Origin of the sequence: Nonomuraea sp. NPDC049152 (assembly GCF_040648355.1) — a bacterium.
Taxonomy (GTDB): Bacteria; Actinomycetota; Actinomycetes; order Streptosporangiales; family Streptosporangiaceae; genus Nonomuraea.
Genome location: NZ_JBEZDO010000027.1, coordinates 56,892 through 113,722 on the forward strand (window position 1 = coordinate 56,892; position 56,831 = coordinate 113,722).

Below are 56,831 nucleotides of genomic sequence, written 5' to 3' on the forward strand. Positions count from 1 at the left end.
CGGCGCCGTTCATGCTCACGGGCGTGCGCATCGCCGCCGGCATCGCGTTGATCCTCGCGGTCAGCTCCGAGCTCCTGGCGGGCGGCACGGGCGGGATCGGCGTGTTCGTCATCCAGGCGGGCAGCGGCAACCGTACCGACCTCATCCTGGCCGCCACGTTCTGGGCGGGGATCGTCGGCCTGGTGGCCAACCTCCTGCTGGTCGCCGCCGAGCGGCGGCTCTTCCACTGGCACCAGGCCAGAACCGGAGCGACGACGTGACCACTCTCAAGCGCGTGTGGCTGGTCCCGCTGGTCCTGGCCGTCTGGGAGCTGACCACGCGGATGCTCGGGGACATCGACTTCCCCCCGCCTTCCACCATCGTGCTGAGAATGCACGAGCTGTGGTTCTCGGGGCCCGCCACCAGGGTCTTCCTGACCGACGACGCGATCGAGAACATCCTGCCCAGCCTGGGTCGCATGTTCACCGGCTGGATCCTCGCCGCCGTGCTGGGCGTGATCGTCGGGGTGATCCTCGGCCGGTCGCGCACCGCGGCCGACTACGTCGAGCCGCTCATCCAGTTCGGCAGGGTCATCCCGCCGCCGCTGCTCCTGCCGCTGTTCCTGGTGCTCTTTCACGCGGGCCTGGCGATGCAGATCGCCGCGATCGTCTTCGGCGTCGTGTGGCCCGTGCTGCTCAACTCCATCGACGGCGCCAAGGCCGTGGACAGGACCCACATCGAGACCGCCATCGTCTTCGGCCTGACCAAGCCCCAGCAGCTGCGGAACGTCATCATTCCCGCGGCGGCTCCGAAGATCTTCGCGGGACTGCGCCTGAGCCTGTCGCTCGCCCTCATCCTGATGGTCATCTCCGAGCTGTTCGGCAGCACGGACGGCATCGGCTACCAGCTCCTGCAGGCGCAGCGCGGCTTCGACACCCCAGGAGTCTGGGGCGCCATCGCGCTTCTCGGCCTGCTCGGCTACCTGCTGAACGCGCTGTTCACCGTGGCGGAACGACGGCTACTGGTCTGGCATCACCACGCCAGGCGCACACACTAGATCACGTGTTGGAGGAATCGTGTCACACCCGGCCGGCCCTATTTGGAACTCCATTTCGGGCCTCTCCAGGTTTGCCGCCCTTGCCACGATGGCGGAGCTGGGATGCGCCGATCATCTGGCCGAAGGCCCGTTGAACGCCGAGGAGCTCGCTCTCCGGTGCGGCGCGCACGCCCCTTCCCTGCGCCGGGTTCTTCGCGAGCTGGCCGGCATGGGGATCGTGCGATCGGTCGAGCCTGACCGGTACGAGCTGACCGAGGAGGGCGCATCGCTTCGCTCCGACGCTCCCGACTCCACGTTGCCCGCCGTACGGATGATCGTCGAGGAGGGGTTCTGGTACGCCCTGGGCAACCTGCCCGCCACCGTGCGCCAGGGCCGCTCGGCGTTCGTCGAGCGGTACGGGCCGCTCTACGAGCGTCTCGGGCGGCACCCCGAGATCGGTGCGATCTTCGACGACTACATGACCTCCAGGGCCATGCCCTTCGCCCAGCAGGTGGCGGAGCGGTACGACTTCTCGCAGGTCGACACGCTCGTGGACGTGGCGGGAGGCAAGGGACACATCCTGGCGTCGGTGCTGCACGCCTATCCGGAGACCCGCGGCGTCCTGGTCGACCTGGAGCATGTCGTCCCAGGCGCGACGGAGGCGCTCACCTCCCACGGCCTGATGGATCGGTGCGAGGTGCTGGCGGGAGACTTCTTCGTGAACGTCCCCGCGGGGGCCGACGCGTACCTGCTGGCCAGCATCCTGCACAACTGGGACGACCACGACGCCGAGCGCATCCTGCGCAGGGTCAGGGAGGCGATCAGGGAGGACGGGCGAGTGCTCATCCTCGAGATGGTCCTTCCCGACGAGGACGAACCGCATGTCGGCAAGGACATGGACATGCGGATGCTCGCCCTGTTCGACGGCGGAACGGAACGGACCCGCCAGGAGTACGCCGTCCTGCTGGAGAAGACCGGGTTCAGGCTCACCGAGGTGTTCGACCTGTCCGCGGGAGCGAGCCTGGTGGAGGCCGTGCCCGTCTGACGGGAAGGCTTCATGGCGATGGCCGATGATCGCCTGCTCCGATAGAGTCCGGATCACAACTCCGACCCCCAGCGGCCCCTAGGATCCAGCGTGCTTGAGATATCGAACCTCTCCCACGTCTACGGCGGCGGCGCCGGCGCCCACCACGCCATCGAGGGGCTGAATCTGAGCGTTTCCGAGGGCGAGTTGCTGTGCGTCGTGGGACCCTCGGGCGCGGGCAAGTCCACCCTCCTGCGCTCCATCGCCGGGCTCATCCAGCCCACGGGCGGCGAGGTGCGCATCGCGGGCGAGCTGGTCAAGCAGACCCCCGACAACCTGGCCGTCGTCTTCCAGGACTACAGCCGCTCCCTGTTCCCCTGGATGTCCGTCGCCGAGAACGTGGCGCTGCCCCTGCGCCGCAAGGACATGGACAAGCAGCAGCGCAGGGCCGCCGCGCAGGAGGCGCTGGAGTCCGTCGGCCTCGAGGGCGCCGGCAAGAAGTACCCCTTCCAGCTGTCCGGCGGCATGCAGCAGCGGGTGGCGATCGCCAGGGCGCTCGCCTACCGGCCCAAGCTGATGCTGATGGACGAGCCGTTCGGCTCGGTCGACGCGCAGACCAGGGAGGACCTGGAGGACCTGGTCCTGCAGGTGCGCGGGCACCACCAGATGACCATCGTGCTCATCACCCACGACATCGACGAGAGCGTCTACGTCGGTGACAGGGTCGTGGTGCTGTCGAAGGCGCCCGCCCACATCGTGGGCGATCTGAAGGTGGAGCTCCCCTCACCGCGCGACCAGATCTCCACCCGCGAGCATCCCGACTTCGTCCACCTGCGCGCCGAGGTGGGACGCCTCGTGCGCGGCGTCGAGAGGACCCACGCGTGAAGCGAGCAGCACTGGCGATCGTCCTGGTGACGGCACTGACCGCCTGCGGTGGCGGCGGTACCGATGGCGGCGGTGGCGGCGGCGCGGCCCTGGAGAAGACGACGCTGACCGTCGGCGTGGTCCCCGTGCCCTCGTCGGCGCCGCTGTTCATCGCCGAGAAGAACGGCTTCTTCAAGGCCGAGGGGCTGACGGTCAAGACCGAGATCATCCAGGCCCCTCAGGCGGTCATGCCGAAGATCCTCAACGGCAGCATGGACGCCTTCCTGACCAGCTATGTCTCGCTGCTGGCCATCAACGACTCGGGCGCGGCCAAGCTGAAGCTGTTCCAGCACGTGCAGACGGCGGCGCCGGGCATCGCCAGCGTCGTGGTGCCCAAGGACTCCCCCGTCAAGACCGCGGCCGACCTCAAGGGCAGGACGGTCGGTGTCAACGTGCTCAAGGCGCTCGGCCAGACCGTCACCAACGCGCACCTGCAGCAGGCGGGGCTCAAGCCCGAGGACGTGAAGTTCGTCGCGGTGCCGTTCGCCGACCAGCTCACGGCGTTGTCCGCCAAGAAGATCGACGCGGCGTGGCTGGTCGAGCCGTTCCTGACCGCCGCCAAGAAGAACCTGGGTGCCGTCGAGGTCATCGACACGACCTCGGGTCCGACGGCGGGCCTGCCGCTCGACGCGTGGGGCGTGTCGGAGGACTGGCTGACCAAGAACCCGAAGACGGCCGCGGCCTTCCACCGCGCGCTGGCCAAGGCGCAGCAGATCGCCAGCACCGACCGCGATGCCATCAACGCCGTCATCCCCACCTACACGCAGATCCCCGCGGAGGCGGCGGCGGCGATGAAGCTCGGCCGGTTCTCCGCCGAGGTGGACAAGGGCGAGTTCCAGAAGCTGGCCGACCTCCTGCACGGCTACGGCTACCTGAAGACCAAGCCCGACGTCACCACGCTGATCCCCGCCAGGATCGGATGACCAAGGCGCTGGGCGTCGCGGGCGTCCTCGGCTTCCTGCTCCTGCTGGAGGCCGCAGGCCGCACGGGACTGATCGAGGTGCTTCCGCCCGTGTCCGCCGTGCTCGCGACGGCGGCCGGTCTGGCGGTCGACGGCGCGTTCCTGTCCGACGTCGGCACGACGCTCGCCGCCTGCGCGACGGGGCTGGTGATCGCGATGGTCACGGCGGTGCCCGCGGGACTGCTGCTCGGCACGGTGCCAGCGGTCGAGCGGTCGGTGCGCCCGCTGGTGGAGTTCCTGCGCCCGATCCCCTCGCTGTCGCTGATCCCGCTGGCGATGTTCGTCTGGACCGACAGCCAGGACGCCAAGACGGCGCTGGTCGTCTACACCTGCTCGTGGCCTTTGCTGATCAACACGATGTACGGCCTCGGCGACGTGGACCCCGTCGCCAAGGACACGATGCGCGGCTTCGGCTTCGGTCCCCTGGCGATTCTGTGGCGCGTCTCCCTGCCGAGCACCGCTCCCTTCATCGCGACGGGCGTGCGCATCGCGGTGTCCGTCACGCTGATCGTGGCGGTCAGCGTCGAGCTGATCGCTGGCGGCGCGGGCGGCATCGGCACCTTCCTGGTGCAGGCGAGCAGCGCCAACAGGGTCGACAGGATGCTGGCCGCCACCATCTGGGCCGGCGCGATAGGGCTGGGCGCCAACGCGCTGTTCACGGCGGCGGAGCGGCGGCTGTTCGGCTGGCACAGGGCGAGAGCGGGTGAGACGGCGTGATCAGGCGGCTGGCCTGGTACTGGCTGCTGCCCGTCGCGGCGGTCGTGTGGGAGCTGGCCACCCGCGCGATCGGCGCGGTCTACTTCCCTCCCCCTTCGACGATCCTGGCCAGGATGCGCGAGATGTGGTTCGCCGGCCCGCCGACCAGGCTGTTCCTGACCGAGGAGGCGGCGGCTGACCTGCTGCCGAGCCTGGGCAGGCTGGCCGCGGGATGGGCGGTGGCCGCCGCTGCCGGTGTCGCGCTCGGCGTCGCGCTCGGGCGCTCCAGGTGGTTGTCGGCGCTGGTGGAGCCGCTCGTCCATTTCGGCAGGTCGGTGCCGCCCGCCGCGCTGCTGCCTGTGTTCCTGGTGTTCTTCAGGGTCGGCACGCCGATCCAGCTGGCCGCGATCGTCTACGGCGTGCTGTGGCCGGTCCTCGTCAACGCCATGGACGGCGCCCGCTACGTCGACAGGCAGTACCTCGACACCGCCCAGGTCTTCCACCTGCGGCGCTGGCCGATCGTGCTGGCCGCGGCCGGACCCAAGATCTTCGCCGGCCTCCGGCTGAGCGTCGCCCTCGCGCTGATCATGATGGTGATCTCCGAGCTGTACGCGAGCAGCGAAGGCATCGGGCACCGCATGCGCGAGGCCGAGGGCAGCTTCGACATCCCCGCGATGTGGGCGGGCATCGTGCTGCTGGGCATCCTCGGCGTGCTGCTGAACGGGGTGTTCCTCGCGGTGGAGCGCCGGGCGCTCAGGTGGCGTCGGGGCCGTACAGCCTCCTGATCGCCGCCTGCTGCCGCTCGAGGAACCACTGCCTGGTCGGCGGTCCCGAGGCGAGTTCGTCGGGGCGCTCGACGTCGTGCCAGCCGTACTCCTCGGCCCAGAGCGCGGGCTTCACCCTGGCCAGCAGGTTGCCCATGCCGGGACGGCGGCGGAAGCGACGCAGCGCGACCAGGTCGAGCTCGGCCGCGGCGACCAGCGACTCGCCCTGTCCCGCCTGGACGATCGGGCGGCCCTCGAAGTCGATGAGCTCGGAACCGCCGCTGGTGGAGTCGCCGGGGATGGGCAGCCCCTCCAGCCCTCCGCTGTTGGCGCTGACCACGTAGGCGAGGTTCTCGATGGCCCTGGCCCGCCGGGCGATCGCCTTCGGGGTGAGGGCGGGCGAGGAGGCCTCGGCGGTGGGGTTGCAGAACACCTCGGCGCCGCGCAGCGCCAGCGCCCTCGCCAGCTCGGGGTAGAGGATCTCCTCCGAGGCGAGCACCGCGAGGTTGCCGATCTCGGTGCGGGCGACGGGCAGCACGGCGTCCAGGCCGTAGACGTCGAGGTAGCGTTCCCACACGTCGTAGGGGGTCGGGGAGAACATCGAGTGCAGCCGCCGGTAGCGCAGGACGCTCTCGCCCGCCGGGTCGAGGATGACCGTGGCCTGGAAGAACAGCTCGGGGAAGTGCGGGTCGCTCTCGTAGGCGTTGACGCACAGGAAGAGGCCGTTGCTCCTGGCGATCTCGCCCAGCGCCCGGTATTCGGAGCCTTCGGGGGCGAGCGCCGCCTTCGTCCGCCACTCGGCGACGCTCTCGCCGAAGGGGAAGCCGGTGAGCACGTATTCGGGCAGCACCACGAGGCGCAGGTCAGGGCCGATCCACGCCTTGGCCGCGGCGGTCTGGGCGGCGATCCTGCCGATCGCGGAGGCGATGAGCGCGCGCGGCTCGGCCGAGCCGTTCACCGCCTCGGTCCTGACCTGCAGGGCGAGCGCTCGATAGGCGGTCATCCGATGCGCTTCTCGTCGATCAGCGTGCGGCGCACGCACTCGCCTGCCTGGATCCACTGCCACACCCTGCTGCGGGTCGTGCCGTCCTCGCTCAGGACGATCAGCTCGAACAGCCTCAGGTCCTCGTCCTCGGCCTTGAAGACCCAGTTCAGGTAGATGGTGGAGGCGTCGAGCTCCCAGAACTCGCCCCTGATGCGCTCGGTGTCGAAGGCGCAGCGCCCGCCGCCCAGGTAGGTGCCGGGGAACTCGTGCCGCTCGGTCCTGCCGTCGTCCCAGGTGTACTCGTTGACCTGGTGGTAGACGCTGTCGTCGACAATCGAGCAGGTCAGGTGAGAGCGGTGCAGGTCCACCACCTGGCCGAGGCCGTCAAGGTGGCGGTAGGTCCCCTCCCACTCGCCCTCGTGCCTGGCCAGCAGCGGCATCTCCGCGCGAAGTCCCATCTACACGCTCCAGACGGATCGGGGTGACCGGTTCACCAGGTGGGCCCTGCGCCTGACGAAGCGGTCGATGGCGGCCGGGCCCATGCGGGAACCGCCGAGCCCCGAGAGGTTGAACGAGTGCTTCTCGCCCTCGTGGACGAAGGCGGTCAGCGCGGCGTCGTTGACGCTGACCGCGCCCACCCGCAGGCGGGAGGCCACCTGCCTGGCCTCCTCCTCGGTGGCCGCGAACACCGCCGCCGACAGGCCGTAGTCGGAGTCGTTGGCCAGCGCGACCGCCTCCTCGACGCCGTCGAAGGGCATCACGGGGAGAACGGGACCGAAGGTCTCCTCGGTCATCACCCGCATGGAGTGGTCGACGCCGGAGAGCACGGTCGGCCGCATCCAGTGGCCGCCGCCGTGCCGCTCGACCTGCCCGCCCGTGTGCACGACGGCGCCCCGCTCGACCGCCTCAGCCAGCTGCGCGGGGATGACACCGGTCCTGACCAGCGGACCCACCGGCCCTGCCTCGCAGGTGAGCGGCGTCGCCCTCGCCTTGTCCACCAGCAGGCCGAGGAAGTCGTCGAAGACCTCGCGGGCGACGTAGACGCGCTCGATCGACTGGCAGGCCTGACCCGCGTTCGCGGTGCCGCCGCGCAGGATCGCGGTGGCGGCCCTGTCGAGGTCGGCGCCTGCCAGCACGATGGCGGGGTCCTTGCCGCCCAGCTCGAGGAAGGCGGGGATGAAGGCGCGGGCGGCGGCCTGCGCGACCTTCCTGCCCGTGGCGACGCTGCCGGTGAACACCAGCGCGTCGACCAGCCCCACCAGCGCCTCCCCCGTCCCCGCGTCGCCTTCGACCACGCGCAGCGGGAGCTCGGACGGCACCAGCCGCATGAGCGGTTCGATGAACCTGGGCGTCAGCTCGCTCGGCTTGACCAGCACCGCGCATCCCGCGGCGAGCGCGGGGACCGCGTCGATCAGGCCGAGCAGGAGCGGGAAGTTCCACGGGCTGATCGCGCCGACGAGCTCGTACGGCACCGCCTCGCCGCCCACCACGATCCCCTGGACCGCGGCCGGCTCGTCGGGCCGATCGGCCAGGAGCGCGGGCGCCTGCCGTACCCATCGGTCGATGAGGGCGGCCACCGCGCGCCGCTCCAGCTCCGACTCCGCCTGGCGGCCCGTGTCGGCGACCAGCGCGGCCAGCAGCTGCTCGTCGCGTGCGACAGCGGCGCCGAAGGCGGAGAGCGCCACGCCCCTGTCGGCCGCGCGCCAGGCCGCCGACCGTGAGCGCAGCGCGCCCGCCGTCGCGGCCAGCTCCCCGAGGGGCAGCGGCGACAGCGGGCGCTCGGCCTCGCCTGTGAGGGGGTTCACCACCATGATCAGAGCCGACAATAGCCGCAAGCCCCGCGGATCTCCACCACCTGGCCGCGGGGCCTCGCGGCGATCAGCCTCGAGGACCCACGTGGCTGGTGAGCGCGTGCTCCACCAGGGTGATCAGGGTGCTCTTCACCGAGTCGCGCGACCTGGCGTCGAGCCGGACCAGCGGGATGTGCGGGGAGAGCGTCAGCGCCTCCCTGATCTCCTCCTCCGCGTGGAGGTACTGGCCGTCCCACCCGTTGATCCCGACCACGAAGGGCAGCTTGGCCTCTTCGAAGTAGTCGATCGCGGGGAAGCTGTCGGCGAGCCTGCGGGTGTCGACGAGCACGACGGCGCCGATCGCGCCACGCACCAGGTCGTCCCACATGAACCAGAACCGGTGCTGGCCCGGCGTGCCGAACAGGTAGAGGATCAGATCGCGGTCGAGGGACACACGGCCGAAGTCCATGGCCACCGTGGTGGTCGTCTTGTTCGGCGTGAGCGACACGTCGTCGATGTGCGCCGACGCGTCGGTCATGACGGCTTCCGTGGTGAGCGGAAGGATCTCCGACACCGCGCCCACGAACGTCGTCTTGCCCACACCGAACCCGCCCGCCACGACGATCTTCGTCGAGGTCAGGCCGCTAGAGCCTGCGAAGTCCACTTAGCACCCTTTCGAGCAGGTTGAGATCCGGCTTACCCGCTTCCAGCTGAGGCTGGTGGACGCGAATCAGGCCCTCTGACGCCATGTCCGCGATCAGCACCCGGGTGATGCCGAGCGGAACTCGTAAGAGAGCGGAGATTTCGGCTACCGACCTGACCGAACGGCACAGCTGAATGATCGCTTGATACTCCGGACTGAGGAGAGAAAGATCGCGATGTTCGGATGTGGCGGAGGAGACCAACGCCTCCATCGCGAACTTCACCCTGGGCGCCGTGCGCCCTCCGGTCACGGCATACGGCCTGACCAGCGAGCTCGGCCCCTGCGGGCGTGGGGCTCCGTGACGCCCCTGATTGTTATCACCAGCCCAACCCTGATCTGTCACAGCCTTCTCCTGTCCCCCATCTCACGCCCCCGCTAGCGGGGGCGTGCCGCCTGCAGCTCGGCGCGTACGGCAGGCGTGAGAACCTGTCCGGCCCGCTCCACCAGCAGCGTCATCTGGTACGCCACCAGGCCCATGTCACAGTCGGCCGCGGCGAGGACCGCGAGACACGACCCATCGCTGATCGACATGATCATCAACAGGCCGCGCTGCATCTCGATCACCGTCTGGGTGACCATGCCGCCTTCGAACACCCTGGCCGCACCCTGGGTGAGGCTGATCACACCGGAGGCTACCGCGGCGAGCTGGTCGGCCCTGTCCTTGGGGAAACCCTCGGAGTAGGCAAGCGGCAGACCGTCGGACGACACGACCACGGTGTGCGCGACACCGGGCACGTTGTTCACGAAGTCGGTGATCAGCCAGTTGACGCCGCGGGCGCCCTGACTCAGCTCTCTCATCTGTCCTCCTTGTTCTCGCGGGTGTGGTCGCGAGTGAATTCACGGCCCTGCCGCACTCCCTGCTGGAAGCTGGACAGGCGACTGCGCACGCGGTCGGGCGAGATCGGCGCGGGCGGTTCGGGAGCCGCGCTCTCGGGCGCGCTCGCCGTACCGGGAACCAGGTTGGCCTTGGGAACCCTTCGCGGCAGGCCCGAGGAGGTCGTGCCGCCCTGGGCGGGCTGCGCGGCGGCGCGCGCGGCCTGGAAACCGCTGTCGGCGGGTGAGGACCACGAGGACGAGGGCGTCACGCTCTCGCCCGGCCTGCGCTGCGGCAACCCCTGCGGGCGGCTCTCCTGCGGGAGCGGCTGCGCGGGCGGCTGCTCGTCGCCGAGCCGGGAGGAGCGGCCGTTGAACTGGGCAGGCGCACTGTCGGCCGCCGGTGCCTGGTCCTCCCTCAGGCTCTCCTTGGCCGCCTTCAGCTGCTCGGGGTCGGGCCTGCGGAACCAGTCGGAGCCGACGGAGGAGAAGATCGGCAGGAACTCCTCGCCGTCCTCCTCCATCGGCGAGGTGCGGACGACGGGCAGCGGGCCGGTCATGTCGGACTCCGGCAGCCCCATGAACGAGCTGTGGGACTCGTTGCCCTGGGTGCCGAAGGCGCCGGCGGACTCACGCGAGACGTGGTCGAAGGTGGAGTGGGCCTCCGGCTCGGGCGTACGGCCGAAGGCGTCCATCGGCCGCGGCTCGGGCTCGGGCAGGCTCCTGGAGAACGGGTCGAAGGCCGGCTCGGACTTGCCGTGCGCGGCCGGCGGCCAGCCGGCGTCGGCGAACCCGCTGTCGGAGAAACCGCCGTCGCGGAAGCCGTTGTCGGAGAAACCGCTGTCGGCGAACCCGCTGTCGCGCACCCCGCTGTCGGCGAAGCCGCCGTCGCGTACCCCGCTGGCAGGGAAGCCGCTGTCAGGGAAGCCACTGTCAGCGAACCCACTGTCGGCGAACCCGCTGTCGGGGAAGCCCGTGTCGCGCGTCCCGCTGTCGGCGAAGGTGCCGCTGGGGAAGGCGCTGTCGGACAGGCCGTTGCTCGGCGCCCCCGTGTCGGCGGTGCCGAAGGCCTGCTCCTCGCCCATCGACGGCCATGCCGTGTTGCCCCCTGGAGGGGGCAGCGTGCCGGGCCACGGCGTGTGCATCGGCTCGTCGAACCCGCGCACGTCGGGGCTGTCCATGCCGAACGGGGCGACAGGGGCGGCCATGACGGGCGAGTCGAACGGGCTGAAGGAGCCCTGGGTCTGCTGGTAAGGGAAGCCGGTCTGGGCGGGGGCCGACGCCGACACCAGGAGGGTGTCGGGCAGCACGACCAGTGCGGTGACGCCGCCCGTCGGCTGCGAGCGCAGCTGCACCGTGATGCCGTGACGCAGCGCCAGGCGGCCGACCACGAACAGGCCCATGCGGCGCGAGACAGAGACGTCGACGACCGGCGGGTTGGCCAGGCGCCAGTTGGCCTGGGCGACCTCGTCCGGGGTCATGCCGATGCCGAGGTCGACGACGGCGATCATCACGCCGCCCTCGGCCCTGTTGCTGGAGACGCTGACCTTGGTCTCGCGCGGGGAGAAGGAGATGGAGTTCTCGATCAGCTCGGCGAGCAGGTGAACGACGTCGGTGACGGCGGGCCCCGCCACCAGCGTGCCGGTCGGCACCTGGATGTTGACCCGCTCGTAGCCCTCGACCTCAGACAGCGACGCGCGCGCGATGTCGACCAGCTCGACCGGCTGGGTCCACTTGCGCGCGGCCTCCTGGCCGGCGAGGACCAGGAGGTTCTCGCTGTTGCGGCGCATGCGGGTGGCCAGGTGGTCGAGCCTGAACAGGTCGGACAGGCGCTGCTCGTTCTCCTCGCCGTTCTCCAGACCCTCGATGAGCGAGAGCTGGCGTTCGACGAGCGTCTGGCTGCGCCGGGAGAGGTTGACGAACATCGCGTTGACGTTGGCGCGCAGCTTGGCCTCGTCACCGGCCAGCCGTACGGCTTCGCGGTGGACCTCGTCGAAGGCCCGGGCCACTTCACCGATCTCGTCTCGGGTGAGCACCCCGATGGAGGGAACCTCGGGGATGGCCGCGCCGTCGCCGGACTCGCGCAGGGCGCGGACGGTGTCGGGCAGCGTGCTGCCGGCCACCTCCAGCGCCTCCGCGCGCAGCTTGCGGAGGGGCCGTACGAGCGAGCCCGCCACGCGGGTGGTGATCACCAGCACGAGCAGCAGCAGGACGAGGATGACCGCGCCGGAGATGATGGCGTTGCGCTGCTCGGCGTCGGCGAGCATCCTGGTCTGGGCCACGATCGAGGTGGCCAGCTGGTCCTCGACCTTGCGCATGGCGTCGACCGTCTGCTCGGTGCTGTCGTACCAGAGCTTGAGGTCGCGGCGCGAGGTGATGTCGAGGTCGCGGATCTCCTTGTACTCGCGCATCTGCGCCAGCGCGCGCTGGCGCATGGCGTCGCCGCGGTCGATCTCCTGGCCTCTGACCGTCTTGCGGAAGAAGGCCAGGTCGTCCGGCTGGGCCTCGGCCTCGAAGACGGCGAGCTCGGACTGCTGGGCGTTCCACGAGCCGAGGAAGTCGGACAGGTCGTCGTAGTCGAGGCTGCGCTCGATCTGCGCGACGACGAGGATGACCTGCTGGCGGGAGACCTCTTCCTTGGCTCGCTCCAGCGCGCCGAGCGCGGTGGCGTCACCGAGCAGGCCTTCGTTGTTGCCCGCGGCGACCAGCTCGCCCTGCAGGCCCTCCATGACGTCGATCATGGAGGTGAAGGTCCTGATCGCCGCTCGGGCGGGGACGCTGTCGCCGAGGCCGATGATCGACTCGCGCAGGCCGTCGAGGCCGTCGAGCCAGCGGACCACCTCGCCGACCTCGTGCTGGACGCGCGCGGGGTGGGCCTCGTCGATCGCTCTGGCGCTGTCGAGCACCTTCTTCTTGCCGGCGTCGACCACGTCCCGCTGGTTGCGCAGCTGAGCCAGGCGGCCCGCACGGCGATTGTCGGCGATGTACCAGGCGGTGAGCGTGCGTTCCTTGCCCAGCTCGTGGGAGAGCGAGCCGAGTCGCTGCACGAGTTCGGCCACCTGGGTCAGGCGGCGGTACTCGGCTGCGGTTCCGATGGAGTTGGCAAGCTGGATGCCCGCGAGGAGGACGCCCACGACCGTGGGGATCAGGATGAGCAGGATGAGGCGCGATCGCACCCGCCAGTTGCCCAGCTGGAAACGACCACCCGACCCGGGCTTCTTTCCTGTGTCCTCCCCCGGGGCGGCATGCCGGGGGTTTTCCGTCCTCACTGAGTGTCGCTACCTCTCGCCATACGTGCTCGAAATCTCTGACACGCATGTGGCGCATGGGATTGCAGGAGCGATCGTAATTGGAACACAACCTGACCAGATCAGCGAACGAGACAAAGTTCGCTAAACACCCCTAAACCGGGCGTTTTCGCCCATAACGCCACATGCTGTTTAGGCTGGCCGGAACGAGTCCCGCTCGGCCGGAGCCGCGTGCTTGATCATCAGGTGGCGGGTCACGGAGTACTCCTGAACCGCCTCCTGGCTCATGTCCTTGCCGAACCCGCTGCCCTTGACGCCGCCGTGCGGAGCCTCGCTGGCGATCGGCAGATGATCATTCACCCACGTCACTCCGACGTCCAGACGGTGCGAGACGCGCATGGCCCTGGCCACGTCGCGCGACCAGACCGAGGAGGCCAGGCCGTAACGGGTGTCGTTGGCGAGCCTGACTGCCTCGTCCTCGTCGTCGAAGGGCAGCACCACAAGGACAGGGCCGAAAAGCTCGCCCTGCACGACCTCGCTGTCCTGCCGCGGGCCCGCGATGAGGGTGGGCGGGTAGAAGAAGCCGGGCGCGTCGATCGGGTTGCCGCCGAAGACCACCTCGCCCCCCGAGTCGGCGGCCGCGCGGGAGACGAAGCCGTGCACCCTGTCGCGGTGCGCGGCCGAGATCAGCGGCCCGATGTCCGTTGTGGGGCTCCACGGGTCGCCGACCTTGATCTCGGAAAGGGTAGCGCGGATGGCTTCCACCGCGTCCCCGTACACCTGGCGGGCGACGTAGACCCTCGTGGCCGCGGTGCAGTCCTGGCCGGTGTTGTAGGTCGCGCCCATGGCCACGCCGTGCGCGGTCTCGGCCAGGTCGGCGTCCTCGAAGACCAGGGCGGGCGCCTTGCCGCCGAGCTCCAGGTGCACGCGCTTGAGCGTGCGCGCCGCGCCCGCCATGACAGCGCGGCCCGTCTCCGTGGAGCCCGTGACGCTCACCATGTCCACGCCAGGGTCGGTCACCAGCGCCTCGCCCACCTCGGCGTCGCCGGTCACGACCTGCACCAGGTGCTCAGGCCCGCCCGCCTTGGCGATCAGCTCGGCCAGCCGGATGGTGGTGCGCGGCGTCTGCGGCGCGGGCTTGATGACCACGGCGTTGCCCGCGGCCAGCGCGGGGCCGAGCTTCCACACCGCCATGACGAAGGGGAAGTTCCACGGCGCGATCGAGCCCACGACCCCGACCGGGCGGCGCAGCAGCACCGAGGTGTAGCCGGCGCTGAACACCCCCGCCCCGCTGCCTTCGAGCGAGCGCGCGGCGCCGGCGAAGAAGCGCAGGTTGTCGGCGGCGAAGGGCAGCTCGCCGTCCCTGAAGACGGCCGCGGGCTTGCCCGTCTCCTCCACCTCGAGCCTGGTCAGCTCCTCGGCGTCGGCCTCCACCAGATCGGCCAGGCGCAGCAGCACGCGAGCGCGCTCGGCGGGGGTGGCCTGCGACCACTCCTCGAAGGCCTTCCTCGCCCGCCGTACGGCGTGCGCCACCTCTTGGACGGGCGTGTCGGGCACCTCGGCGAACGGCCGGCCGGTGGCCGGGTTGATCAGTTGACGCATCGTGTCTTCCCTTGGAAACGATCAGGTCGGTCGCCCGCCGTGACGGCCGGAGACCACGACTGAGGGGAACGCGCGGCGGCGTCCCCCTCAGGCGCTCTGTCAGACGTGGCTCACTTGCCGAGCTGCTCGATCAGGTCGGCGGCCTTGCGCAGGCCGTCGCGGCGGCGGATCTTCTCGCCCTCCGCGGCCAGCTTGGCGCGCAGCTCGGCGTCGCCGAGCAGGCGGTCGAGGGCGCCCTTGAGCTCCTCGTCGGTGAAGGTGTAGGTGGACAGCCGCACGCCGTAGCCGAGCTCGGCCACGCGCTGGGCGTTGTCGTACTGGTCCCAGAACAGCGGCAGCAGGATCATCGGCTTGCCGAAGTGCAGCGCCTCGGTGGTGGTGTTGTTGCCGCCGTGGGTGATGACCAGGTCCACCTGCGGGATGATCTTCGTCTGCGGCAGGAACTCCGCGCCCCACATGTTGTCGGCGAGCTTGATCTCCTCGTGCAGCGGGCCCTTGGAGACGATGAACCGGTGCGGCGTGGTGGCGAGCACGTCGATGACGCGCTGCATGAGCTCCACGTCCGCCGAGCCGAGCGAGCCGAGCGAGAAGTAGACCAGCGCGCCGCCGTCGCGCTCGATGGGGAGCGCGAAGTCCTCGTCGGTCTCGCGGACGGAGGAGTCGAGGCGGTGCCAGCTCGGGCCCAGCGGGCGGGCGTCGGTGTAGTCGAGCAGCTCGGGGTAGACGTAGAGGTTCAGGTCGCCCTCGTGGATGAAGTCGAGGTCGGGCAGCGGCCGGGTGCCCTGCTCGACGCACCACTCGTTGAAGGCGGTCCAGATCTCGCGGTGGGTGCGGTCGTACTCGGCCCGGAAGGCGTCCCACTCGGTGCGGTCGTCGGCGGGCAGGCCGGAGAAGACCGGCGCGATCGCCTCTCCGCGCACCTCGAGCGGGTTGCAGGAGACGATCCTGACGAACTTCTTGCCCGAGGTCAGCAGCGCGGGGAAGGTGATGACGTTGTCCTCGACGATGATGTCCGGCTGAACCCGCTCGATGATCGCCTTGAGCTGCGGCTCGCAGTACTTGACGCCGTCGATCAGCGCGTCCCAGATCGGCTTGGTGACGGTCTCGAGCTGCTCCTGCGTGCTCTTGCGGTACTCGGGCGCGGTGTCGCGGATGAAGTCCTTCCAGAACTGGCCGGGGTCCTGCTCCTCGGACTCCTCAGCGGGCGCAGCCAGGTCGACCAGGTCCTCCTCGAAGCCGAGCGCCTCGAGCTTGCCCTTCCACGACGCCTCGGCGGCGAAGACCACCCGGTGGCCCCTGCGGCGCAGGATGTCGCCGATGCCGATGCTGTTGTTCGTGGGCCCGTACGCGCTCTCGGGCATGAACAGAATGGTGAGAGACATGATCAACTCCGGGGGGAACGCTCAGTTGAATTTCGATTCAAATACTTGTCTAGCGGGATGGTCAACTTCAAGGCAGTATGTGCCCGAATGACCTTAATGACGTCACAGGAAGGGGGGTGCTGGTGACCGCGCGCAAGAGTCGCTCGGACCGGCGGATCGACCTCATTGAGGCGGCCCGGCGGGCCATCGTCCGCCACGGCATCGACGGAGTGCAGCTCGCGCACGTGGCCGAAGAGGCCGGACTGACCTCGGGCGCGGTGCTCTACCACTACCCCGACCTCAGCGAGCTGCTGGTCGAGGCGCATCACGCCAGCGTGGAGCGCTTCTACGAGCAGCGCATGCGGCAGATCTCCGCCGTCACCGACCCCGCGCGCAAGCTGGTCCTGACGATCCGCTCCGGCCTGCCCACCGGGCCGCTCGACCCGGACGTGCGGCTGCTGAACGAGCTGGGCGGGGCCGCAGGCCGCAACAGGATCTACGGCCTGCTGCTGACCACCCTGTTCGACCGCCAGGTGTCGATGTACCAGGCGGTCCTGGACACCGGGACGGCGCTCGGCGTGTTCACCCCGAGCACCGACTCCCTGACGATCGCGCGCAACCTGGTGGCTCTCGAGGACGCCTACGGCTACCGCATCACGGCCAGGCACCCCCTCATCGGCCCCGAGGAGGCCGTTGAGCTGATACTCAGCTACGCCCGGGCGGCCACGGGCTGCGACCTGGCTCCCCACTGACTCAGCCTTCCTGGATCAGCACCGCGTCGTGGGCGTCCCAGCCGAGCCTGACCTGGGCGCCCGCCTCGACCTTCGCGGCGCCCTGCTGGGCCACGAGAACGGGTTTGTCCCTGCCCTCCACGGTGACCGCGATGTGCGAGATGCCGCCGTAGAAGCTCACGTCCAGCACGGTGCCGAGCAGGCCGCGATCGGCCAGCCGCACGTTCTCCGGCCGTACGGCCAGCAGCGCCTTGACGCCCGCGAGCTCGGTCCCCTCACCCGGCAGGACGCCGAGGTCGGGCACGTCGAGGCCGCCGGGCACGGCCGTGCCCTCGAAGAGGTTGTTGGCGCCGACGAAGTCGGCCACGAACGGCGTGCGGGGCCGCTCGTACAGCTCGACGGGCTCGTCGACCTGCCGCACCCGGCCGGACTCGAAGACCGCGATGCGGTCGGCGAGCGACATCGCCTCCTCCTGGTCGTGGGTCACCACGACGAAGGTGATGCCGACCTCGTTCTGCAGCCGCTTGAGCTCCAGCTGCATGCCCGCGCGGACCTTCTTGTCCAGTGCCGACAGCGGCTCGTCGAGCAGCAGCAGCCGGGGGCGCTTGACGATCGCCCTGGCCAGGGCGACACGCTGGCGCTGGCCGCCGGACAGCTGGCCGGGCTTGCGGCTCGCCATCTCGCCCAGGCCGATGGTCTCCAGCACCTCGCCGACCCGCTGCTTGATCTCGGCCTTGCCGACCTTCTCCTGCTCCAGGCCGTAGGCGATGTTCTTGGCCACGGTCATGTGCGGGAACAGCGCGTAGGACTGGAACATCAGGTTGATCGGCCGCCGGTTCGGCGCCATCGACAGCAGGTCCTCGCCGTCGAGGGTGACCGTGCCTTCGTCCGGCGTCTCGAAGCCGGCCAGGATGCGCAGCAGCGTGGTCTTGCCGCAGCCCGAGGGGCCGAGCAGGGCGAAGAACTCGCCCTGCTCGATCTCCAGCGAGACGTTGTCGAGGGCGGTGACGTCTCCGAACCTGCGGGTGACGCCATCAATCTTGAGCACGAATCTCCCCGATCTTCGTCATGCGCTGAGCGACGATCACCACGGTGAAGCTCACCAGCAGCAGGATCGACGCGAGCGCGTTGATCTCCGGGGTCACCCCGAACCTGACCATTGAGTAGATGACGATCGGCAGCGTCGGCTCGGTCGGCGCCGCCGTGAAGAACGCGATGACGAACTCGTCGATCGACAGGGTGAAGGCCAGCAGCGCGCCCGCGACGATGCCGGGCGCGAGCTGCGGTAGCGTCACCCTGACGAAGGTGGTGACGGGTCCCGCCCCGAGGTCGCGTGAGGCCTCCTCCAGCGAGGAGTCGGCGTGGGTGAGCCTGGTGCGCACGACGGCGGCGACGAAGGCCATGCCGAACAACGCGTGCGACAGGATCACCGAGTGCAGACCAAGGCTGAACTTGACCACGTCGTAGAAGACCAGCAGGCCGATGGCCAGCACCAGGTCCGGCAGGATCGCGGGCATCAGCCCGAGCGCGTCGAGCAGCTTGGACCTGGTGTGCCTGGCCAGCCCCACCGCCAGCAGCGTGCCGAGCACGGTGGCGAGCACGGTCGAGGCCGCCGCCACGATCAGCGTGTTGACCAGGCCCTGCATGATCTTGTCGTCCTCGGCGAGCACGCCGTACCACTTGAGGCTGAAGCCCTCGTAGACGTACGGCGAACGGCCCGCGTTGAAGGACATCACCACGAGCACCAGGATCGGCGCGTACAGGAAGACGTAGGTCAGCCAGAACGGCACGTAGAGGAAGCGCGGCTTACCCACGGCGGCTCACCCACGACTGGATCACCAGCAGCACGACCAGGACCAGGATCACCGCGAGCGACAGCGCGGAGCCGAACGGCCAGTCACGCGACTGCAGGAACTCGGTGCGGATCAGCGTGCCCACCGTGGCCGAGCGCCCGCCACCGAGGATCTCGGGGATGACGAAGTTGCCGAAGCTCGGCACGAAGACGAACACGCAGCCGGTCGCCACGCCCGGCAGCGTGAGCGGGAGCGTCACGCGCCTGAAGGTGGTGAAGGCCGAGGCGCCCAGGTTCGCCGAGGCCTCGCGCAACTGCGGGTCGAGCTTCTCGATGGCCGCGTACAGCGGCAGCACCATCAACGGCAGGTAGGAGTAGAGCAGGCCGGTGACCATCGCGCCCTGGTTGTAGAGCAGCTCGAACTGCGTGCCGAGCGCCGAGTTGATCAGGCCGGGGCCGCTCAGCAGGATCGTCCAGGCGTAGACCCTGATGATGAAGTTCGTCCAGAACGGCAGCACGATCGCGACCAGCGCGATCGTCTTCCACGTCCGCGGCAGCCGCGCGATCAGGTACGCCGTGGGGTAGCCGAGCAGGAGCGCGAACACCGTCGTCAGCGTGGCCAGCTTGATGGACACCAGGACCACGTTGAGGTAAAGCGGGTCGAGCAGTCTGCTGAAGTTCTCCGTCGTGAACTCGTAGACGATCCCGCCGAAGCGGCCGCGCCTGAAGACGGTGTAGCTGAGGATCAGTGCGAGAGGGGCCAGCAGCAGCACCGCCAGGTAGGCGACGCCGGGGCCCAGGAAGACGAACGCGCCCAGCCGGCGCCCCCACCCAGGGGACACCGGCCGGGTCTTGCCAACAGATTTCACGGCTTACTTGACTTTCACGGCCTACTGGGCCTTGACCTCGGTCGACAGGCGGGTGTACTTGGTCGCCGCCTCGCCCAGGTCGATGATCGACTCGCCCTGCAGCAGCTCCGCGGGAGAGGTGCCGAGCAGCGATCCCTCGGCGACCTGGACCTTGTCCATGGCGGCCTTGTTCGGGACCTTGTAGTTGATGTTCTCGGCCGCCCAGCGGTGGATCTCGGGGTCGAGGATGTAGTTGATCAGGGCGTGCGCGGCCTCCTTGTTCTTGGAGGACTTCATGATCACCATGGTGTCCACCCAGAGGTCGCTGCCCTCCTTCGGGACCGCGAACTTGATGTTCTTCTTCTCGTCCGTGGTGGGGCACCAGCCGTCCCACGCCTCGACCATGATCGCCTCGCCGGTCCTCAGCTTCTCGCCGAAGGTGACGTCGTCGTAGCCAAGCAGGTGCGGCTTGGCCGCGACGAGGAGCTCCTTCGCCTTGGCGATCTCCTCGTCCTTGTCGGTGTTGACCGAGTAGCCGAGCGACTTGAGGGCGGGCAGCGCCAGCCAGCGCTCGGTGGTCATCATCGTGACCTTCTTCTCGGCCCACGCCGGCGGGGTCAGGATGTCCTTCCAGCTGGTCGGCTCGGCCTTCACCAGGTCGCTGCGGTAGCAGATGCCCGTCGTGCCCCAGGTGTAGGGCACGGAGATCTTGTTGCCCTTGTCGTAGGACAGCTGCGTGGCCTCGGGGTAGAGGTTGCTCAGGTTCGGGATCAGCTCGGGGTGGATCGGCTCCAGCAGGCCCGCGGCGGCCAGCGCCTGGGCGTACTGTCCCGAGACGAAGGCGACGTCGATCTGCGCGCCGCCCTGGCCGGTCAGCTTCGTCATCGCCGTCTCGTTGGTGTCGTGCTCGACGATCTTCACGTCGGCGACACCGAGCTTCGCCTTGGCCTTCTCCGGCAGCTCCTTGGGCGTGTAGCCGGGCCAGACGGTCACCGTGAGGCTCTGCTTGGACAGGTCCGCCTTCGCATTCAGCTGCGCGGCGGCGCTCGGTGCCGGGTTGGCGCTGTCGGTCGACGACTCGCCGCCACACGCCGCTACGGCGAGCGCGAGTCCGGCCGCCGCGACGACGGCCGGAAAACGACGGGTGTACCGGATACGGGACACGGCCGCTACTCCTTCTGGATTCAGATGTACGAGGGGTCTCGCGACCAACCGGGCACTGCAGACCAAAGCAGGAGTGTTGCAGCCGACATCAACATGAGCAAGACTTTTCCGGACATTGTCACCAGGAAGTTTGATGTACGTGTTGAATCACGATTCAATTTGGCGACGATTGCCGGCTCACGGTAAGAGTCACGTTACCGATCAGGACGGCGTCGTGACCAGTTCCGCTCTGCCGGGAACCGGTGCTCCGAGGGCGGGCGAAGGTCTCACGGCGGCGTTCCTGGCGGCGCTGTCGGAACCGGTGCCCGCGCCCTTCGCGGTCCGCCACTACCTGCCCATGCCCGCTCCGTACGGCCCCGCCGAGGGGCCCGTCCCCACGGACCCGTGGGCCGAGCGCGGCATCGACGTCGACCAGACCAACCACTCGGTGGTGGTCGGCGAGCGGATCGTGGTGAAGTGGCTGGCCGAGCCCGCGCCGCTGCCCCATCCGACGCTGGCCGCGTTCGCGCACCTGACCGAGACGGGCTTCGCGTACACCGCGCCGCCGTACGCGGCGCTCACCAGGGTCGGCCCCTCGGGAGATGAGACGCTGCTCGCCCTGGTGACCGGCTACCTGCCCGAGGCGAGCGACGGGTGGGAGTGGTGCGTGGACGAGGCGGAGGCGGGCCGTACCGGCTTCTCGGCCACGCTCGGCCGCCTGGCCGCCGACCTGCACCTGTCCCTGGCGACGTTCCCCAAGGGTGCTCTTTCCCCGTCTCACCGCCGGTCCGAGCTGGACAGGGCGGCCGCGGCGCTGGAGGAGGCGCTCGGACTCACCGACGGCGAGGACGGCGCCTGGCTGCGCTCCCGCGAGCCCGCGCTTCGGGCCGGGCTCGCTCCCCTCGCGGCCCCTGTCACGACCCCGCGGATCCGCATCCACGGCGACTTCCACGTGGGCCAGATCCTCCGGTGGCGCGACGGATACGCGGTGATCGACTTCGACGGCAATCCGACCGTCGCCGAGGCCGACCCCTACCAGCCCGCCGCCCGCGACGTCGCCCAGCTCACCACCAGCCTGGAACACGTCGCCCAGGTGGCCGTCAAGCGGCGGGGCACCGACCCCTCCGCCGCCGCCGCGTGGGCGGCCGGCGCGCGCGCCGGCCTCCTCGCCGCCTACCGCCTGCGCCTCGCGGAGGCCGGCAGGCCCGACCTGCTGGACGACCGCCTGCTCGGCCCGTTCGAGATCGAGCAGGAGTGCCGCGAGCTGATCTACTCCGCGCGCCACCTGCCCCGCTGGCGCTACGCCCCCATGGGCGTCCTGCGCACCCGCTTCACCGAGGAGAACCATTGAACCCCGAGCTGTTCCACGCCGACCTGGAGGCCAAGCCCTCCGCCCTCGCCGACCTGGCCGCGTGGCTGGAGAAGGAGCCGCTGTCGCTGCCCGAGGGGCTCAGGCGCGTGGTGTTCCTCGGCATGGGCAGCTCCCGCTACGCCGCCGGCGTCGCCGCGCTCCGCCTGCGCGCCAGGGGCTTCGACGCCTACGCCGAGTACGGCTCGGCCGCCGCCACCTTCCCCGCGGGGCCCCAGACGCTCGTCGTGCCGATCTCGGCGACGGGCGGCAGCAGGGAGACCCTCGACGCCCTCGCCCGCTACGCCGGAGGCGCCTCCCCCGTCGTCGCCCTCACCAACGTCGAAGGCTCGAAGATCACCGAGACGGCCGACCAGGTCATCCCGATGCTGGCGGGAGAGGAGCGGGGCGGCGTCGCCTGCCGTACCTTCCAGCACACGCTGATCCTCCTGCTCGCGCTGGAGTCGCGCCTCACCGGCGTGGCCCGTGACATCCCCGACCTGGTACGGCGCGCCGCCGAGGCCACCTCCGACCTGCTCGACCGCAGGGACGACTGGCTGCCCACCGCGCTGGAGCTGCTCGAAGGGCCGCACGGGGTCTACGCGATCGCGCCGGCCGAGCGGATGTCGTCGGCCGAGCAGTCCGCGCTGATGGTCCGCGAGGGTCCGCGCAGGCCGGCGGACGCGTGCGAGAGCGGCGACTGGTCGCACGTGGACGTCTACCTGACCAAAACCCTCGACTACCGCGCCCTGCTGTTCCCCGGGTCGCTCTACGACGAGCAGGCCATGGACTGGGTACGGCAGCGCGGCTCCACCGTCCTCACGGTGGGCGGGCACGTGGAGGGCGAGCGCGCCTCGATCCGCTACCGGCACGACGACGACCCCGACGTCGCGCTGCTGACCGAGACCCTCGTCGCCGAGCTCGTCGCCGCCCACTGGTGGCGCGCCTCGGCGTGACGCCGGACCCGGAAGACGGCCGCCCCCCGAGAGGCCCGGAGGGGCCCTCGGGTGAGGCAGGGACAGTAGGTGGGGCGGGTCAGTAGGTGGGGCCGTAGGAGGAGCGGACGGTCAGGGCGTGCTCGACGAGTGTGATGAGCGTGCTCTTGACCGCGTCGCGGGAGCGCGCGTCCGTCTTCACGATCGGCACGTGGGGTCCGAGCGTCAGCGCGTCCCTCACCTGGTTCTCCACGTGCGGGAAGTGCCCGTTCCAGCCGTTGAGCCCGACCACGAAGGGCAGCTTCGCCTCCTCGAAGTAGTCGATCGCGGGGAAGGAGTCGGCCAGCCGCCGCGTGTCCACCAGGACGATCGCGCCGATCGCGCCGCGCACCAGGTCGTCCCACATGAACCAGAACCGGTGCTGGCCGGGGGTCCCGAACAGGTAGAGGATCAGGTCGCGGTCCAGCGACACCCTGCCGAAGTCCATGGCCACCGTGGTGGTGGTCTTGTCAGGGGTGAGGCTGAGGTCGTCGACGCCCGCCGAGGCGTTGGTCATGACGGCCTCCGTGGTGAGCGGAAGGATCTCCGACACCGCGCCCACGAACGTCGTCTTGCCCACACCGAACCCGCCCGCCACGACGATCTTCGTCGAGGTCAGGCCGCTAGAGCCTGCGAAGTCCACTTAGCACCCTTTCCAGCAGGTTCCTGTTCGGCATGCCCGCGTCCAGCTGCGGCTGGTAGATCCGCACCAGACCCTCCGCCTCCATGTCCGCGATCAGCACCCTGGCCACGCCCAGCGGGATGGCCAGCAGCGCCGACACCTCGGCGACCGACCTGATCTGCCGACACAGCTCGCTGATCGCGCGGTATTCACGGGTGTGGTTCATGCCGAGCTGCGCCGAGGTGGCCGAGGAGACCAGCGCCTCCATGGCCAGGTTGGTGCGCGGCGCGGTGCGCCCGCCGGTGAGCGAGTACATCCGCACCAGCGAGCTGCGTTCCTCCTCGGGAGGGCTGGGGGCAGGGTCGTAGCCCGACGCCGGCCGGCCGTACCCCCTGCCGTAGTCCGGCGGCGGCCCGTAGGGAGGGCCGTCATTCCACGAAGCCACGATCGTCTCCCATCACCAGGGGCGCGCGGATGACAGTTCCGCCCGTACGGCAGGCGTGAGCACCTGGCCCGCCCTCTCGACCAGAACCGTCATCTGGTAGGCGACCAGTCCCATGTCGCATTCTGGAGCGGCCAGCACGGCGAGGCAGGACCCGTCGCTGATGGACATCACGAGCATCAGCCCTCCCTGCATCTCCACGACGGTCTGGTTGACCCGGCCGCCCTCGAAGACCCTGGAGGCGCCCTGGACCAGGCTGATCAGCCCGGCGGCCACGGCGGCGAGCTGGTCGGCACGGTCCTTGGGGAACCCCCTCGAGAACGCCATCGGCAGCCCGTCGGCGGAGACGACCACGGCGTGCGCGACGCCCGGCACCTCCTCGACGAAGCCGCTGACCAGCCAGTCGACATCCCTGGCGGCCTGGCTCAACTCCTTCACCGCTGCTCCTCTTCCTCGTGCGCGTTCCCGAGCTCGGCGCGGCCCTTCCGCACACCCTGCTGGTAGCTGGCCAGCCTGCTCCTGATCCGGTCAGGCGAGACGGGTGGCATCGGCTGCGCGGGAGCCTGGGACTGCGGGACGGCGGCGGTGCCCGGCACCAGGTTCGCCCTGGGCTTGCGCTTGGGCAGGCCCGAGGTGGTGATGCCGCCGAGGCTGGGGTCGTTGGCCGCGCGGGCCGCCTGCCAGCCCGCGTCGGCGGGCGACGACCAGGGATCCTGCGACGGCGCGGCCTGGTGGGCGGCCTGAGGAGCGGACTGGGCGGGCGGCGACTCCGCGGGTCGCGCCTCGGCCGGCCGCGCCACCGCCGGCCTGCTCGGCGCGGACCCGGTGTCGAGTGAGGGTGCGTCGAGGCTGTCGGCCAACTGCTCGGGGCGCTTGAACCAGCTCGACTCCACCGCCGCGAAGATCGGCAGGTACTCCTCGTCACCGGTGTCGAGCGAGGAGGTCTCCACCCTGGGCAGCGGCCTGGTCGCGTCGGGGTACTCGTGCCTGCCCTGCGCGTCGAGGGAGTCGTGCGGGCGCCGGTCGAGCGTGCCGTACGAGTCGGGGCCCTGGGAGCCGCCCAGGCCGGGCATCTCGCGGAAGCCCAGCGGCTGGCCGCTGTCCGAGGACCGTCCTCCTCGCCTGGGCAGCCCGTTGGAGGTGAAGTCGGACAGGTCGGCCGAGGGCGCGTCGTTGGTGCCGAACCAGTCGACGGGCGGGGAGTCGAACACCGGCGCGCTCGCCGGCGACGGCCTCAGGTCGTCGAGCGGGGGGCTCTCGTACGACATCGGCCCCGCCTGCGGCGGCACCATCGATGGAGGCGGGATCATCGGATGCTGCGCGGCGGGCGGCTCGGGCGGCATGGCGTGCAGGGGCGGCATGCCGTGCTGGGACGGGAGGGCGTGCGCGGGCGGCTGGCCGGGGATGGCGGCCAGCAGGCTTTCGGGGATGAGCACCATCGCGGTGAGGCCGCCCATGTCCTGCCGGCGCAACTGCACGCGGATGTGGTGCCTGAGCGCCAGGCGGCCGACCACGAACAGGCCCATGCGCCGCGACACCGACACGTCCACGACCGGCGGGTTGGCCAGCCGCCAGTTGGCCTGGGAGATCTCCTCCGGGGTCATCCCGATGCCGTGGTCGGTCACCGCGATCATGACGCCGCCGCCGTCGATGCGGCTGCTCGAGATGGTCACCTTGGTGTCGCTCGAGGAGAACGACACCGCGTTCTCCACCAGCTCGGCGAGCAGGTGGACGGTGTCGCTGACGGCCTGGCCCGCGATGGCGACCTCGGAGGCCGCCTGCATGACCACCCTGTCGTAGCTCTCGACCTCGCCGAGGGCCGCGCGCACGATGTCCATCAGCTCGACGGGCTGGGTCCACTTGCGCGAGGCGTCCTGCCCTGCGAGGACCAGGAGGTTCTCGCTGTTGCGGCGCATGCGGGTGGCCAGGTGGTCGAGCCTGAACAGGTCGCCGAGGCGGGTGTCGTCCCGCTCGCCGCGTTCGAGGCGCTCGATCAGCGTGAGCTGGCGCTCGACGAGGGTCTGGCTGCGGCGCGAGAGGTTGACGAACATCGCGTTGACGTTGGCGCGCAGCTTGGACTCCTCGCCCGCCAGCCGTACGGCCTCGCGGTGGACCTCGTCGAAGGCCCGCGCCACCTCACCGACCTCGTCCCGCGAGAAGACCCCGATGGGGGTGACCTCCGGGGTGACGGCGCCGTCACGCGACTCGCGCAGACGCTGGACGAACCCGGGAAGCCGCTCACCCGCGATGTCGAGCGCCTCACTGCGCAGCCTGCGCAGCGGGCGGACGAGTGAGCGAGCCACCCCTGTCGTGATGAGCAGTACGGCCAGCAGCAGGGCCGCGACGGCGCCCGCCACCAGGTAGGCGCGCTGCTTCTCGGCGGCGGCCAGGTCGCTGCTGCGCAGGACGATCGCCGCCGCGTGCCGCTCCTCCACCGAGCGCATGGACTCGACGATGACGGTGGAGGCCTCGAACCACTCGCGCGCGTCGTCGCGCTTGCTGAGGTCGAGGCCCTTGAGCGGGGCTCCCGTGTCGGCCCTGTTGAGGACCAGCTCGAGCAGGAAGCGCGCCCTGTCGGCCTCTCGGCCGTTGACCTTCTCGTCGAACAGCCGGCGTTCGTCGGCGGTGGCTTCGGCGGCGAAGGCCTTGCGCTCGCTGCCCTCACGGGACCGCTCGCCGAGGAGGGTCTTGAGCTGGTCCTGCTCGAACCTGCCGACGACCAGCACGGTGGTGAGCAGGGCCTGCTGCAGCGAGACGCTCTCCTTCGCGCGGGCGAGCGCGTCGAGCGTCACCGACTGGCGCGTCAGATCCTCGTCCTCGCCGTTCTTGCCGAGCTCGTCGTTGAGCGCGAGCAGGTCGGCGATGACGGTGGTATAGGCGTCGAGGGCGGCGCCGGGCAGGAGATCGGAGTCGAGGGCCTGGTCGCGCAGCGCGGCGAGGTCCTCCAGGCGGGTCAGTACGGTGGCGACCTCGTCGCCCGTGCGGCCCGTGATGTCGGAGCCGAGGACGGCGGCGCCCTGCCGTACCTTTTCGGCCTCCGCGTCGACCCTGCTCATCTGGCCGCGGACGTCGGCGAGGCCGCGCTCGGGTCGGCCGAGGGCGATGTACCAGGCGGTGCGGGCGCGTTCGGCGCCGAGTTCGTGGGTGAGGCCGCCGACGCGTTCGGCGAGCTTGGCCAGCTGGTTGGCGCGGTCGTAGTCGGCGGCCGCACTGGTGGAGGCGACCACCTGGAAGCCGCCGAGAAGGACGGCAGCGGCGGTAGGCACGAGGATGAGCGCGACTAATCGCGCGCGCACCCGCCAGTTGCGCAGCCGCCATCCGCCGTGCTCGGCGGCCTTGGCACTGGTTCTTCTACTCACCGAACGCAACCTCAGTTGGGGGGAGAGCCTCCCGTGAGACTCCTGGGAAAATCCAGCAAGTGGGGGTTATTTCAGCACATCAATACCAGAAGACCAAACGAACATAACGCGACAAATCTAGTCCGGGGCGACACAAGCACAGATAACCTGGAGCCCCCAATTTCGGACGCCCATTAATGGATCTTGAGCTAGGAAAATCACCATATATCAGACTCTGTCCGCTTGTGGGGGGTTAGCCCGTTCCAGTTGTAGATCCACTCCGTAACACCCGAGTCTCTGGATGGTCACGACGTTGAGATTCGCGTGATTTAGGCCCTATGTTGAGCCCCGTCGCGCCTACCCTCGACAACTCGGACCGGGCCAACCGCGGGGCCGGCAAGCTTCTGGAGGCAGAAAGTGGCAGCCGGGCAGGACAGTGCGGCCATCGAGGTCAGCGGGCTCTGGAAGATCTTCGGCCCGCGTGCGGACCGCGTGCTGAAAGGCCCTGACAAAGATCTCGACGCGGCCGAACTCCGAGAGAAGACCGGCTGCACCATCGCCGTCAGAGACGTCACGTTCGACGTCAAGCCGGGCGAGATGTTCGTCGTCATGGGCCTGTCGGGAAGCGGCAAATCCACCCTGGTGCGCTGCCTGACCCGCCTCATCGAGCCGACCGCGGGAAGGATCGCCATCGGTGGCCGGGATGTGGGCGCCGCCTCGCCCACCGACCTGCGCGAACTGCGCCGTCACCACGTCAGCATGGTCTTCCAGCACTTCGGCCTGCTGCCGCACCGCCGCGTCATCGACAACGTCGCCTACGGCCTGGAGATCCAGGGCTCGCCCAAACAGCGAAGGCACGAGCGCGCGCGGGAGATCCTCTCCCTCGTCGGCCTCGACGGCCACGCGGACTCCTACCCCGACCAACTGTCGGGCGGCATGCAGCAGCGCGTCGGCCTGGCCAGGGCGCTGGCCGTCGACCCCCAGGTGATGCTGTTCGACGAGCCGTTCAGCGCGCTCGACCCGCTGATCCGCCGCGACATGCAGGCCGAGGTCATCAGGCTGCACCGCGAGGTGGGCAAGACCATGGTCTTCATCACCCATGACCTGTCGGAGGCGCTCAAGCTGGGCCAGCGCATCGCGATCATGCGGGCGGGCTCGATCGTCCAGCTCGGGACGCCCGAGGAGGTCGTGGGCGCGCCCGCCGACGACTACGTGGCCGACTTCGTGCGCGAGGTGCCGCGCAGCCACGTGCTGTCGCTGCGGTGGATCTGCAGGACGCCGGAGCCCGACGAGCACCTCGACGGTCCCGTCCTTCCCGCCGACACGGTCATCAGGGACGCCATCCCCGCGGTGACGGGCTCGGCCAGGCCCATCAGGGTGATGGACGGGGACGAACTGGTGGGCGTGGTCGACCGTGTGGACATCCTGTCGGCCATGGCGCACTCGCCTGCCGAACCGGAGGGGAGGATCCGCGTCCCCGAGCCCACGCCGTCACCCGAGGAGACCGCTCCCCCGCAGACGGACGGGGCCGAGGGCGAGGACATCGGGCCCGTCTCCCAGGCGCGTTCGTGAGCGGCGCCGTCGCCGTCGCGGGCGCGTCGGCGATCCGCCGGCCGCCCCGCTGGGTCGTGCCCGCGACCCTCGTCGCCGCCCTCCTGGTCGGTTACCTCACTCTGAACGGCACCGCCACGCTCCCGCACGACGACGAGGCGGCCACTTTCCTCGCCGTCAACGACGCGCGCGACTGGGTCGACGCCAACAGGAACGACAACCCGCTGTTCCTGTACTTCATCAATTACGTCCGCATCTACCTGGGCCAGCTCTACACCGCCCTGGAGACCGTGCTGTTCGCGCTGGGCTGGCCGGGGCTCATCGGCGTGGTCGGCGGCCTCGCCTGGCTGGCGGGCGGCTGGCGGATCGCGCTGCTCGGCGTGGCGGGCTTCGCCTCCTTCGGCGTGCTGGGAGTCTGGGAGGCCGGTGTCCGCACGCTCGCCCTGGTCCTCGCCTCGGTGCTGGTCGCCCTGCTGATCGGGCTGCCGCTCGGCATCTGGGCCGGCCGGTCGGCGCGGCTGCGCAGGATCATCTCGCCCGTGCTCGACGTCATGCAGATCATGCCGACGTTCGCCTACCTGACGCCGATGGTGCTCTTCTTCGGCATCGGCCCCTCCTCCGCGACCGTCGCCACCCTCATCTACGCGATGCCGGTGGCCATCAAGATCACCGCACTGGGCATCGAGCAGGTCTCCCACACCGCCATCGAGGCCTCGGACTCGATCGGCGCCACCCGCTGGCAGACGCTGCGCAAGGTGCAGCTGCCGATGGCCCGCGAGACCGTCGCGCTGGCGATCAACCAGACCATCATGATGGCGCTGTCGATGGTCGTGATCGCCGCCCTCATCTCGGCTCCAGGGCTCGGCTCCGACATCATCCGCGGGCTGTCGCGGGCCAACGTCGGCTTCATGCTGCCCGCGGGCATCGCGATCGTGATCATGGCGATCGTGCTCGACAGGGCCACGATGGCGGCCGCCCGCCAGACCGTCACGGGCCCGATCAGGTACGCGGTCGCGGGCGCGCTCGCCGTGGGCGGCCTGGCGCTGTCCTTCGTCCTGCCCGCCGCCTTCCCCGAGGAATGGGTGCTGCCCATCGGCGGGCCCGTCAACGACGTGGTGGAGTGGGCCAAGTTCAGCTGGTACGACGTGACCGAGGCGATCAAGAACGTCACCTCCGCGGTCCTGCTGAACCCGCTGCAGGACGTCCTGACCTCCACCCCGTGGTGGCTGGTGGCCGCCGCCGTACTGGCGCTGGCCTGGTGGGCGAGCGGGCCGAGGCCCGCCCTGATCGCGCTGACCTGCCTGCTGGCGCTGGCGCTGCTCGGACTGTGGGAGCACAGCATGGCCACGCTCACCACCGTGCTGGTCGCGGCCGCCGTCGCCCTGCTGCTCGGCCTCGTGCTCGGAGTGGCCGCCGCGCGCTCCCGCGCCTACTCGGCCGTGCAGCGCCCGCTGCTCGACGCCGCCCAGACGATGCCTTCGGTGGTCTACCTGCTGCCGGCGCTCGCGCTGTTCGGGCCGACCAGGTTCACCGCGATCTTCGCTTCGGTGATCTACGCGGTGCCGCCCGTGGTGCGCCTGGTCGAGGACGGCATCCGCGGCGTCTCCCCCACCTCCGTCGAGGCCGCCCTGTCCGCCGGCTCCACCCGGCGCCAGCTGCTGTGGAAGGTGCAGCTGCCGATGGCGCGCGGGGCCATCCTGCTGGCCGCCAACCAAGGCATCGTGATGACGCTCGCCATGGTCGTCGTCGGCGGCATGGTCGGCGCGGGCGGGCTCGGCTACGACGTCGTCACAGGTTTCTCCCAGCACTCCGACTTCGGCATGGGCTTCGTCGCCGGAGTCGCCACGGTGCTGCTGGGAATCATGCTCGACCGCATCACGCAGGGCGCCGACAGGCGCTCTTCCCCCCACATAAGAGGATGATCACCGGATGAAGATTCGCCTCATGGCCGGGGTCGTCGCCCTCGGCCTGGCCGTCGCAGGGTGCGGCGGCGGCGCCAGGGTCGACGGCGGCACCACGTCGACCGCGGCCGCCCAGCCCAGTGGCTCGGCGAGCACCTCGGCCGCGGGGACCGTCAAGCTGGCCATCAACCCCTGGGTCGGATACGAGGCCAGTGCGGCCGTCATCGCGCACCTGCTGCAGACCGAGCTCGGCTACACGGTGGAGAAGAAGGAGCTCAAGGAGGAGGTCGCCTGGGCCGGCTTCGAGACCGGCGAGGTCGACGTCATCGTCGAGAACTGGGGCCACGACGACCTCAAGAAGAAGTACATCGACGAGAAGAAGGTCGCCGCCTCCGCGGGCTCGACCGGCAACAAGGGCGTCATCGGCTGGTACGTCCCGCAGTGGATGGCCGACAAGTACCCCGACATCACCGACTACAAGAACCTCAACAAGTACGCCGACCTGTTCAAGACCTCCGAGTCCGGCGGCAAGGGCCAGCTGCTCGACGGCGACCCCTCCTACGTCACCAACGACGAGGCGCTGGTCAAGAACCTGAAGCTGGACTTCAAGGTCGTGACGGGCGGCAGCGAGGCCGCGCTGCTGGAGTCGGCGGTGCAGGCGCAGGAGCAGCAGAAGGCGCTGCTGTTCTACTTCTGGACCCCGCACTGGCTCTTCGACAAGGTCAAGCTGGCCAGGGTGAACCTGCCGGCGTACACCGCGGGCTGCGACGCCGACCCCAAGAAGGTCGCCTGCGACTACTCCGAGCTCGACCTCGACAAGATCGTGAGCAAGAAGTTCGCCGACACCGGCGGCAAGGCCTACGACCTGGTCAAGAACTTCACCTGGACCAACGAGGACCAGAACGCGGTCGCCAACGACATCCAGAACAACGGGATGTCCGCCGAGGCCGCCGCCAAGAAGTGGGTCGACGCCAACCAGGCCAAGTGGCAGGCCTGGCTCCCGAAGTAAACGATCGTGCCCCCCGTCGCTGGCGGGGGGCCACGCCGGAGACCGCACATGAGAACCAAACTGCTGGCCGCGACTCTCGCCTTGGGCCTGATCCTCACCGGCTGCACCACCGAAGAACCCCAGGCGCCCAAGGCCACCGGCACCGTACGGCTGGCCGTCAACCCGTGGGTCGGCTACGAGGCGAGCGCCGCGGTGCTCGCCTACCTCCTTGAGCACGAGCTCGGCTACAAGGTCGAGACCAAGAAGCTGACGGAGGAGCAGTCGTGGAAGGGCTTCGAGAGCGGCGACGTCGACGTCATCGTCGAGAACTGGGGCAGGGAGAAGGAGAAGAAGGAGTTCATCCAGGACAAGAAGGTCGCCGTCTCCGCGGGACTGAACGGCAACAAGGGCGTCATCGGCTGGTACGTGCCGCAGTGGATGGTCGAGGAGTACCCCGACATCACCAACTGGCGCAACCTGAACAAGTACGCCGACCTCTTCAAGACCGACAAGTCCGGCGAGTTCGGGCAGGTGCTCGACGGTGACCCCACCTTCGTCACCGCCGACGAGGACCTGGTCCGCAATCTGAAGCTGAAGTACAAGGTCGTCTACGCGGGCAGCGAGGACGCGCTGATCAAGGCGATGAAGGCCGCCACGAAGAACAGGCGGCCGCTGCTGATGTACTTTTACCAGCCCCAGTGGCTGTTCACCCAGGTCAAGATGGCCAAGATCAACCTGCCCTCCTACGCGATCGGCTGCGACGCCGTGGCGGCGAAGGTGGCCTGCGACTACCCGCCCTACCTGCTGGACAAGATCGTCAGCAAGAAGTTCGCCGACACCGGCGGAAGGGCCTACGAGCTGGTCCGTAACTTCTCGTGGACGAACGACCACCAGAACGCGGTGGCCAGCGACATGACCGACGGCGGCATGTCGGCCGAGCAGGCCGCCAAGAAGTGGGTCGACGCGAACAAAATCGTGTGGAAGGACTGGCTGCCCAGGTGACGCGACGGCGGGCTCTCCCTGCACCTCCAGTGGAGACCCGCCGCGGCACGTCCCGTCGCACCCCCGCCGTAGGCGGGATGACCGGCAGGCTCGACAGGTTCGGCAGGTTCGGGGAGTGTGCTCGGTGTGAAGGGAGTGCGATGAGACTGATGCGAGTGTGCGGTGCGGTCGGCGCGGTGCTGTTCGTGGTCGCCTTCCTCGTCGAGGGCGCCACGCGGGGCGACGGCTACGACCCGCTCATGCATCCCGTCAGCTCGCTCGCCATCGGCGACCTCGGCTGGACCCAGACCACGAACTTCCTCGTGACGGGCCTGCTCATGCTGGCCTTCGCGATCAGCCTGCGAGGCACCTCCCGCTGGGGCCTCGCCCTGATGCTCGCCTTCGCCGTCGGCCTCATCGGGGCGGGGATCTTCGTCACCGACCCGGTGAACGGCTACCCGCGGGGCGCGCCCACGACCTCCACCACGGCGGGCACCCTCCACGACCTGTTCTCCATGCTCGTCTTCGCGGGCCTGCCCATCGCCTGCTTCGTGTACGGCAGGCGCTTCATCGGCTGGGGCAGGCCCGGCTGGGCGGCGTACTCGATCACCACGGGAGTCGTCTTCCTCGCCGGTTTCCTGCTCACGGGGGCGGGCTTCTCCGGCACCGAAGGCCTCACGGACATCGCGGGGCTGCTCCAACGGCTGACGCTCGTCGTCGGCCTGACGTGGGTCGCCCTGCTCGGCAGCGGGCTCCGTACGGTGTACCGTACGTAGTGTGACCGTCGAGTACACCGGCAAGGGCGATCCCGCCCGGAGCCTCGCCCTGCTGTGGCGCACCAGCGAACGCCCGAGCCGCAAGGGCAAGCCCGAGCTGAGCGTGGACCGCATCGTCCGCGCCGCCATCGAGGTCGCCGACGCCGAGGGGCTCTCGGCGCTGTCGATGCGCAGGGTCGCCGAGCGGCTCGGCGTCGGCACCATGTCGCTCTACACCTACGTGCCCGGCAAGCCCGAGCTGCTCGACGTCATGCTCGACACCGTCTACGGCGAGACCGCCCGCCCCGCCGACCTCCCCGGCGGCTGGCGCGCCCGACTGGAGCAGATCGCCAGGGAGAACTGGGCGCTCTACCTGCGCCACCCGTGGCTGCTCCAGGTCGCGACCAGCCGTCCCGTGCTCGGACCCAACGCCACGGCCAAGTACGAGTACGAGCTGCGCGCCATCGACGGCATCGGCCTCACCGACGTCGAGATGGACTCGGTCATCACGCTCGTCACCGGGTTCGTGCACGGCGCGGCCAGGGGCGCGGTGGAGGCCCTTGAGGCGGAGAAGCACACGGGGATGACCGACGAGCAGTGGTGGGCGGCGCACGCGCCGTTCCTGCACAGGATCGCCGACGTGAGCCGCTTCCCCGTCGCCTCCCGCGTCGGCGAGGCCGCCGCCGAGGTGTACGGCTCGGCGCACAGCCCCGAGCACACCTTCGAGTTCGGCCTCCAACGCCTGCTCGACGGCATCTCCCTCCTCATCGACACCCGCTCCTGACCCCCGGCGACGGCAAGGGAAGCGCTGAAGGCCGCCGAGAGACGGCGGCCTTCAGCGACAGGTCGGGCCGTCGAGAGGAAACGGCGGCCTTCAGCGAGGGGGTCAGGCGGGCGCGCCGTAGGTGGCGCGGACCCTGACGACGTGCTCCACCAGGGAGATCAGCGTCGCCTTGACCGAGTCCCTGTTACGGGCGTCGGTCCGCACGATCGGGATGTGCGGCGCGAGCGCCAGCGCCTCGCGCACCTCGTTCTCCGAGTGCGGGAACTGCCCCTCCCAGCCGTTGACGCCCACCACGAAGGGCAGCTTGGCCTCTTCGAAGTAGTCGATCGCGGGGAAGGAGTCGGCGAGCCTGCGGGTGTCGAGCAGCACGACGGCGCCGATCGCGCCGCGTACCAGGTCGTCCCACATGAACCAGAACCGGTGCTGGCCCGGCGTGCCGAACAGGTACAGGATGAGGTCCCTGTCCAGCGAGAGCCTGCCGAAGTCCATGGCCACGGTCGTGGTCTGCTTGTTCGGGGTCAGGCCGAGGTCGTCGATGCCCGCCGAGGCATCGGTCATGACCGCCTCCGTGGTCAGTGGGAGGATCTCGGACACCGCACCCACGAACGTCGTCTTGCCGACGCCGAACCCGCCCGCGACGACGATCTTCGTCGAGGTGAGCCCGCCGCCGCTAGAGCCTGCGAAGTCCACTGAGCACCCTTTCGAGCATGTTCATGTCTGGCTGTCCCTGGTCGAGACGCGGCTGATGCAGGCGCACGAGGCCCTCGTCGGCCATGTCGGCGACGACGACCCTGGCCACGCCGAGCGGGACCCGCAGCAGAGCGGAGATCTCGGCGACGGACCGGAACGACCTGCACAGCGTCATGATGGCCTCCTGCTCGGGGGTGAGCAGGGCCATCTCGTCATCCGGGATAGACATCGAGGAGATCAGCGTCTCCATTGCCATGTGGTAGCGGGGTTCCGACCTGCCGCCGGTGACTGCGTACGGACGGAACAGGGGCTCTTCGTCCCCTGTCCCGTCGCTTCCGTACACCATCACATCACCGGGTCCTGGCAGCCTGGAGTTCCGCGCGGAGAGCCGGGGTGAGCGCCTGGCCGGCGCGGTCCACCAGCAGGGTCATCTGGTAGGCCACCAGACCCATGTCACAGTCGGGCGAGGCCAGGACGGTCAGCACAGAACCGTCGCTGATGGCCATCACCAGGAGCAGGCCACGCTGCATCTCCACGACCGTCTGGGTCACGGGTCCGCCCTCGAAGACGCGCGAGGCGCCAACGGTGAGGCTGAGCAGGCCCGCTGACACGGCCGCCAACTGGTCGGCCCTGTCCGGCGGGAAGCCCTCGGAACTGGCCAGACAGAGGCCGTCGGCCGACACGACGACGGCGTGGGCCACTCCGGGGGTGTTCCTGACGAAGTCAGTGATCAGCCAGTCGAACCTGTGGGCCTCGTGACTCAAGGTCGTCACGCTTCCTCCTTCGTCGGAAGCGTGACCTCGCGACGCTCGCTCACGCCTACTCCTCCTTATCCGACCCGTTAGGGGCGGACTCGTCGTTCAGTTCCGCGCGTCCCCTTTGGACGCCCTGCTGGAAGCTGGACATCCGGTTTCTGATCCGGTCCGCCGAGACGGGCGGCATCGGGGTCATCTGCTGGGGCGGCTGGCCCGCCGTGCCGGGGACCAGGTTCGCCTTGGGGGTGCGCTTGGGGAGACCGGCGGCGGTGATGCCGCCGAGGCTGGGGTCGCTGGCCGCGGCCGCTGCCTGCCACCCCGCGTCGGCGGGGGTCCGCCACAGATCACCATCAGAGGGTACGGCCTGTGCGGGCTGCGCCTCTGGCATGTGGTACTTGGGCTCCCGCCTCGGCGAGGCCGAGGGCCCGGTGGACGACCCCGCGGCAGGCCCTGCGGGCCCGGCGGCGGAGGCAGGCGGTTGCGCGGCCTCCGCGGGACGCCTGAACCAGGCCGACTCCACCGACGCGAAGATCGGCAGGAACTCCTCCTGCTCGGGCTCCATCGGCGAGCTGCCGACCGCGGGCATGGAGGCGGTGTGCTCCTCCCACGGCGCGAACTGCTCGGCCGACGGGTAGGACGGCGTCTGCATCGGGGGCGGTGGGGCCGGGAACGCGCCGGTGTTGCCGCCGTCGGCCCGGGGGGCGCGGCGCGGCAGCCCGCTGTCGACGCTGGGGAAGGACGGGTGCTGCCCGTTCTGGTCCACGCTCGGGAAGGACGGGTGCTGCCCGTTCTTGTCGACGCTGGGGAAGGCCCGGCGCTGCTGGCCGTTCTGGTCCAGGCTGGGGAAGGACGGGTGCGAGCCGCCGGGGTGCGGCGCCGTCTGGTCGAGGTTCGGCATCGCGCTCAGGTCGATGCTCGGGAACGACGGGTGCTGTCCGCCGTGCTGCGGCGGCTGCTGGCGGAAGAAGCCGCCGCTGTCGCCGCCCGTGTCGGCGGTGAAGGCGCCGAAGCTCTGGCGGGAGCCCTGCCCGTGCCCGTTGGAGTCGTAGGACTCGAAGGCGGCGAACGCGCCGTTCTGCGCGGGCGCGCCGAAAGCGGGCGCGGGAGACGCGCTGCCGCGGAAGGCGGGGGGCTGCGGGGGCGGCGGCTGGTTGGCGTCGGGCAGCAGCGTCGGCGGCAGCAGCACCATCGCGATGAGGCCCGCGCCCTCGCCCTTGCGCAACTGCACCCTGATGCCGTGGCGCAGGGCGAGACGGCCGACCACGAACAGGCCCATGCGGCGCGAGACCGACACGTCCACGACGGGCGGCTCGGCCAGACGCCTGTTGGCCTCGGCGAGCTCCGCCTCGTTCATGGAGATGCCCAGGTCGCTCACCGACAGCAGCGCTCCGCCGCCCTCGATGATGCTGCTGGAGACGACGACATTGCTGTTCTTGGGCGAGAACTGGATGGCGTTCTCGACCAGCTCGGCCACCAGGTGGACCAGGTCGTTGGCGGCGCTGCCGACGACCGAGGTCGCGCGGTGCACCTTGACCTGGACGCGCTCGTAGTCCTCGACCTCGGACAGGGCGGCGCGGACGACGTCGACGAGCTTGGCCGGTTGGCTGCGCCTGCGGGTGGGCTCGTGGCCCGCGAGAACCAGGAGGTTCTCGGAGTTGCGGCGCATACGGGTGGCCAGGTGGTCGAGGCTGAACAGGTCGGCGAGGCGGGTGCCGTCCTGCTCGCCCTTCTCCAGGCCGTCGATCAGCGAGATCTGCCGTTCCACCAGCGTCTGCGTGCGGCGGGAGAGGTTGACGAACATCGCGCTGATGTTGCTGCGGAGCTCGGACTCCTCGGCCGCGAGCCGTACGGCCTGGCGGTGGACCTCGTCGAAGGCCTGCGCCACTTCACCGATCTCGTCCTTGCCCTCGACGTCGATCGGCTCGACCTCGGGCACGGTGGGGTTGCCGGAGACGCGCAGGTTGCGCACGACGTCGGGCAGCCTGGATCCGGCGATGTCGAGCGCCTCGCTGCGCAGGCGGCGCAGCGGGGTGACCATCGAGCGGGCGATGAGGACGGTGAAGAGCAGCACCAGCAGGAGCAGGAGCAGGATGGCGCCGCCGATGAGGAGGGCGGTGCGCAGTTCGGCGCTTCTGAGCTCCTCGGCGCGGCTGGTCACGGCCTGGGCGAGGCCGGGGTTCTTGGGGTCGGGGTTCGTCTCGACCTTCTGCATGACCGAGATGGCCTTGGCGTTGTCCTCGAACCACTGGGTGGGGTCGACGAGCAGCGCCCTGGCCTGGAAGGCGGGGCCGTCGTTGGTCAGCCGGATGGCGCGGGCCTTGGTCAGCTCGGCCCTGACCACGTCGCTGTCGTTCCTCAGGCCCGTCGCGAGGGCCGTGGCCCTGGTGGCGCCGGCGTCGGCGGCGAAGCTGTTGACCAGCTGCCACTGCTGGGAACCCGCGGCGATGAAGTCGGTCACCCGCTGCGCGTCGACCTTGGAGGAGCCGTAGTAGGACTCCAGCAGCATGATCCGCTGCCTGGAGACCTCCTCCTTGGCCTTCACCAGCACGGTCAGTGCGCGGAAGTCACCGAGGATCTGCGGGTCGTTGTTGAGGAGGCTCAGCTCCTCGTGGACGCGGACGAGCTGCAAGACCAGGTAGCGGTAGGCACTGGAGTCGGCCCTGGCGCGCTGCTGCCCTCTGATCGCCGACAGCGACCTCAGCTGGGCGGCGGCGAGCTTGGCGGCCTGCTCGACTCGCGGGCCGTAGGAGGCGTCCATCGCGGCCAGGTCGGCCAGGACGGCCTTGACCTGCTTGTCGACGACGTCCTTGCTCTCCTCGTAGGGCTGCTTGAGCTGCTTGCGCTGCTTGGTCGCGTAGAACCAGCCGCCCGTGTCACGCTCCATACCGAGCGACTGGACCAGGTCACGGATGTCGGTGGCCTGCTGGGCGACGACCACCGTGCGGTCGTACGCGCCGATGCTGTCCACGGAGGACACGACCCTCGCTCCGCCCAGCACGACGCCCGCGATGGTGGGCACCAGGATGAGTGCGGTGAGTCGAGATCTCACGCGCCAGTTGCGCAGTCCCATTCGTGGCATCGACCGCTTCCCGCGGTCCCGCCTGGCGGTGCGTCCGCCGTCGGATGTCACCGTCGTCACAGCCGTCGTTACCCCTCAACCCTGTTCCACAACAGGAATCAAAAATGACCGAATTCGCCACTCAACGTATCCGCCACAACTCGCGTACCAGGCAAAACGGACACAATTGTTACAAATGTGACCGCAGACCGTTGCCGTTGGTTACCGGAGTGCAGCGAGCACGTGATCGCGGACGTGGGTCCGCTGCGCGTCGTCGCTGAGGGGGCGTCCGGCGCGGTCCACTACGTAGAAGACGTCAACCGCCTCCGCGCCGAGAGTCTCCACGCGAGCGGCTTTCACGTCAAGCCCACATTCTCCGAAAGCTCGCCCGATCCGCCACAAAAGGCCCGGACGGTCGTGGGCTCTGACCTCCACCACGGTGGCCGTCGCGGACGCGTCCTCGATCAAGGTGACACGGGGTGGGGCGACCGGCACCCTGGGGGGTCGCGTAGATCGCGTACGGCGGGCCAGCCGCTGCTCGATGTCCAGGCGTCCGGCCAGGACGAGGCGCAGGTCAGCCTCGAGAGTCGCGGGGTCGGGCGGCGTGCCGTACTCGGGGACGACGGAGAACTCGATCACGGCCGTGGCGCTCGCGGAAGCGGCGGAGGCGGAGCGGACGACCATCCTGTGCGCGGCCAGGACGCCGGCCGCCCGCCAGAGCAGTCCAGGGCGGTCAGGGGCGACGACTGTGACGTTTGTCCCATTCACCCTGATCGCTCCGCCGCCGTGCCTGGCGAGCGTCGCCTGGGAGGGCGAGAGGGCGGGCGCGGGAGGCAGCGGCGAGCCCGACAGCGCGCTGCGCACCCTGCGCACGAGATCGTCGACGAGCGAGGCCTTCCACGCGTTCCACGCGGCGGGCCCCGTGGCGTGGCCGTCGGCGACGGCGAGCGCCGCGAGCAGGTCGAGCACCTCGCGCGAGCCGACCGCGCCGGCGACCTTCTCGATCGTCACGGGGTCGTCGAGGTCCCGCCTGGTCGCGGTCTCGGGCAGCAGCAGGTGGTGGCGGACGACGGTGGCGAGGATCTCCACGTCCTGTGCCGGCAGCCCGAGACGGGTGCCGATGTCGCGCACGACCACCTCGCCGGTGGCCGAGTGGTCGCCTGGCCAGCCCTTGCCGACGTCGTGCAGGAGGGCGCCGATCAGCAGCAGGTCGGGGCGGGCGACCTCGCGGGTGTAGGCGGCGGCGTTGGCCGCGGCCTCGATGAGGTGGCGGTCGACGGTGAAGCGGTGGATGGGGTTGCGCTGCGGGCGGTGCCGTACGCGCTCCCAGTCGGGCAGCAGCTTCACCAGGATGCCCGCCTGGTCTAGCTCCTCCCACACGGGGACGGCGGCGCGTCCCGCGCCGAGCAGCGCCACGAGCGCGTCGCGGGCCTCGTCGGGCCACGGCACCGGCATCGGCGCCGACTGGCCTGCCAGCACGGAGACGGTGGCAGGCGCCAGCGGCAGTCCCGACTCGGCGGCAGCGGCGGCGGCGCGCAGCACGAGGACGGGGTCGGTGCGAGGGGTGACGCCGCGGGCCAGCACGACCTCGCCCGCGTGCTCGACCACGCCGTCGGCCAGCGGCCTGCGACCGCGAGGGACCGGGCCCGACAGCAGCCGGTCGACGGTGCGCCAGGTGGCGTCGAAGGCGTGGGAGATCGTCCTGCCCGCCTCGGCGAGCCTGCGCATCAGCGCCTCGGCGTCGAGCAGCCCCAGCGTGCCCGCCACCGCGTCCTGCTCCTGCAGGACCAGCCGGTCGGCGCCGCGGGCGGTGACGACGTGGAGCGCATGCCGTACGTCGAGGATGAGCTCGTACGCCTCGCGGACCCGCGGGCCTGGGGCGGAGGCCACCCAGGCGGCGGCCACGGCCTGCATGGCCTGCACGTCGCGCAGCCCTCCACGGCCGTCCTTGAGATCGGGTTCGAGGAGGAAGGCCAGCTCCCCGCTGGTCTGGGCCCGCTTGTCGGCGGAGTCGCGCAGCTCCACGAGCCTGCGGCGGGAATCTGCCCGCCATTCGGCGAGCACCGACTCTCTCGCCTTCCTGGTCAGCTCGGGGTCGCCCGCGACGTGCCTGGCCTGGATCAGGCCGAGCACGACCTTCAGGTCCTCGCGGGCGACCTTCACGGCCTCGTCGACCGTGCGGACCGAGTGGTCGAGGCCCACGCCCGAGTCCCAGATCGGGTACCAGATCCGGTCGGCGAGCCTGGCGACGTCCTGCCTGCCCTCGTGCAGCATGACCAGGTCGAGATCGCTGCCGGGGGCCAGCTCTCCCCTGCCGAGGGAGCCGACGGCGACGAGCGCGACGCCCTCGCCGTCGGAATTCGCCGTCCGCAGGAGATCCTTCAGCCAGCGGTCGGTTTCCGCGGCCCGCTCCTTGCGGGCCGCGGCGAACGATCGGGCGTCCGCTCTCACCGTGCCCTCCGGCCGGGCTCCGCCCGGACCTCCGGCCTGCGTTCCATCACAGGGCTTCGGGACCGCGCTCTCCGGTGCGCACCCGGATCACGGTGTCGACGGGGACGGACCACACCTTGCCGTCGCCGATCTTGCCCGTCTGGGCGGCCTTGACGATGACGTCGATGACCTCCTCGGCGTCGTCCTCCTCCGCCAGCACCTCGAGGCGCACCTTGGGCACCAGGTCGACCTGGTACTCGGCGCCGCGGTACACCTCGGTGTGCCCGCGCTGGCGGCCGTAGCCGCTGGCCTCGCTGACCGTCATGCCCTTGATGCCGAACTGCTCCAGCGCTGCCTTCACGTCGTCGAGCTTGAACGGCTTGATGACGGCGGTGATGAGTCTCATGCGTCCACCTTCTTCGGGGTCGTGGCGAGCGCGGAGGACGCGGTGACACCCGAGGCGTGCACGGAGCCCAGGTCGTAGCCGGTCTCGGCATGCGTGGTGATGTCGACGCCCGCGACCTCCTTGTCGGGGTCGAGCCTGAAGCCCATTGTCTTGTCGATCACCTTGGCCGCGACCCACGACACGGCGAACGAGTAGCCGCCGACCGCGACCGGGCCGAGGATCTGCAGCCCGAGCTGGCTGAGCGGGCCGCCGTAGAGCAGGCCCTCGTTCTGCTGCGGGAGGAAGGGGTAGGCGGCGAGGAAGCCCAGGGAGACCGCGCCGATGACGCCGCCGACCAGGTGCACGCCGACCACGTCGAGGGAGTCGTCGAAGCCGAGGCGGTACTTCAGGCCGACCGCGTAGGCGCAGGCCACGCCGGCGAGCAGGCCGATGACGATGGCCGCCCACGGGTCGACGAAGCCGCACGCAGGGGTGATCGCGACCAGACCGGCGACGGCGCCCGAGGCGACGCCGAGGGTGGTGGCGTGGCCGTCGCGCAGCTTCTCCACCACGAGCCAGGCGCCCGCCGCGACGGCGGTGGCGATCTGCGTGTTCATGAAGGCGAGACCCGCGGTCTGGTCGGGCGCGAGCTCGGAGCCCGCGTTGAAGCCGAACCAGCCGAACCACAGCAGGCCGGTGCCGAGCAGGACCAGCGTCAGGTTGTGCGGGCGCATCGGCTCCTTCCGCCAGCCCTGGCGCTTGCCGAGCACGAGGGCGAGCGCGAGGGCCGCGGCTCCCGCGTTGATGTGGACCACGGTGCCGCCGGCGAAGTCCTCGATGCCGAGCTGGCCGAGCCAGCCGCCGCCCCACACCCAGTGGGCCACGGGGAAGTACACGACCGTCGCCCACACCAGGGAGAAGACCACCCAGGCGCCGAACTTGGCGCGGTCGGCGATGGCGCCGCTGATCAGGGCGACCGTAATGATCGCGAAGGTGAGCTGGAAGGCGGAGAAGACCATCATCGGGAAGTTGTCGGCCGCGGCCGCCTCGGCCGTGACCTGACCTCCCTGGACGACCAGGCCCTCGTAGACCGCGTTGAACACGCCGCTCAGGCCGAGGTTGTCCAGGCCGCCGACGATCAGGTTCAGCGTGTCGCCACCGGAGGCGTCGAACGCCAGCGAGTAGCCGTAGAGGACCCAGGCGATCGTCACCACGATGATGCTGACGAACGACATCATCATCATGTTGAGGACGCTCTTGGCCCTGGTCATGCCCCCATAGAAGAACGCGAGGCCCGGAGTCATGAGCAGCACCAGTGCGGTGCATACCAGCATCCAGGCGGTAGTGCCGCTATCGATCATCGACGCGACCCTCCTTCACTTTCGGCCTGTACGTGTCGCAGTGGATGCCCCCAGCAGCGCACTGACGTATGGCCACAGCGTCTTCTTCTGCCGTTTCGTGCCTTGACCCCAGATGTTTCGCATTCGTGAAACTCCGCGCCCTGGTGTTTCACGGGTGTTTCGGACAAGCCAGTACTACACTTAGGGTTGCCTTACCTAAGCGATCAAGGAAAACACTGATGACGTTCCGTCTGGCCGGGCTCACGGCCGCCGCTCTGCTGTCCGCCCTCGTGCTCACCGCGTGCGGCGCCGCCACCCCCGAAGGGGCGGCTACAGGTCCGACCCGGACGATCAAGCACGCGATGGGCGAGACGAAGGTCCCCGAGACGCCCAAGCGGGTCGTCGTCCTCGACACCGACAAGCTGGACACCATGGTGTCGCTCGGTTTCACCCCCGTCGGCGCCGCCCAGGCGACCGAGAACCAGAAGTGGCCCGCCTACCTGGGCTCGGCCCTGTCGGCCACCAAGTCCGTCGGCACTCTCCAGCAACCGAACCTGGAGGCGATCACGGCGCTGAAGCCCGACCTCATCCTCGGCACCAAGTTCCGCCAGGCCGCTTTCTACGACAAACTCAGCAGGATCGCGCCCACGGTGTTCACCGAGAAGGTCGGCGTCACCTGGAAGGACAACTTCCTCCTCGACGCCGACGCGCTCGGCAGGAAGGCCGAGGCGCAGAAGCTGCTGTCGGCCTACGAGGGCCGCGCCAAGCAGGTCGGCGCGAAGTTCGCCAAGCTCAAGGTGAGCCTCGTGCGCTTCATGCCCACCGAGATCAGGATGTACGGCCCCGAGTCCTTCAGCGGCATCGTGCTCGGCGACGCGGGCGTCCAGCGGCCGGAGGCGCAGCTGCTCGCCGGCCAGGACGACAAGCGGTTCGGCAAGCTGAGCCAGGAGAACATCGCGAAGGCCGACGGCGACGCCCTGTTCTACACCGCGTACGGCGACGCCGCCGCCAAGAGCCAGGCCCAGGTCACCGGCGGCCCGCTGTGGAAGAACCTCGGCGCGGTCACGTCCGGCAACGCGCACAACGTGGACGACGAGGTCTGGATGCTCGGCATCGGCGTCACCGCGGCCGGCAAGATCCTCGACGACCTCGACAAGTACCTGACGCCGCTGTCCTGATATGCGTCGCGTGCATGGCGGGCCTGTTCAACCCGCAGTTGTCCTCATGCCGGGCCAGGCCGATGCTCGGAAGCGTGAACGACTACCACTGGTCCTTCGTCCGTGACCACCTGCCGCCCGCGCCCGCCCACGTGGTGGAGATCGGCTGCGGCCCGTTCGGCGGTTTCGTGCCCCGCCTGCTCTCCCATGGGTACGGCGCGGCGGGCGTCGACCCCGAAGCGCCCGAGGGCCCGCCGTACCACCGGATGGTGTTCGAGAAGTACGAGCTCCCCCGGCGGGTCGACGCGGTCGTCGCCTGCGCCTCGCTGCACCACGTCGACGATCTGGACGAGGTGTTCGGCAAGGTCGCGGGCGCGCTGCGGCCCGGCGGCGTGTTCGTCGTGGTCGAGTGGGCGCGTGAGCTGTTCGACGAGGCGACGGCGCGCTGGTGCTTCGAGCGGCTGTCGGCGCCCACCCCCGAGAACGAGAAGGGCTGGCTGCGGGCGCACAGGGACCGCTGGCTGGCCTCTGGGCTGTCCTGGGAGGCCTATGTCGGCGGCTGGGGCTCCGCTGAGGGGCTGCACACGGGCGAAGGCCAGCAGGCGGCTCTGAGCCGCTGGTTCGAGCCCGTGGCGATGGAGCGCGGGCCGTACTTCTTCACCGACCACGGGGGCGGCGAGGAGCAGGACACGATCGACGCGGGCCTGATCAGGGCCACGGGCCTGCGCTACGTGGGCCGCCGCGCGGACTGATCCGTTCCAGATCCCCGGCCCGCGCAGGGCTGATCGGGAGAAGCCAGAGGCCGCCGGGTGAACCCGGCGGCCTCTGGCGAAGAGCCTCTCGGCGAGGACCCTCAGGCGGCGGCGGTGGCCATCTTGCGTAGCCTGGCCAGAGCGTCGCGCTCGATGCGGCGGGCGCGGTCACGCCCGATGCCGTAGCGCTCGCCGACCTCGGTCAGCGTGTGCTCGCGGCCGTCGAGCAGGCCGTAGCGCCAGCGCAGCATCTCGCTGGTCGGGCCCTCGAGCCCCGTCAGCCACTCGTCGAGGCGCTCGCGCTCCAGGATGTCGATCGCCTGCTGCTCGGGGTCCGCCCACGTCTCGTCGGCGATCATGTCGCCCAGCTCGGTCTCGTCCTCGTCGCCCACGCCGAGCTGCAGCGAGACCGGGTCGGAGGCCCAGCGGCGCAGCTCGCGCACCCGCTCGATCGGCAGATCGAGCACCTTCGCGAGGTCGTCGTCGGTCGGCTCGGCGTCGAACTCGGCCAGCATGTCGCGCCGTACCCGCATCAGCCTCGTCATCTGCTCACCCGCGTGGGTGGGCAGCCGCACCGGGCGGGCCTGCTCGTGGATGGCGCGTCCCACGGACTGCCTGATCCACCAGGTGGCGTAGGTCGAGAACTTGTACCCCCGCCGGTAGTCGAACTTCTCCACCGCCCGTACCAGGCCCAGGTTCCCCTCCTGGACCAGGTCGATCAGCGGCATTCCCCGCCCCGAGTACTTCCTGGCCACCGCGACCACCAGTCGCAGGTTGGCCTGGATGAACTCGTCCTTCGCCCGCTGTCCCGAGATCGCCAGGCGCTCGAGCTCCTCGTCGGCCGCGTCCCCGATCCGCGGCTCCGAGCCCCCGCTGTCGAGCAACTGCTCGGCGAACAGCCCCGCCTCGATCCGCTTGGCGAGTTCGACCTCCTCCTCGGCGGTGAGCAGCGGGACCCTGCCTATCTCCGCCAGATAGGTCCCGAGCAGGTCGCGATCAGCGACCTCCTGCGTGCGATTCCCCGTAGGCCTTGCCATCCCCAGGCACCTCGTTCCCGCAGCTGCGTCTATATCCCGCCAACGTCCGGTCCGAAGCAAAGATTCCCAAAAGAACTACGACCAGAGGACGGTTCTGCGCCTCCTCCTCAGGGAGGAGAGAAGGCCTCGCCCGCCCGTCGGCAAGCGGCGGGAGCGACGTCGATCCGCCGCCCCCGTCGCAGGTCACGCCACTTGCGGCGGCTCCGACCAGAGGATGACTCGCGGGCCTAACGCACCCGCTCCCCCGCCCGCCACACCTGCCGCACGAGGGGCACACCCGGCCGGTAGGCCAGGTGCACGAACGAAGGGGCGTCCAGGACGACGAGGTCGGCCCGCGCGCCCTCGCGCAGCTGCCCGATGTCGTCGCGGCGCAGGGCCCTCGCCCCTCCGTAGGTCGCGGCCCTGACCGCCTCCATCGGCGTCATCCCCATCTCCCGTACGGCCAGCGCCACGCAGAACGGCATCGACGAGGTGAACGACGAGCCCGGGTTGCAGTCGGTGGCGATGGCCACCGTGACACCCGCGTCGATCAGCCGGCGCGCGTCAGGATAGGGCGAACGGGTGGAGAACTCGGCCCCCGGCAGCAGCGTGGCCACCGTGTCCGAGGAGGCCAGCGCGTCGACGTCGGCGTCCGTCAGGTGCGTGCAGTGGTCGGCGGAGGCCGCGTCCAGCTCGACCGCGATCCGCACGCCCGGGCCCTCGGTGAGCTGGTTGGCGTGCACCCGCGGCAGCAGCCCGGCCTTGATCCCCGCCTGGAGGATCTCGCGCGTCTGGTCGCCGTCGAAGGCGCCCCGCTCGCAGAAGACGTCCACCCACTTCGCGTACGGCGCGCACGCCCGCAGCATCTCGCCCGTGACGGTCCTGACGTAGTCGTCAGCGTCGGCGCCGGCCGGCACGACGTGCGCGCCCAGGTAGGTCGTCTCGTCGGTCAGCGAGGTGGCGATCTCCAGCGAGCGCCGCTCGTCCTCGACCGTCAGCCCGTAGCCGCTCTTGATCTCCACGGTGGTCGTGCCCTGCGCGGTCATCTCCGCCACCAGCGCCGCCGCCCGCGTGGCCAGCTCCGCTTCGCCCGCCGCCCTGGTGGCCTCGACCGTGGTGCGGATGCCGCCCGCGGTGTAGCTCTGGCCCGACATGCGGGCGTTGAACTCGAAGGTGCGGTCGCCGGCGAAGACCAGGTGCGCGTGGCTGTCGACGAAGCCGGGGATGACGCATCGCCTTCCGACGTCGTGGCGCTCGTCGCACGCGGGCGCCTCGCTGGAGGGGCCCACCCACGCGATCCGCTCGCCCTCGACGACCACCGCGGCGTCGAGACGCTCGACCTGCCCGTCGAAGAGCATCCCGATCCCGTCGATGAGGGTACTCATCTGATCGCTCCCATCGCCTCGTTCAGCATCCGCCCGACGTCTCCCAGCTCGTGCCGGCCGTCGGTGACGATCCGGCGACCGCCCGAGATCACACTGTGCACGTCCGCGGCCGTCGCCGCGAACACGATCGACTCCACGGCGCTATCGCGTGTCGCGCCTGCCGTACGGACCGAGTCGAGGCGCACGGAGACCAGGTCGGCCCACGCGCCGGGGACGAGGCTTCCCGCGTCGGGGAAGCCCAGCGACGCGTGACCGGCGGAGGTGGCGGCGGCCAGGAGTTCGGGCGCGCGCCAGTGGCCGCGCCTCTCACTGGCGAGGCGCTCGTTCAGCTCGACCGCGCGGGCCTCCTCGAACAGGTCGACGACGGCGTGGCTGTCGGAGCCGAGCGTGATCGGCGAACCCCTGTCGTACAGCGCGCGGGCGGGGCCGATGCCGTCGGCGAGGTCGCGCTCGGTCGTCGGGCACATGCAGACGTGGGTGCGCGAGTGGCCGAGCAGTTCGAGGTCGACCTCGGCCAGGTGAGTGGCGTGGACGGCGGTGGAGCGAGGGCCGAGCGCGCCGTGCTCGTGCAGCACCTGGACGGGCGTGGCGGCGTAGCGCTCGACGCACGCGGCGTTCTCCGCCCGCTGCTCGGAGACGTGCGCGTGCAGCGGGGCCGCGTGCTTGCGGGAGAACTCGGCGACCGTCGGCATCTGCTCGGGCGGCACGGCCCTGATGGAGTGGATGGCGGCGCCGATCTCGACGTCGTGCCGCCCCTCGTAGGCGGCGGCCAGGCCCTCGGCCCTGACCGCCCACGCGTCGCTGGTGCCGTCGCCGAAGCGCCGCTGCGTCCCCAGGAGCGCGGTGCCGACCCCGCCGGTCAGGTAACAGGTGTCCAGCAACGCGATGCGCAGGCCGGCCTCTCGCGCGGCCTGGATCAGCGCGTGCCCCATCTCGTTCGGATCGTCGTACGGCACGCCGTCCGGCCCGTGGTGCAGGTAGTGGAACTCGCCCACGCAGGTGATGCCCGCCATGGCCATCTCCGCGTAGGTCGCCCTGGCGAGCCTCAGGTAGGAGTCGGGGTCGAGGGCGCCCGCCACCTCGTACATCTGCTCGCGCCACGTCCAGAAGTCGCCCTTGCCCGTCTGGGTGGTGCCGCGCAGCGCCCGGTGGAAGGCGTGGGAGTGGGCGTTGGCCATGCCGGGGATCGTCAGCCCTTCGAGGACGATCCCCTGGCGAGCGTCCCTGCCCACCGAGACGATCCGCTCGTCCTCGACCTCGATCAGCACGCTGTCGGCGACGCCCTCGGGCAGCAGGGCGAGCTCGCACCAGTAGACGGTCATCGCGCCAGCTCCTCCAGCACACCCGCGAGGGCGGTGACCCCGTGCGCGCAGTCGTCGGCCTCGGCGTGCTCCTTCGGCGAGTGGGAGACGCCCGTGTGGTTGCGCACGAACAGCATGGCCGCGGGGACGCCGGCCGCCGCGAGAATGCCCGCGTCGTGGCCCGCGCCTGTCGGCAGCACGGGAGCGGGACGCCGCCCCGCCGCCCGAACGTCCGCGAGGGCGGAGCCCACGGCTGCGGCCAGCCGGTCGCGCAGCGGCACCTCGAAGTCGACGACGGGAGTCCAGGACTCCTCGCTCACGCTCCTGCCGTCGGACAGCTCCTCCACCAGGGCCCTGACGGCCTGCTCGGCGCCGCCCCTCGCGTCCAGCCACGCGGAGACCAGCCCAGGGACCGCGTTGGCGTTGTTCGGCGACACCCGCACCTTGCCGAACGTCGCCACGATCCCGTGCTTCTCCGCCGCCTCACGCGCCTGGAGGACGGCGCGGGCGTAGTCGAGCATCGGGTCGTCCCTGTCCTCGAGTCGCGTCGTTCCCGCGTGGTTGGCCTCGCCGTGGAAGTCGAACCGCCACCTGCCGTGCGGCCAGATCGCGCTCGCCACCCCGACGGGCTCGTCCAGGTCGGCGAGGCCGCGTCCCTGCTCCACGTGCAGCTCGACGAACACGCCGATCCTGGCCCTGGTCTCGTCGTCCCTGCCCAGCTCGTCCGGCCGCCGCCCTGCCGCGCGCAGCACCTCGGCCATCGTGGCGCCGTCGTCGTCGGTCAGCCCCCTGGCCCTGCCGGGGTCGAGCACGCCGGTCAGCAGCCGCGAGCCCATGCACGGCACGCCGAACCTGGCGCCCTCCTCGTCGGTGAAGCAGGCGACGCCGATCGGTCTGGAGGGGGTGAAGCCCTTGCCCTTCAGCAGGTCGAGGGCGTGGAAGGCGGACACGACGCCCAGAGGGCCGTCGAACGCGCCGCCCTGCCGTACGGAGTCGAGGTGGCTGCCCGTGACCACGCCGGGTTCGCGGTCGGGGTCGCCCCACCAGGCCCACAGGTTGCCGTTGCGGTCGTCGTGCAGGCCGAGGCCGCGCCTGGCGGCCTCCTGCCGGAACCACTCCCGCAGTTCCTCGTCCGCGGGCGACCACGCGTCCCGCACATAGCCGTTGGTCGCGGGATCCCGTCCGATACGCGAGAGTTCATCCAGCATGCCCTCACTCTAGTGAATGAATCCATTCACCCTCTCCGACACCCCGGGGGACGGCCCGCGGATCCACGGTCGTCCCGCCGGGGTGAGACGGACCCGCTAGGAGACGGGGCCGTCGCTGGGGCGGAGGGTGAGCTCGGTCAGGTGGGCGTCGGGGCCCGCGTTGATCGCCGCCAGTACGGCCCTGGCCACGGTGTCCGGCTCCAGGTACTTCTCGGGCTCGAACGCGCCGCCCTCCTGGGCCCGCACACCGCGCTGCATGTCGGTGGCGACGCGCCCGGGGAAGACGGTCGTGACCCGCAGGCCCGGCTCCTCCAGGCGCAGCCCGTCGGCGAAGGCGCGCAGCGCGAACTTGCTGGCCGCGTACGACACCCATCCGGGGTTGGCCCGCAACCCTGCCCCGGAGTTGATCAGCACCACGTGCCCGCCCGCCGACCTCAGGGCGGGAAGCAGCAGCCTGGTCAGCTCGGCGACGGCGATCACGTTGATGTCCATGGTCCGCCGCCACACCTCGGCAGGGGTGTCCTCGATGCGGCCGAGCGTGACCACGCCCGCGCTGTGGACGAGGACGTCGAGCCGGTCGACGCCCTCGACGTCGCGTTCGGTGATCTCGGCGAGCTCCACCGGCCATGCCCGGGCGTCGGGCAGGTCCGCGGCCAGCTCGTCCAGCGCGGCCCTGTCGCGGCCGCCGAGGATCAGCCGGTGGGTCGGCGCCAGCGCCCTGGCGATCGCCTCGCCCACACCCCTCGAAGCCCCTGTGATCAGTGCGGTTCTCATGGCCGCCAGCCTAGGGGCCGCAGCTCGCCCGTCCCCGGTTTGGACAGCTCGAGCGAGTGCTCGTGGCCCGGGTAGCCGGGATCGGTCGGCCTGATGCGCACCCGCGCGAGGTCGGCCTCCTGCAGGACGCAGGAGTACCACCCGCCGTCCGAACGGAACTCCCAGCGGCCGGCGAGCCTGTCGAGCCCTTCGCGCCTGACGAGCTCCTCGGCCGCGTCCTCCCCTGCCGCCGGGCCAAGGGGGTAGCCGAAGACGGTCATCGGCTGCCATCCGCCCTCGGCCCGCCCGACATAGCCGAGCAGGGCGCCGTCGTCCTCTCTCACGATCTCCTTCACGGTTGACACCATACTCAAGTTTGTATTCAAATTTGAGTGTGCAGACAACGCGGGTTCTGATCCTCGGCACGTTGCTTGACGAGCCGATGAACGGCTACCAGGTGCGGCGCCGCCTCGAGATGATGGGCGCCGACCAGTGGGGCAACGTCGCCTTCGGCTCGATCTACCACGGGCTCGGCAAGATGGCGGACGAGGGACTGCTCGACATCGTCGAGAGCGGCAAGGGCGGCAAGACCATGTACGCGATCACCGAAGACGGCCGGTTCGAGTTCCACCGCCTGCTCATGACGCTCTGGTACGAGATCAGGCCGATCGTCGACCCCTTCCAGGTGGCGATGACCTTCATGGACAGGCTCGACAGGCCGATGCTCAAGGACGCGCTGCGGACCAGAGCCGAAGAGCTCGTCAGGTCGATCGCCATGCTCCAACGGGCGCTGGGAAGCAAGCAGGCCTTCGGCGCCCCCCGGCACGTCGACGAGAACCTGCGGCTGAACATCGGCATGCTCAACGCCCAGCTCACCTGGGTGCGGGAAGCCATCGACAAGGTCGAAGAAGGAGACCTCCCCTGATGATCATCAGTGCGCAAGGCTTAAGGAAAACCTTCGTCACCAAGAGCAGGAAAGGCACGCAGACCGTCGAAGCGGTCAAGGGCGTCGACCTGGAGGTGAAGAGCGGCGAGATCTACGGTGTCCTCGGCCCGAACGGCGCCGGCAAGACCACCACGATCAGGATGCTCGCCACCCTCATCGTCCCCGACGCGGGCACGGCCACGATCGCGGGGCACGACCTGGTCAAGGAGCCGGGCCAGATCAGGCGCAAGCTCGGCTACGTCAGCCAGGCCGGCGGGGTGGAGGAGCAGAACTCCCCCCGCGCGCAGGTCGTGTTCGCGGCCAAGATCTACGGCGTGCCCGACCCGGCGCAGGCGGCCGACGAGATCCTCAAGAAGATGGACCTCGCCGAGATCGCCGACCGGCCGGGCCGTACCCTCTCCGGGGGTCAGAAGCGCCGCGTCGCCATCGCCCTCGGCCTGGTCCACACCCCGCCGCTGCTGTTCCTGGACGAGCCGACCACCGGCCTCGACCCGCAGAACCGCGCCAACCTGTGGGACAGGATCAAGGAGCTGCGGCAGCAGGGCACCAGCGTCCTGCTGACCACGCACTACCTGGAGGAGGCCGACGCGCTCTGCGACCGCCTCGCGATCGTGGACCACGGCGTCGTCGTGGCCGAGGGCACCCCGGCCGAGCTCAAGCGGTCGGTGTCCGGCGACGTCGTCACCCTCAGGCTCGACGAGCTGGAGCGGGCCGCGACCGTGCTCGGCCCGATGGCGAAGCAGATCCGCGTCGACGAGGACATGCTCCGCGTCTACGTCGACGACGGCGAGCACGCGCTCCCGCCGCTGCTGCGCACGCTGGAGGCCGAAGGACTCTCCCTGCGCTCCATCGCCCTCGAACGGGCCACGCTCGACGACGTCTTCCTGGCCAAGACCGGCCGGTCCCTGCGCGACACCGGAGCCGCCGCATGATCCGCGACACCTCGCTGTTCTTCGGCCACGAGGTCAGGAACACGCTGCGCAACCCGATCTGGCCGCTGTTCGGCATCATGCAGCCGGTCATGTACCTGCTGCTGTTCGCGCCGCTCTACGCGGGCATGGCCTTCCAGGGCGACCTCGGCAAGGCCCTGACGTCCTTCGCGCCCGGCATGCTCGTGATCACCGCGCTGTTCGGCTCGATGGGCGTCGCCTACGGCACCATCTACGAGATCCGCAGCGGCGTGCTGGAGCGGATCGCAGTCAGCCCCACGTGGCGGCCCGCGATCGTGCTCGGCAGGATGCTGCGCGACGTGGTCGCCCTGATGATCCAGTCGCTGGCGGTGATCCTCATCGCCCTACTGATGGGGCTGCGCATCGGCTTCCTCGGCCTGATCCTCATGCTGCTCCTGCTCGGCGTCACCGGCCTGTTCGCCTCCGGCGTCGCCTACGGCCTGGCCCTCGGCCTGCGCGACGAGAACGCGATGGGACAGATCATGCAGTTCTTCGCGCTGCCGCTGATGCTGCTGTCGGGTGCGCTGCTGCCCATGGCGCTCGGACCCGACTGGCTGGAGAAGATCGCCTGGTTCACGCCCTTCTACCACCCCGTCGAGGCGGGGCGCGCGCTGTTCGCGGGCTCGCTGACCGACGCGTCCATCCCCGTGGCGTTCGGCGTCATGGTCGTGCTCGCCGCGCTGACCGTCACCTGGTCCGTCCGCTCCCTACGCAGGCTCGCCGGCTGACTGGAAGGTCCCCGTCTCCTCCGTCATCCGCTCGTACTCCTCCAGCCTGGCCTGCGTCCGCAGCGGCGCCGCGTCGGCCATCGCCTCCACCAGGGCCATGGCCAGAGCCAGTGGGGCCGCGTGCGAGTCGAACACCAGCCGCTCCCCGACCGGCGCGTCCAGCACGACGTCGGCGGGGAAGCCCGGCCTGTCGGTGATCACGGCGGTCTTGAGCCCGAGCTTGCCCGCGTACTCCAGCGCCTGTACGGCCTCCGCCGGATACCTCGGCAGGATCACGGCCACCGCCCACTCCGCGCCCGCCCTGCGCGCCGCGTGCAGCCCGTCGACCAGCTCGGAGCCACCGTGGACGAGCAGGCGGACGTCAGGGTGGACGCGCCTGGCGAAGTAGGCGAACGTGGTCGCGAGCCCCGACGAGACGCGCAACCCCAGCACGGGCAGCGGCTCGGTCGCGGCGAGCGACTCGCCCAGCTCCTTCAGCGGCAGACCGGCCAGGCGGTCGCGGATGAGGGTGAGGTTGCGGATCTCGTCGTCGATCGCGCCCTTGAGCAGGCTGCCGCCCTCCGGCCTGCCGCCCAGCACGAGGGGGCGCAGGGCCTGCCTCAGCTCGGGGTAGCCGCCGAAGCCCAGCACCATCGCGAACCTGGTCACCGAGGGCTGGCTCACGCCCGCCCGCTCGGCCAGCTCGACGCTGGACAGGAAGATCGCCTCGTCCAGGTGGTCGGACAGGTAGTGCGCGATCCGCCGCTGCACCGGCGACAGGCGCCTGCCGTCCAGGAGCCCTTCAAGTCCGTCCCTCACGCCACCTCCAACACACTGACCAACCCAACCCCTTCCCGTCACCCGGAACCCGACGACGTCCGGAGACCCGCGGTCCCGCAACCCGGCGACTCCTCAGCCCCGAAGACCTCGAGCCAGGACGCCTCCGCAGGCCCCGGAATGGATGCCGGTGACGGCCCCCTTCCCGATCACTCGCAGAACCAGCCACCTCCGCAGGCGCCCGAACGACGCCCACCGGTGACGACCAAGACGGCCCTCTCCCCGGTCACCGGCATCCGTCTTCCGGATTCCCGCTTCCGAGGTTCCCGAGGTTGTGGATTCCCGGGTTTCCGGGAATCCACAGGTTCCCGAAATCCACGGTTTCGGGCCCCGAAGTTGCCGCAGTCCTGAGGCTTCCCCAGGTCCAGCGGATTCCGAGGGCCCGGTCCCGAGGGTTCCCGGGTTCCGGAGTTCCGGGCCCCGAGGTTGCAGCGGTCCCCGGGGTCCCCCGGTCCCGAGGGTTCCGACCGAGGACCCCCGGTCCCGAGGGTTCCGAGATTCGCGACGTCTCAGGGGCCTCCGAGGTCCCGAGGGTCCCCCAGGTCCGAGGGTTCCGAGATCCCGAGGTCCGAGATCCCGAGGGATTCGAGGTCTCCGGGGTTCGAGAGTCACGAGGTCCCCGGGGGTCCGAGGTTGTCGGGTCCGAGGGGTTTCGAGGTTGTCGGGTTTCGACGGCGAGCGGCCGTGGAGGGCCTCAGGACTCGCGCATCGGGATGCGGACGCCGCGCTCGTCGGCGACCGCCGCCGCCTCGTCGTACCCCGCGTCGACGTGCCGCATGACGCCCGTCCCCGGGTCGTTGGTGAGCACCCTGTTCAGCTTCTCCCGCGCCAGAGCCGTCCCGTCCGCGACCGTCACCTGCCCCGCGTGGATCGAGCGCCCGATGCCCACCCCGCCGCCGTGGTGGATCGACACCCATGCCGCGCCGGAGGCCGTGTTCAGCATCGCGTTCAGCAGCGGCCAGTCCGCGATCGCGTCCGACCCGTCCGCCATCGCCTCCGTCTCCCTGTACGGCGACGCCACCGACCCGCAGTCGAGGTGGTCGCGCCCGATCACGATCGGCGCCTGGAGCTCGCCCGAGGCCACCATGTCGTTGAAGCGCTCGCCGGCCAGGTGCCGCTCGCCGTACCCGAGCCAGCAGATCCGGGCGGGCAGCCCCTGGAAGTGGACCCTCTCCCCCGCCATCTTGATCCACCTGGACAGCGCCTCGTTCTCGGGGAACAGCTCGAGGATCGCCCTGTCGGTCGCCGCGATGTCGGCGGGGTCGCCGGAGAGCGCGGCCCAGCGGAACGGGCCCTTGCCCTCGCAGAACAGCGGCCTGATGTAGGCGGGCACGAATCCGGGGAAGTCGAAGGCCCTGGTGTAGCCGGCGAGTTGCGCCTCACCGCGGATGGAGTTGCCGTAGTCGAAGACCTCGGCGCCCGCGTCCTTGAACCCGACCATGGCCTCGACGTGCCTGGCCATCGACTCGCGTGCCCTGGTGGTGAAGCCGGCGGGGTCCTTGTCGCGCTCGGCGGCCATGTCGTCGAAGGCGACGCCGAGCGGCAGGTACATCAGCGGGTCGTGCGCCGACGTCTGGTCGGTCACGATGTCGATCTCGGCGCCGCGGGCCAGCAGTTCGGGTACGGCCTCCGCCGCGTTGGCGACGACGCCGATGGACAGCGGCCTGCGCTGGTCGCGGGCCTCGTAGGCCAGCCGCAGCGCCTCGTCGAGCGTGGCGGCCTCGACGTCGAGGTAGCGGTGCTCGATGCGGCGGGTGACGCTGCGCGGGTCGCAGTCGATGCAGATGGCGACGCCGCCGTTCATGGTGACGGCCAGGGGCTGGGCGCCGCCCATGCCACCGAGCCCCGCGGTCAGCGTGATGGTTCCGGCCAGCGAGCCGCCGAACTTCTTGTCGGCCACGGCGGCGAACGTCTCGTAGGTGCCCTGCAGGATGCCCTGGGTGCCGATGTAGATCCAGGAGCCGGCCGTCATCTGGCCGTACATGGTCAGGCCCGCGGCCTCGAGGCGGCGGAACTCCTCCCAGTTCGCCCAGTCGGGAACGAGGTTGGAGTTGGCGATGAGGACGCGCGGCGCCCATTCGTGGGTGCGGAACACGCCGACCGGGCGGCCCGACTGCACCAGCAGCGTCTCGTCGCCCTCCAGGGTGGTGAGCGTGCGGGTCAGGGCGTCGAACGAGGGCCAGTCGCGCGCGGCCTTGCCCGACCCTCCGTAGACGACGAGCTGCTCGGGGTGCTCGGCGACTTCCGGGTCCAGGTTGTTCTGGAGCATCCGGAGCGCGGCCTCCTGCGGCCACCCCTTGGCGGTGAGCGTGGTGCCTCGCGGCGCGCGCACGGTACGGCTCATGCCTGTTCCCTTCTGAATGAACATATTCATCTATGTCACTCGAAGAGTACATCGCCCGTTCTGGTCACCGCCCCCACGCCCCGCCCACTCCGCGCCGACGTCGGCCTCGACCCCACCGGCCCGCCTACAGCCGGCGCCAGCACCAGCGAGAACTTCCAGCCACCCGGCACGAGGACCAGCACCGCCAGAGCAACGATCAACACGGTGACGGCGGCCGCCAGAGCCAGGCCGATCTTCTTCCAGAGCGACATCCACCTCCCTGGACGAGGGCGATATTGTCCCGCGGCATTTCCGGACGAGGCTCAGCGGGCGCCGCGGAGGAGGGCGTCGCCCGATTCGGTGATCTGGTGCAGCATGAGGTTCGCGTGGCGGGTGCTGAAGATCAGGCCCGCCTGCCGTAACACTCTGGCGTGTTCGCTGGCGCTGGAGGCGGGCACTCCTGCGCGCCGCGCCAGCTCGGTCGTGCTGCATCCGGGCGCCAGCGCGACGCACCGCAGCACCTCGGCCCTGGTCTTGCCCAGCAGTTCGGCCAGCGCGTCCCCGCCCGCCCCCCGCTCGGTGACACCTGCGCGCGGCACGGGGTAGACCAGCACGGGCGGCAGGCTCGGGTCGGCCAGCGTGACGGGGGCGTTCCTGCTGAAGTAGGAGGGGATGAGCGTCAGCCCCCGCCCGCGCAGCCGCAGTTCGCGGTCGCCCGCCGGATAGTCGATCTCCAGCACGGGGGCGCGCCAGC

The 56,831-nt window shown here is 70.2% G+C and carries 55 protein-coding genes (2 of these 55 cut by a window edge); 21 read left to right on the plus strand and 34 right to left on the minus strand.

The genetic code is table 11. The features are described 5' to 3' along the window. The 7 genes from AB0B45_RS37330 to AB0B45_RS37360 all read left to right on the plus strand — a co-directional run. A protein-coding gene (locus AB0B45_RS37330) for an ABC transporter permease (protein WP_358140696.1) crosses the window boundary here: on the plus strand, positions 1–260 show its final stretch. Its footprint begins 514 nt before the window's first position; only the last 260 of its 774 coding nucleotides appear in the window; its start codon lies off the left edge, out of view; its stop codon occupies positions 258–260. After that, positions 257–1,036, plus strand: coding sequence for an ABC transporter permease subunit (locus tag AB0B45_RS37335; protein ID WP_358140699.1), 780 nt, complete (start codon positions 257–259; stop codon positions 1,034–1,036). The genes AB0B45_RS37330 and AB0B45_RS37335 overlap by 4 nt, the downstream gene beginning before the upstream one ends. An 88-nt stretch (positions 1,037–1,124) precedes the next feature. Next, entirely contained in the window at positions 1,125–2,060 is a 936-nt protein-coding gene (locus AB0B45_RS37340; RefSeq protein WP_358140702.1) for a methyltransferase, read from the plus strand. Positions 2,061–2,150: 90 nt separating this feature from the next. Further along, a complete protein-coding gene (locus AB0B45_RS37345) occupies positions 2,151–2,924 on the plus strand; it encodes an ABC transporter ATP-binding protein (protein ID WP_358140705.1) in 774 nt (257 codons plus the stop codon). Then, entirely contained in the window at positions 2,921–3,886 is a 966-nt protein-coding gene (locus tag AB0B45_RS37350) for an ABC transporter substrate-binding protein (RefSeq protein WP_358140708.1), read from the plus strand. Before AB0B45_RS37345 ends, AB0B45_RS37350 begins: the two co-directional genes overlap by 4 nt. Beyond that, positions 3,883–4,641 (plus strand): ABC transporter permease, encoded by a 759-nt coding sequence (locus tag AB0B45_RS37355; RefSeq protein WP_358140711.1) that lies wholly within the window; start codon positions 3,883–3,885, stop codon positions 4,639–4,641. Before AB0B45_RS37350 ends, AB0B45_RS37355 begins: the two co-directional genes overlap by 4 nt. Next, positions 4,638–5,405 carry an ABC transporter permease subunit gene (locus AB0B45_RS37360; RefSeq protein WP_358140714.1) on the plus strand — a complete coding sequence of 256 codons (768 nt, stop codon included), beginning with the start codon at positions 4,638–4,640 and terminating at the stop codon, positions 5,403–5,405. The genes AB0B45_RS37355 and AB0B45_RS37360 overlap by 4 nt, the downstream gene beginning before the upstream one ends. Here the strand turns inward: AB0B45_RS37360 and AB0B45_RS37365 are convergent. The 9 genes from AB0B45_RS37365 to AB0B45_RS37405 form a co-directional block, all read right to left on the minus strand. Beyond that, the gene (locus AB0B45_RS37365; protein WP_358140717.1) at positions 5,374–6,387 is read right to left on the minus strand and encodes a nitrilase-related carbon-nitrogen hydrolase; all 1,014 of its coding nucleotides are present in this window, start codon (positions 6,385–6,387) and stop codon (positions 5,374–5,376) included. The two genes, AB0B45_RS37360 and AB0B45_RS37365, sit on opposite strands and share 32 nt — an antisense overlap. Then, positions 6,384–6,827 carry a DUF3598 family protein gene (locus AB0B45_RS37370; protein WP_358140720.1) on the minus strand — a complete coding sequence of 148 codons (444 nt, stop codon included), beginning with the start codon at positions 6,825–6,827 and terminating at the stop codon, positions 6,384–6,386. The genes AB0B45_RS37365 and AB0B45_RS37370 overlap by 4 nt, the downstream gene beginning before the upstream one ends. Beyond that, positions 6,828–8,174: an aldehyde dehydrogenase family protein gene (locus AB0B45_RS37375; RefSeq protein ID WP_358140723.1), complete on the minus strand. Its 1,347-nt coding sequence runs from the start codon at positions 8,172–8,174 to the stop codon at positions 6,828–6,830. Positions 8,175–8,247: 73 nt separating this feature from the next. After that, the gene (locus AB0B45_RS37380) at positions 8,248–8,799 is read right to left on the minus strand and encodes an ATP/GTP-binding protein (RefSeq protein WP_358140925.1); all 552 of its coding nucleotides are present in this window, start codon (positions 8,797–8,799) and stop codon (positions 8,248–8,250) included. Positions 8,800–8,803: 4 nt separating this feature from the next. After that, positions 8,804–9,130 (minus strand): DUF742 domain-containing protein, encoded by a 327-nt coding sequence (locus AB0B45_RS37385; RefSeq protein WP_358140927.1) that lies wholly within the window; start codon positions 9,128–9,130, stop codon positions 8,804–8,806. 107 nt (positions 9,131–9,237) lie between these two features. Continuing rightward, a complete protein-coding gene (locus AB0B45_RS37390; RefSeq protein WP_354923062.1) occupies positions 9,238–9,660 on the minus strand; it encodes a roadblock/LC7 domain-containing protein in 423 nt (140 codons plus the stop codon). Next, positions 9,657–12,851: a nitrate- and nitrite sensing domain-containing protein gene (locus tag AB0B45_RS37395; RefSeq protein WP_358140725.1), complete on the minus strand. Its 3,195-nt coding sequence runs from the start codon at positions 12,849–12,851 to the stop codon at positions 9,657–9,659. The genes AB0B45_RS37390 and AB0B45_RS37395 overlap by 4 nt, the downstream gene beginning before the upstream one ends. A 264-nt stretch (positions 12,852–13,115) precedes the next feature. After that, complete coding sequence (locus AB0B45_RS37400; protein WP_358140728.1) at positions 13,116–14,525, minus strand: aminobutyraldehyde dehydrogenase; 1,410 nt, start codon at positions 14,523–14,525, stop codon at positions 13,116–13,118. A 110-nt stretch (positions 14,526–14,635) separates the two neighbouring features. Then, a complete protein-coding gene (locus AB0B45_RS37405; protein ID WP_358140731.1) occupies positions 14,636–15,907 on the minus strand; it encodes a glycosyltransferase in 1,272 nt (423 codons plus the stop codon). Positions 15,908–16,029: 122 nt separating this feature from the next. Between AB0B45_RS37405 and AB0B45_RS37410 the strand changes: the two genes are divergently transcribed. Then, positions 16,030–16,638 (plus strand): TetR family transcriptional regulator, encoded by a 609-nt coding sequence (locus AB0B45_RS37410; RefSeq protein WP_358140734.1) that lies wholly within the window; start codon positions 16,030–16,032, stop codon positions 16,636–16,638. 1 nt (position 16,639) lies between these two features. Here the strand turns inward: AB0B45_RS37410 and AB0B45_RS37415 are convergent, their stop codons facing one another. From AB0B45_RS37415 to AB0B45_RS37430, 4 genes are read right to left on the minus strand one after another with little or no spacing between them, the layout of a single operon-like run. Then, positions 16,640–17,665: an ABC transporter ATP-binding protein gene (locus AB0B45_RS37415; RefSeq protein ID WP_358140737.1), complete on the minus strand. Its 1,026-nt coding sequence runs from the start codon at positions 17,663–17,665 to the stop codon at positions 16,640–16,642. Then, positions 17,652–18,431, minus strand: coding sequence for an ABC transporter permease (locus AB0B45_RS37420; protein ID WP_358140739.1), 780 nt, complete (start codon positions 18,429–18,431; stop codon positions 17,652–17,654). Before AB0B45_RS37420 ends, AB0B45_RS37415 begins: the two co-directional genes overlap by 14 nt. After that, entirely contained in the window at positions 18,424–19,251 is an 828-nt protein-coding gene (locus AB0B45_RS37425; RefSeq protein WP_358140742.1) for an ABC transporter permease, read from the minus strand. Before AB0B45_RS37425 ends, AB0B45_RS37420 begins: the two co-directional genes overlap by 8 nt. 48 nt (positions 19,252–19,299) lie before the next feature. Next, a complete protein-coding gene (locus AB0B45_RS37430; protein WP_358140745.1) occupies positions 19,300–20,421 on the minus strand; it encodes a spermidine/putrescine ABC transporter substrate-binding protein in 1,122 nt (373 codons plus the stop codon). Between the two features lie 214 nt (positions 20,422–20,635). Between AB0B45_RS37430 and AB0B45_RS37435 the strand changes: the two genes are divergently transcribed. Together AB0B45_RS37435 and AB0B45_RS37440 are read left to right on the plus strand one after the other, a co-directional pair. Continuing rightward, positions 20,636–21,751 carry a hypothetical protein gene (locus AB0B45_RS37435; RefSeq protein ID WP_358140748.1) on the plus strand — a complete coding sequence of 372 codons (1,116 nt, stop codon included), beginning with the start codon at positions 20,636–20,638 and terminating at the stop codon, positions 21,749–21,751. Further along, entirely contained in the window at positions 21,748–22,704 is a 957-nt protein-coding gene (locus AB0B45_RS37440) for an SIS domain-containing protein (RefSeq protein ID WP_358140751.1), read from the plus strand. The genes AB0B45_RS37435 and AB0B45_RS37440 overlap by 4 nt, the downstream gene beginning before the upstream one ends. A 79-nt stretch (positions 22,705–22,783) precedes the next feature. Here the strand turns inward: AB0B45_RS37440 and AB0B45_RS37445 are convergent, their stop codons facing one another. From AB0B45_RS37445 to AB0B45_RS37460, 4 genes are all read right to left on the minus strand, one after another. Beyond that, positions 22,784–23,341 carry an ATP/GTP-binding protein gene (locus tag AB0B45_RS37445; RefSeq protein WP_358140930.1) on the minus strand — a complete coding sequence of 186 codons (558 nt, stop codon included), beginning with the start codon at positions 23,339–23,341 and terminating at the stop codon, positions 22,784–22,786. Positions 23,342–23,345: 4 nt separating this feature from the next. Next, complete coding sequence (locus AB0B45_RS37450; protein ID WP_358140933.1) at positions 23,346–23,660, minus strand: DUF742 domain-containing protein; 315 nt, start codon at positions 23,658–23,660, stop codon at positions 23,346–23,348. Between the two features lie 141 nt (positions 23,661–23,801). Further along, complete coding sequence (locus AB0B45_RS37455) at positions 23,802–24,224, minus strand: roadblock/LC7 domain-containing protein (RefSeq protein ID WP_358140754.1); 423 nt, start codon at positions 24,222–24,224, stop codon at positions 23,802–23,804. Beyond that, positions 24,221–27,145, minus strand: coding sequence for a nitrate- and nitrite sensing domain-containing protein (locus tag AB0B45_RS37460; protein ID WP_358140757.1), 2,925 nt, complete (start codon positions 27,143–27,145; stop codon positions 24,221–24,223). The genes AB0B45_RS37455 and AB0B45_RS37460 overlap by 4 nt, the downstream gene beginning before the upstream one ends. 396 nt (positions 27,146–27,541) lie before the next feature. Between AB0B45_RS37460 and AB0B45_RS37465 the strand changes: the two genes are divergently transcribed. The 6 genes from AB0B45_RS37465 to AB0B45_RS37490 all read left to right on the plus strand — a co-directional run bounded on the left by AB0B45_RS37465 (position 27,542) and on the right by AB0B45_RS37490 (position 34,084). Beyond that, complete coding sequence (locus AB0B45_RS37465; protein WP_358140760.1) at positions 27,542–28,696, plus strand: glycine betaine/L-proline ABC transporter ATP-binding protein; 1,155 nt, start codon at positions 27,542–27,544, stop codon at positions 28,694–28,696. Next, entirely contained in the window at positions 28,693–30,597 is a 1,905-nt protein-coding gene (locus tag AB0B45_RS37470; RefSeq protein ID WP_358140763.1) for an ABC transporter permease subunit, read from the plus strand. Before AB0B45_RS37465 ends, AB0B45_RS37470 begins: the two co-directional genes overlap by 4 nt. A 7-nt stretch (positions 30,598–30,604) precedes the next feature. After that, the gene (locus tag AB0B45_RS37475) at positions 30,605–31,585 is read left to right on the plus strand and encodes an ABC transporter substrate-binding protein (protein ID WP_358140765.1); all 981 of its coding nucleotides are present in this window, start codon (positions 30,605–30,607) and stop codon (positions 31,583–31,585) included. Positions 31,586–31,633: 48 nt separating this feature from the next. Further along, the gene (locus AB0B45_RS37480) at positions 31,634–32,566 is read left to right on the plus strand and encodes an ABC transporter substrate-binding protein (protein ID WP_358140768.1); all 933 of its coding nucleotides are present in this window, start codon (positions 31,634–31,636) and stop codon (positions 32,564–32,566) included. A 140-nt stretch (positions 32,567–32,706) separates the two neighbouring features. Further along, positions 32,707–33,321, plus strand: a complete 615-nt coding sequence (locus AB0B45_RS37485) for a DUF998 domain-containing protein (RefSeq protein ID WP_358140771.1) — start codon at positions 32,707–32,709, stop codon at positions 33,319–33,321. 1 nt (position 33,322) lies between these two features. Beyond that, on the plus strand, positions 33,323–34,084 hold the full coding sequence (locus AB0B45_RS37490) for a TetR/AcrR family transcriptional regulator (protein WP_358140773.1): 762 nt from the start codon (positions 33,323–33,325) through the stop codon (positions 34,082–34,084). Positions 34,085–34,186: 102 nt separating this feature from the next. Here AB0B45_RS37490 and AB0B45_RS37495 read toward each other — a convergent pair whose 3' ends face one another. The 7 genes from AB0B45_RS37495 to AB0B45_RS37525 form a co-directional block, all read right to left on the minus strand. Beyond that, positions 34,187–34,774: an ATP/GTP-binding protein gene (locus tag AB0B45_RS37495; protein WP_358140776.1), complete on the minus strand. Its 588-nt coding sequence runs from the start codon at positions 34,772–34,774 to the stop codon at positions 34,187–34,189. Continuing rightward, the gene (locus tag AB0B45_RS37500) at positions 34,755–35,120 is read right to left on the minus strand and encodes a DUF742 domain-containing protein (RefSeq protein ID WP_358140779.1); all 366 of its coding nucleotides are present in this window, start codon (positions 35,118–35,120) and stop codon (positions 34,755–34,757) included. The genes AB0B45_RS37495 and AB0B45_RS37500 overlap by 20 nt, the downstream gene beginning before the upstream one ends. Positions 35,121–35,124: 4 nt before the next feature. Then, on the minus strand, positions 35,125–35,547 hold the full coding sequence (locus AB0B45_RS37505; RefSeq protein WP_183648813.1) for a roadblock/LC7 domain-containing protein: 423 nt from the start codon (positions 35,545–35,547) through the stop codon (positions 35,125–35,127). A gap of 46 nt (positions 35,548–35,593) precedes the next feature. After that, a complete protein-coding gene (locus AB0B45_RS37510) occupies positions 35,594–38,608 on the minus strand; it encodes a nitrate- and nitrite sensing domain-containing protein (protein ID WP_358140782.1) in 3,015 nt (1,004 codons plus the stop codon). A gap of 201 nt (positions 38,609–38,809) precedes the next feature. Beyond that, positions 38,810–41,038 carry a [protein-PII] uridylyltransferase gene (locus tag AB0B45_RS37515; RefSeq protein ID WP_358140785.1) on the minus strand — a complete coding sequence of 743 codons (2,229 nt, stop codon included), beginning with the start codon at positions 41,036–41,038 and terminating at the stop codon, positions 38,810–38,812. Positions 41,039–41,084: 46 nt separating this feature from the next. Further along, positions 41,085–41,423 (minus strand): P-II family nitrogen regulator, encoded by a 339-nt coding sequence (locus tag AB0B45_RS37520; protein WP_183648817.1) that lies wholly within the window; start codon positions 41,421–41,423, stop codon positions 41,085–41,087. Continuing rightward, positions 41,420–42,763 (minus strand): ammonium transporter, encoded by a 1,344-nt coding sequence (locus AB0B45_RS37525; RefSeq protein WP_358140788.1) that lies wholly within the window; start codon positions 42,761–42,763, stop codon positions 41,420–41,422. Before AB0B45_RS37525 ends, AB0B45_RS37520 begins: the two co-directional genes overlap by 4 nt. 218 nt (positions 42,764–42,981) lie before the next feature. Here AB0B45_RS37525 and AB0B45_RS37530 point away from each other — a divergent pair, with 218 nt between their 5' ends. Both AB0B45_RS37530 and AB0B45_RS37535 read left to right on the plus strand, forming a co-directional pair. After that, on the plus strand, positions 42,982–43,920 hold the full coding sequence (locus AB0B45_RS37530; protein WP_358140791.1) for an iron-siderophore ABC transporter substrate-binding protein: 939 nt from the start codon (positions 42,982–42,984) through the stop codon (positions 43,918–43,920). A gap of 74 nt (positions 43,921–43,994) precedes the next feature. Beyond that, positions 43,995–44,651: a methyltransferase domain-containing protein gene (locus AB0B45_RS37535; protein ID WP_358140793.1), complete on the plus strand. Its 657-nt coding sequence runs from the start codon at positions 43,995–43,997 to the stop codon at positions 44,649–44,651. A gap of 101 nt (positions 44,652–44,752) precedes the next feature. Here the strand turns inward: AB0B45_RS37535 and AB0B45_RS37540 are convergent, their stop codons facing one another. From AB0B45_RS37540 to AB0B45_RS37565, 6 genes are all read right to left on the minus strand, one after another. Then, on the minus strand, positions 44,753–45,688 hold the full coding sequence (locus AB0B45_RS37540) for a sigma-70 family RNA polymerase sigma factor (protein WP_358140795.1): 936 nt from the start codon (positions 45,686–45,688) through the stop codon (positions 44,753–44,755). A 227-nt stretch (positions 45,689–45,915) separates the two neighbouring features. Further along, the gene (gene hutI, locus AB0B45_RS37545) at positions 45,916–47,052 is read right to left on the minus strand and encodes an imidazolonepropionase (protein WP_358140798.1); all 1,137 of its coding nucleotides are present in this window, start codon (positions 47,050–47,052) and stop codon (positions 45,916–45,918) included. Beyond that, a complete protein-coding gene (locus tag AB0B45_RS37550) occupies positions 47,049–48,374 on the minus strand; it encodes a formimidoylglutamate deiminase (RefSeq protein WP_358140800.1) in 1,326 nt (441 codons plus the stop codon). Before AB0B45_RS37550 ends, hutI begins: the two co-directional genes overlap by 4 nt. After that, complete coding sequence (locus AB0B45_RS37555) at positions 48,371–49,561, minus strand: allantoate amidohydrolase (RefSeq protein ID WP_358140803.1); 1,191 nt, start codon at positions 49,559–49,561, stop codon at positions 48,371–48,373. The genes AB0B45_RS37550 and AB0B45_RS37555 overlap by 4 nt, the downstream gene beginning before the upstream one ends. Positions 49,562–49,657: 96 nt before the next feature. After that, positions 49,658–50,335 (minus strand): SDR family oxidoreductase, encoded by a 678-nt coding sequence (locus AB0B45_RS37560; protein ID WP_358140806.1) that lies wholly within the window; start codon positions 50,333–50,335, stop codon positions 49,658–49,660. Continuing rightward, positions 50,332–50,670: a hypothetical protein gene (locus AB0B45_RS37565; protein WP_358140808.1), complete on the minus strand. Its 339-nt coding sequence runs from the start codon at positions 50,668–50,670 to the stop codon at positions 50,332–50,334. Before AB0B45_RS37565 ends, AB0B45_RS37560 begins: the two co-directional genes overlap by 4 nt. Before the next feature lie 38 nt (positions 50,671–50,708). On the opposite strand from AB0B45_RS37565, the gene AB0B45_RS37570 reads away from it, so the two are divergent. From AB0B45_RS37570 to AB0B45_RS37580, 3 genes are read left to right on the plus strand one after another with little or no spacing between them, the layout of a single operon-like run. Then, complete coding sequence (locus tag AB0B45_RS37570) at positions 50,709–51,239, plus strand: PadR family transcriptional regulator (protein ID WP_358140811.1); 531 nt, start codon at positions 50,709–50,711, stop codon at positions 51,237–51,239. Further along, positions 51,239–52,192: an ATP-binding cassette domain-containing protein gene (locus AB0B45_RS37575; protein WP_358140814.1), complete on the plus strand. Its 954-nt coding sequence runs from the start codon at positions 51,239–51,241 to the stop codon at positions 52,190–52,192. The genes AB0B45_RS37570 and AB0B45_RS37575 overlap by 1 nt, the downstream gene beginning before the upstream one ends. Beyond that, complete coding sequence (locus AB0B45_RS37580; protein WP_358140817.1) at positions 52,189–52,938, plus strand: ABC transporter permease; 750 nt, start codon at positions 52,189–52,191, stop codon at positions 52,936–52,938. Before AB0B45_RS37575 ends, AB0B45_RS37580 begins: the two co-directional genes overlap by 4 nt. Here AB0B45_RS37580 and AB0B45_RS37585 read toward each other — a convergent pair. The 4 genes from AB0B45_RS37585 to AB0B45_RS37600 all read right to left on the minus strand — a co-directional run. Then, entirely contained in the window at positions 52,918–53,736 is an 819-nt protein-coding gene (locus AB0B45_RS37585) for a MurR/RpiR family transcriptional regulator (RefSeq protein ID WP_358140820.1), read from the minus strand. The genes AB0B45_RS37580 and AB0B45_RS37585 overlap by 21 nt on opposite strands. A gap of 712 nt (positions 53,737–54,448) precedes the next feature. Beyond that, a complete protein-coding gene (gene hutU / locus AB0B45_RS37590; protein ID WP_358140823.1) occupies positions 54,449–56,098 on the minus strand; it encodes a urocanate hydratase in 1,650 nt (549 codons plus the stop codon). Between the two features lie 35 nt (positions 56,099–56,133). Continuing rightward, complete coding sequence (locus AB0B45_RS37595; RefSeq protein ID WP_358140826.1) at positions 56,134–56,349, minus strand: hypothetical protein; 216 nt, start codon at positions 56,347–56,349, stop codon at positions 56,134–56,136. A 51-nt stretch (positions 56,350–56,400) separates the two neighbouring features. After that, a protein-coding gene (locus AB0B45_RS37600) for a helix-turn-helix domain-containing protein (protein WP_358140829.1) crosses the window boundary here: on the minus strand, positions 56,401–56,831 show its 3' end. Its footprint extends 565 nt past the window's final position; only the last 431 of its 996 coding nucleotides appear in the window; the start codon falls outside the window, past its right edge; it ends in the stop codon at positions 56,401–56,403.

What these genes read in the sequence shown, in the direction of transcription:
- AB0B45_RS37340 (WP_358140702.1), top strand. Translation starts at nt 1,125, where the DNA reads ATGGCGGAGCTGGGATGCGCCGATCATCTGGCCGAAGGCCCGTTGAAC.
- AB0B45_RS37355 (WP_358140711.1), top strand. Translation starts at nt 3,883, where the DNA reads ATGACCAAGGCGCTGGGCGTCGCGGGCGTCCTCGGCTTCCTGCTCCTG.
- AB0B45_RS37365 (WP_358140717.1), bottom strand. Translation starts at nt 6,387, where the DNA reads ATGACCGCCTATCGAGCGCTCGCCCTGCAGGTCAGGACCGAGGCGGTG.
- AB0B45_RS37370 (WP_358140720.1), bottom strand. Translation starts at nt 6,827, where the DNA reads ATGGGACTTCGCGCGGAGATGCCGCTGCTGGCCAGGCACGAGGGCGAG.
- AB0B45_RS37390 (WP_354923062.1), bottom strand. Translation starts at nt 9,660, where the DNA reads ATGAGAGAGCTGAGTCAGGGCGCCCGCGGCGTCAACTGGCTGATCACC.
- AB0B45_RS37400 (WP_358140728.1), bottom strand. Translation starts at nt 14,525, where the DNA reads ATGCGTCAACTGATCAACCCGGCCACCGGCCGGCCGTTCGCCGAGGTG.
- AB0B45_RS37405 (WP_358140731.1), bottom strand. Translation starts at nt 15,907, where the DNA reads ATGTCTCTCACCATTCTGTTCATGCCCGAGAGCGCGTACGGGCCCACG.
- AB0B45_RS37450 (WP_358140933.1), bottom strand. Translation starts at nt 23,660, where the DNA reads ATGTACTCGCTCACCGGCGGGCGCACCGCGCCGCGCACCAACCTGGCC.
- AB0B45_RS37475 (WP_358140765.1), top strand. Translation starts at nt 30,605, where the DNA reads ATGAAGATTCGCCTCATGGCCGGGGTCGTCGCCCTCGGCCTGGCCGTC.
- AB0B45_RS37480 (WP_358140768.1), top strand. Translation starts at nt 31,634, where the DNA reads ATGAGAACCAAACTGCTGGCCGCGACTCTCGCCTTGGGCCTGATCCTC.
- AB0B45_RS37485 (WP_358140771.1), top strand. Translation starts at nt 32,707, where the DNA reads ATGAGACTGATGCGAGTGTGCGGTGCGGTCGGCGCGGTGCTGTTCGTG.
- AB0B45_RS37500 (WP_358140779.1), bottom strand. Translation starts at nt 35,120, where the DNA reads ATGGTGTACGGAAGCGACGGGACAGGGGACGAAGAGCCCCTGTTCCGT.
- AB0B45_RS37510 (WP_358140782.1), bottom strand. Translation starts at nt 38,608, where the DNA reads ATGCCACGAATGGGACTGCGCAACTGGCGCGTGAGATCTCGACTCACC.
- AB0B45_RS37520 (WP_183648817.1), bottom strand. Translation starts at nt 41,423, where the DNA reads ATGAGACTCATCACCGCCGTCATCAAGCCGTTCAAGCTCGACGACGTG.
- AB0B45_RS37525 (WP_358140788.1), bottom strand. Translation starts at nt 42,763, where the DNA reads ATGATCGATAGCGGCACTACCGCCTGGATGCTGGTATGCACCGCACTG.
- AB0B45_RS37530 (WP_358140791.1), top strand. Translation starts at nt 42,982, where the DNA reads ATGACGTTCCGTCTGGCCGGGCTCACGGCCGCCGCTCTGCTGTCCGCC.
- AB0B45_RS37540 (WP_358140795.1), bottom strand. Translation starts at nt 45,688, where the DNA reads ATGGCAAGGCCTACGGGGAATCGCACGCAGGAGGTCGCTGATCGCGAC.
- hutI (WP_358140798.1), bottom strand. Translation starts at nt 47,052, where the DNA reads ATGAGTACCCTCATCGACGGGATCGGGATGCTCTTCGACGGGCAGGTC.
- AB0B45_RS37550 (WP_358140800.1), bottom strand. Translation starts at nt 48,374, where the DNA reads ATGACCGTCTACTGGTGCGAGCTCGCCCTGCTGCCCGAGGGCGTCGCC.
- AB0B45_RS37555 (WP_358140803.1), bottom strand. Translation starts at nt 49,561, where the DNA reads ATGCTGGATGAACTCTCGCGTATCGGACGGGATCCCGCGACCAACGGC.
- AB0B45_RS37560 (WP_358140806.1), bottom strand. Translation starts at nt 50,335, where the DNA reads ATGAGAACCGCACTGATCACAGGGGCTTCGAGGGGTGTGGGCGAGGCG.
- AB0B45_RS37575 (WP_358140814.1), top strand. Translation starts at nt 51,239, where the DNA reads ATGATCATCAGTGCGCAAGGCTTAAGGAAAACCTTCGTCACCAAGAGC.
- AB0B45_RS37580 (WP_358140817.1), top strand. Translation starts at nt 52,189, where the DNA reads ATGATCCGCGACACCTCGCTGTTCTTCGGCCACGAGGTCAGGAACACG.
- hutU (WP_358140823.1), bottom strand. Translation starts at nt 56,098, where the DNA reads ATGAGCCGTACCGTGCGCGCGCCGCGAGGCACCACGCTCACCGCCAAG.
- AB0B45_RS37595 (WP_358140826.1), bottom strand. Translation starts at nt 56,349, where the DNA reads ATGTCGCTCTGGAAGAAGATCGGCCTGGCTCTGGCGGCCGCCGTCACC.